The following is a 57671-nucleotide window of genomic DNA, read 5'->3' as shown; positions in this document are numbered from 1 at the left end:
GTTTGTTCTTCATATCCGATAAAAGAAAAAACCAGAATTGCCCCTTCCTGAACATCAAATGAAAATTTGCCATCCACATCAGAAACTGTCCCTTGCGTCGTTCCTTGTACTATTACTGTCACCCCAGGAAGAGGTGCTCCCGATTCATCCAAAACTATCCCGGTAATTCCTATGCCTCTTCTTATTTCGATTTCAGGCTCAGGAGATTCATTTCTCAATACTTCACCTACAAAAATCGAGTTGTCCACTTGCTTAAATTTTAAGCTGGCAGCAATAGCAATATCGATAAGAACTTCTTTGACAGATTGTTTTCGTTTTTTTACATGCACCTCAGAAATATTTTGAAGAATCTCTTCGGTATAAACAAACTTATAAGCTGTTTTACTTTCTAGATTTTTAAATAACTCTTCAACTTTCCAATTATCTTTTTGTAGTACTACAAATTCCTTATCAATCGGTTTGACTTGGGCATTTGTACCATGGGCCATTGCTGCTGTAAAAAAAATGCATTGGACCAAAAAGGCGTACATTAGGTTTTTTGTTACCATTTTAATTAGGCACAGTAATTTTCTTTTCATAATTTGAATTGGTTTTAGGGTTTACGCTTTAAGACTTAGGGGTAAAGGATTTCATTTGGCGATGGAGACTTTACCCTTCTTTTATGCTTTTATATCATGGTATTGTTTTTTTAATGTGAACTCTATTCTGATCAATAGCGAAATCAAAGTTTAATGAGAAACCTAGACCGGTGAGTAAATCTTTTAAATTTTTGTTCTGGAATGAGCCGATAACTTTTTTATTGACATCAACTCCATTATCAATCTCAAAATCAACAGAATACCAATGTGACAAGTCCTCCAGGATATCAGCAAAAGGTTTCTTATCAAATACCAGCTTATTTTCTTTCCAGGCCGTGACATTTTCTATATCGAATGCATGAACTGAAATACCTTCTTCAACCTTTGCTTTAGGATTCCATGAAGCCATTAAGCCAGGGGTAAGTTCTATTTGATTAGAGCGGTTGATTACTGCCACTTTGCCCTCTACCAATGCTATCCTATGAGATTGGTCACGAGAATAAACATTAAACTGGGTACCTAATGCTTTAGTGGTTGTTTCCTCTGAAATTACTTTGAATGGTTTGTTTGGATCAGAAGCTACCTCAAAAAAAGCTTCTCCCTTTAAATGGATCACCCTGTCTTTAATTCCATATTCAGAAGTAAAGCTGATTTCGGAATCTGAATTGACTACAACCTTGGTTTTATCAGACATAATCAACGTCAATTTCTCCCCTGGCCCAGTAGTTCTTGTTGTACTAGTGACCTGCAATTGGAGTTGATCAGTTTTTATACTGCCTTTTTCCTTAAAACTGTCTATCAAAACATAAGAGCAAAATAGAATTAGCAAAACGCTTGCAGCTACTCTTAAACTTTTAAATAGCAACGCCTTCTTTTCATATTTTCTTTGAGGAGTAGACATTTCTATTCTATTGTGAATACTGTTAAGAATTTCATAGTAATTTACATCATCAATAGTACTGGACGAAGTTAATCTCCAGTACTTTTCTAAAACCTCCTCAAAGTGCCTTTTTGATCCGGGCTCTTCAAGCCATCTCCGAAATTCTTGCTCCTCTTGAATGGAAGCCTTGCCTTTCAAATAGTTAATGATTTTGTGTTCTTCCAAAACGAATGATATTTGTTATAGAAACCAAAACACAGGAAGAATACTTAGTGGAAAGAAAAAAAAATCAAAATAAATTTAATGAACCGATATTTTACAAAATAGTATTGAAGTGAATCAAAGCTAGAATAAGTGATAATGGGTAAGAGAAATGAGCTTGCATTTCCTTTCTGATGGTCTTAGTAGCTAAGTAAATATGGTGTTCAATAGTCCTCTGAGAAAGATTCATTCGGCTTGCAATTTCCAAAGAAGAATAGCCTTCCAGTTTATTTAATTTAAATACTTCTTGCTGGACTTTGGGTAAATTAGAGATATAAAAATTAGCGATTGAAGTGAGGTCTCGGAATTCTATTTCATCTTCAATCTTATTCTCATTTAAAAATGCATATTCGGGGGCGTCTTCTAGTGAGCATGAAAGTTTCCTGTCACGTGCATAATTATACATGTAAAACTTTACAGCTTGGAACAAATAGGACTTGAAACTCTTGGAAGTATGCAGCTCAGCTCTCATGTTCCAAATTCTGATAAAGATTTCCTGAACAGCATCTTGAGCCAATTCTCTATCCGGGAAAAAAGTTAGTGCGAAAGCCATCAATTTTTTGACATAACGAAAATACAGTTCATCAAAAGCAGAGACATCCCCCTCCTTCAACATGATCAGTAAACCTTGGTCACTATGATTGCTCAGTTTACCCATGGTTATGGATCTTTTGGCTATTAGCAATAAAACAAATATCCTTTTACAAAAAGATGAACTTGCAATACTTTACTGGGTTTATTGAGAATTGTATTGAAACAACAATCGGATAATAGGTCATTAAACTTATCATTATTTTTTCTAAAACCCATAATTGGATCCATCCATAATTGATAATAAGTCAGTAGTACCCTGCAAACTAAAACTTATTTTTAAAGCTGAATCTTGGCGATGCACATCTATACTTTTTGCTTATCAACCTGAGTTCGATTTTAAAAATCTGCTAATAGATTCGTTTCGACGGGTTGATATTTGATGGCGGTTTTTTCAGGGAAGAAGGAATAGGAAATTAAACCTGAAATATGGTTGGCAATAAAGTTCCCAAATGACCAATGTCTGGAATTTTCGACCTGGCAGATAGTTTTGAGTTCGTCATTGACGGTTTCTATAACCGATCTTTTTCTGAGCAGGTTTTTATCCTTGAGTTCCATCAGCACATTCTTCATATTGTTCCAGATGCATGAAATCAAATGTAGTCCGTCCAAGAACAACACCTGTGTCAATTGGCTTGAAACGTAGCCTTTATTCGTGTATAGTTTTCCCTTAAGGGTTTGATAAAAGACTTGTTTTTATGGGCTCCCAGTCGTCTGTATTGCCGGCGTGATGGCAAAGTTCAGCAGCCCCCTTTGTCGTTAATGACTATATATACCTTAAAACCAAAGAAATAAGCCATCGTTAACTTGCTTACCTGTGCCAATCCTTCGAATACTTTGTTTCTTTTGATGCGCTTGATTTCACATGCCCTTATCGGAGTGGAGTCAATAAAGGAGATACCAGTCTCTTCACTCAGACAACAAGTTTTCATAAAGATTGCCATCGGTAAGGCAGCTGCTTGCATAAGTTCCACAAACCTTTTGTAGGGGACTGTCTTGGGGAACAAATCAGACTTGAGCTTTTGCACATAATACAGGTATAAGTGGTTCATTGTTCTTGAACCACTCGGAGTGAAACAATACCACGATTGCAATCACTTGAGAATTTAGCAAATGAGATAAAGATCGGTATGCAAACACTATTGAAATATGTGACTATATCCTAACATTTGACCTAAAAACATGTAAATCTCAGGATTTAGAATACTTAAGAGCTAGTCCGTCATGAGAAAACTAATCATAGTGACTAGCCTCAACCTTAGAATACGTTTGAGATCCATCACAAATACTAATAAACCCTAAAGTTTCACTGCAACTATAACCTAACAAAAAAGAGTTAGTTTTATCGTCCATAATAAAGCTTCCTTTTTGTGTAGAGTTTGAAGTATTAAGAACATTTACTAATTGGTTTTTAGGTACACAACCTTCAAATACGTCAAAAGAGGAGGTGTCAATTCCAAAAAAAGAGGCAAATAAAATACTAAACTCATCACCTTTAATTGAATAAACCCCTTCACTATAGGCTATTAAACAAAGTTCTTCAAAACCTATTGGTGTAAGGAAGGTCTCAATCGATACATTTCCTGATTTAGAGAAGGTCATAAACGTAGAGTACACAGGATTGCCTTCTTCAGGCTGATACTTAGCCAAATAAGTACCTTCAATAAACGTTACCGGTGCATCACCCTCATTTCCACAAGAAAAGAACATGAACACCAGAAAAATAATTAGAAGAAGCGGAAATTGTTTTTGCATAATTTATCAAAGTCTTACTTTAAACGTTATTACTTTAGGAATTACGTATTGAACATTTAAAGTGCTACAAGAAATTTAAAAAAAAACCGTTGCTTTCCTATTTTGTATCAGTAATTCGATAATCCCCTCTAATGCACTAGCGAGCCTAACTCATTTTATTTCTTCAAGTAAACCTGAAGAAATAGAAACAGTAAAAAAATTAGTGATCAGCGTACTGAATAGGAATCATTAATTCATTCAACAGAAAATAATCAGTGGGGGGGTAATACGTTTTTTTAGTTACCCTTCCTTCCTAATCACCAAATGCTTCTGTCCTGGATCATTCAATAACCTGCTCATTTCGGCCTGTATGATATCCTGAACATCCTGCTTGATCTGTAGGTAGTTTCGCTGCACAATAGTGCTGTCTATTTTTCGGATTTCAGGTATGGGAACATAATTTTCCTGCTCCTTTTTCAGGGCATTGTGGTCATTGATAATCTCCGAATGAAATGCTTTTAGACTCAACTTGCAGTCCGGATTATCGGCTACCGTACCGACGAATTCTCCTGAGGAAAGTGAGGATATCCCGGAAGGCGGCACAGCAGATTCCAACTGTTTTGATTTGCTGATTGAAGTGTCTGCACTGTTGATCGAAAGGCTCTGCCTGTCCTGCATAATTTTCCCTATCCTATCTGATAATTGCTTTACCGAATCACCGGTCACCTGCCCCGAAACAATGTTACCAACGATACCCATGATCACATCTGCCAGTTCGTGTCCATAGTCTTTTCTTAGCTGGCTGATATCCTGAATACCCAGGGTTGTTGCTACTTTATTGCTACGTGCAGTGGCAATCAGGCTGTCCATTCCATTTATATAGATCGTCGGATATTCATCAAACACCAGACTGCTTTTCAGCTTATCTTTCTTGTTCACCAGCTTCACCAGGCGGTTTACATACAATGAAAGTACGGCTCCGTATATCTGGATTTTCTGGGGATTGTTTCCCATGCAAACCAGCTTTGGCTCTTCGGGATTATTGATATCCAGTGTAAAATCATTACCGGAAAGCACATAGTACAACTGTGCTGAGGACAGTCTTGCTATGGATATTTTGGCAGAGGCGATCTGTCCTTCCAACTGCTCCATCACATCATTCAGGTAGGCATTTACAAAAGGATTGATCAGCACATCAATATCCTTTTCCGTCCTCAATACCGTAAACAACTCGTCGTAATCAGCCTGCATCAACTCAATCACATGGGGCAAGGTACAGAACTCACCATCATTGTATTTGCGTAAAAACCAGATGATGGCAGTCAGGAAATTGATCGGTGATTCCACAAAAAAGTCTCCCTGCTTTTTGATCCATTCCCTGTTCAACCCCATCAAAATAGTCCGTGCCGACTCTGCTACATCGGTAATATCCAGCATGGTTTCCGGTGCCAACGGATTGCATCTGTGACTCCGGGTGAGATCATCAAAATTGATCACGAAGAACTCTGGGACCACTTTATAACTAGCCTTATTTTTTAATCAGGTATTGTAGACAATAGCCGATAGATCATCGAATTTGAAGTCATACACAAACATGGAGAAGCCTTTTTTAATGTGCTGTGTGATCACATGACGGATGACAAAATAGCTTTTCCCTGACCCCGGTGTCCCAAGTACCATCAGGCCACGAAAGGGATTGATGATATTGATCCAGCTATTTCGAACCTTGCCTTTCAGATTATATTTCGCTGGTAGATTTATCGAAAACTCGTTTTCCAACAGCCTTTCTTCCTGAGGAAAAGTCTCATTTTCTGAGTTGAAAACATCGCTATTGAGCTTGGCATGGATAATTCTGGACAGCTTTGTCCCTCCTGAAAGAAGAAGCAAAAAACCCAATGAAGTTACCGTCATATAGCCAACTGAAATCCATTCCAACCGGACATTAAACTGTAGTACAAAATAGCTCCCAAAGTAAATCCCTCGAATCGTTTAATGCTTGTTATTTTTGTCCGCTCTCCTTTGTCGTTATTAATGGCTGACCTCCTTGTTTTTCGTTCAATTGACCACGTGATTTTGTCAGTGGTCCCAGTCTAATCCCACTTTTAGCTGATTGAAAACCTGTTCTATCCAACAGTCCCTTGGCACTGTAATCTTTACCCAATACACTCCCGTTGAATACACATTTGCTCCGGTGATCAACATAGGTGATGCCATACAATCGACCCTCTTGATTCTCTCGTTTCACCGAGGCTATCCCTAGTTTTTCCAAGCTTTTTATCACTTCTCCCAGGCTCTTTCCAGGAATCTTCAACAGCGTTAAATCAATAGCAGAACGGGTAGATTTAAGTTGTTTTTTACGCTCCATCTCATTGGCCTCAAAGCGGGATTCTATGGAATTCAGAGTTGCCATGAAATAAAAAACTACTGGCTTTGATCGGCACCCCAACCTTATTTCCCTGATCATCCAAGACCTGGTAAACCAGTCCCCTGTTTTTGAAAATCCGTGACTCTTCTCTTCCTCTATCGGCAAGTATCCGATATTGGCTTAGTACTGCGTTCAGCTCTGGAAGAGAAGTGAATTTGTAGTTGTTGAGCACATGTTGAAGCACATTTCCTATAGTACGTTTGGTTTCTGATTTGCCGTATTCTAATCTGGAAATGGCAACTGGTTTGGCGATAAAAAGTCCCTGTTTTTGTGACTCGGCTGGCACCAACCCAAACTGTTTTTCTATTGCTTTTCGGGTCGGTTCAGACTTGAGTTTACCGATGTTATGCAATGGAATCCGCTTGCCGTCGAGCTCAATATTCGTAGTCACAATATGAAGGTTTGGGTGACCAGCATCGGTATGTTTATATACCAGGTAGGGCTGGTTTTCAAAGCTGATCCCGCGCATATATTCATTGGCTATCTTTTGTAATTTTTCTTTTTCAAAGTCTTCTCCTGGAGAAAAATTCAAAGAAATATTGACTGCATTTACCGACGTTCTGGAATTCAATCCAGCAAGTTTCAGCAAATACTTTAGGCGTAATTCAACTGACTGCTCTGCATCTTTGCTGGGGTAATTCAGGGCTAAAAGGAATTCTGCCATTCCCTCATTCACCTTATTTTCATTGTAGTGAAACGGACATCTCAAAGACTTGCTGGTCTTTATGATTGCAACTATTTTTCAGCTGTTTGATCAATAAATCGACTGACTTGCTTCAGTGCTACTTGGATGCTTTGCTCCAATTTCTCAACCGGTAAACGGTTGGAAGTAATTTCATTTTCAGTCGCCGTATTCATCTTTTTAGCCAACTGGTTGTAATTGGTAGCCAGGCCGTGGAGATCCCGCTTCAGTGTAGTCAACTCCTTTAAAAGTTCTTGCATACTAGTATCTCGATACCTGCCAACTACCACCTTCTTGAGCAATATCCTTCTGGAATAATCACTTAAACTATCATGAACGGTCTCCCCAAAATTCGTCTTTAGCTTTATCAACTCCCGGTCAGTCAATCGGATATGCAACCATTTGTTTCTCTTGTTTTCTTCCTTCATCGCAGTTCATTTTCACAGTTCAAAAGCGTTTCAAATTCAAACCCGCACGACTTCGGAGTGCGGGTCCCAAGATCCGGTTGTGATACAACCGTACATCTTGCCGATTTCGGAGGACACAGGAAATCCCGTTAGCTTATTGAAGAACTACTGTAACTTACAAAACTCCCTAGTACCCGTTGAGATCAGGCGATACAAGTCTAAAAAACAGAAAGCACTCTTTCACTACCTGTTTAAATTATAACTAGCTTTATTCCTCTCCATCAAAATTAGCTTCTGAAAAAAAATCAATCTCTCACAAATATGTCCGAAAAGCGATTCCAAGATCAAAATAAACGCCTCAGTGAATTTCAAATCCAGGTATTAGTCAAATGCCCAGCATGCTCCGGAAAAGCCAATTCACAAGTCTCTTATGAGGAGAATAGGGCAAGAATTTATTGCACCAATTGTGGACACACTAAGGAAGTAACTACAGAGATTTCACTCTTCGGTTCAAAAGGCCATTGGATGATAGCTGCAAATCAGTATTTCAACGCAGAACTATGGCTGCAATCCCCCTTCAAAAATGATGTATTTTGGGCTTACAATGCCGATCATCTGGCATACCTTGAAAAATACATTGCTGCAGACTTGAGGGAACATAAGGACCGGCAGCATTATACCTTACTTGAAAAACTACCAAAATTCTACCATGAAGCCAAGAACAGGGCAGCACTTCTAAAAATTATTGAAAAGCTTAAGAAGTCAATTTAAATCTCTTATAAAAAATAGCAAGGATAAGAATAGTTCAGGTGAGAGTCAGGGCTTTCAATTCACCTTGAATGCAAGCCACTGATTCTAGTCTTCAAGCTTGCTTTATTGGCCGCTTATCAACATCAAGATCGCAACCAAATTGACACCAAAGCCGATCCCCAAATTCGTCCAGATCTTTCCTTGCTTTACTTTCTTGGCCTTTTAGTGTAGCCATTGTAATTATTGCTCAGCTTATTCAACTCAGAGTCAGGATTTCCCAGGTTCTCATCTTTGGGCTGGGTAGAAGAGGTAGCTATTGCCTGCACATAGCTTACAACCAGAGAAACAATACTTGCAATTGAAGTTCCCGGTCCAGCTCCTTTATAACCTCTATAATATTTCTCTGCATCCATCTGCCCCTTCACATACTAGTCTTCATTCAGGGTCGTACAAATAACCCACTATCCTAATCAATTTCTAAATAGCCCCTTTCCAGTCGATTAAGGTAGGTTTAGCCATGCAATTATTCTAAATCTAAAACCAATTATGCTATGGCAAACTCATCACTCGAAACCATCTACGAAACCCTACTTGCTGTTCCCGGAATGCATGACACTGTAAAGATCGATCTCAAAATTCCGAGAAAAACCGTATTGCTGTTAACTGAAGTAATTACCTGAGGAATGGAACAAAAATCAGAATCCGGAAAGCCCGCAATCAGCATTTCCAAAGAATCCGAAGAAGAACTGAATACCATTATTTCTGAAAGTCTGGAGAAAGCGGGATTGACAGAACTTAGCCAACGGCTCAAAAAATTACAGTCTGCCTAAGAATCATCCCGATTATCAAATCTGTCTTATCCCAAAGAATTTATGGACGTCAGGGAGTGATTGATTGGGATGGGGCAGATCTTCTTTGAGCCACAGCCCTGTTCCGATGGAACAAGGAAGTGGGATGTGGATTCTGAGTTATATCCCGCATTATTTTTCACCCGTCATTATTTCTTCATAAAACAATCTCTCTCACATACATCCATCAAAATACCAAGAGGAATATACCTCCCAGAATAAGTGGAATGCTCAAAAAATCTGCTATTCCTTCAATCCTAGAAACAATTAAATGAGATACAGTTATATGAAGAAGGTTTGTCCCGAGGAGGTCAGCAGAGTCTGTGAATCTATATAAGTGGAGACAGAAGACGGAAGAAAAGTCCGATGACCGATGATTGATGTCAGGTGTCAGGTGATAGATTAAGGGTTAAGAGGTTAAAAGTTCACTAGTAGTGTGTGGTAAGAATTTAGATTGATTGATCTCCAAAATCCCGCAGAAACAAAGCAATGCCGTAGGCATGTCAGATTTTATAGCGGCGGGTTTTAACCCGGCGTAAAAAAGATCAAAAGGCCATTGCCTCGGATATGAGATACAGTTATATGAAGAAGGTTTGTCCCGAGGAGGTCAGCAAAGTCTGTGAATCTATATAAGTGGAGACAGAAGAAAAGTACAGTGCCGGATGATTAATGCCGGGTGTCAGGTGTTGGTTAAATGTTAATAGTTAAAGGTTAAAAGTTCACTAGTAGTGTGTGGTAAGAATTTAGATTGATTGATCTCCAAAATCCCGCAGAAACAAAGCAACCCCAGAGGCCCGTCCGAATGGATTGATCCGGGCGGAGGCGGCAGAGTCTGTGGATTGTCGGATTAGAAATCCTACGATAACAGCGCAATACTTATCGGGAGTCGAGCAGCAAGTAGCATTTGAATTGTAAAGTTTACCTATCAACTAAAGGCAGTCAGGAGACTGCATTATCCACCGCACAAGTCATGAGACTTGCGCGAGCTGGGGACTTGCGCGAGCTGGGGCTCATCGCCAAACATCCCCATCCTTGCCATTACTATATCGCTTGCTTTCCTGCGACCAGAACAGACACCCTCCCAGAAGCAGGAAAAGACCGTCAACCCATCGTGCGCCTTCCTGAGAGTTCTTACCGATAGAAATGCCTATGTCATTGATTTTCTTATACAGGTATGAAAGCCTCCCTTGGACTGATTCTTCACTTCCTTTCATACCATGGTCAATTGACAAGAGGAGTACTTCATTGTGATAATCCCCTATAGCTTGCTCCTTTACGGAGGAGGCCAGGTCGTTTGTCAGGTAGATGTATCCGGCGATAGCATCCTCGAGCTCTTTGGAATCACCCTTATGTCCTCCATATTCTCGCCGGAGCAGGTGGATAGCGATGTACACCCCAGAACTATGAGGCCTCATCTTTCAATACTCATCCAATGATGGCCTCCGGTTTTCCCTCCTATTGTCCCTTTCCCATCGAAGTCCGGCTATATAGTTATCCCAGATGCGATCAAACCCGGCCTTCCAGTCTTCCCCGGGATAATCCTACTTTATCTTCTGATAACACCGGTAGATCGGAAAACCGATAAAGGTCATCTCTGTTATCTCAAGTGACAATTTCCCAGCAGAAAGATAGGTTAAAAAACTGTCCTCATTCTTTTCTTCCACTACGTCCAACAAGTCATCGACCATAAACAGGCAAAAGAACAAATTAGCTATGCTGACCAGCCGATGGCGCTCCATCTGGGGAAACAGATAGCTGGCAAATAAATTCTGCTTCTGGGCGACAGAGCGCTGCAGTACCTCCCAATCTGCCTCGTCATTGACTACGTCCAGCCAGGTAATCGCCCGGGCCAATACCAGCTCTTTTAGTAGGGGCGAATCCGCATGCATGGCCATGGGAAAATCAGTAGGTTTCATAGATCAAAATTTTTTAAGTCATGTTTGAAACGCTCCACCGTACGACGGCTTATCCCGAAGAATGCTCCCAGGTCCTCATTCGTAATCTCCGGTTCAAGCCCGGGAAACATCTTCACAAATTCCTTATATCCAGGATCCAATTTCTTTTTACTCAGTTCAAACACGTTGGAATTACACTCGTTTATCCGAAGGCTGATCTTGTGGGCAACCGTGACAAAATCAGGATTTGCGCTCAACAATTCTCTCTCCGAATCACGGGTAAACTCGTAAAACACCACATCTGTGATGCACTTAAGAAGGGTATCGCTTGGGATACCGCTACGGAATGACCGCTCATCAAAGACAATATCCGTCTGCTTGAATATCATAAACAATGCGTGATTGCTGCCATTGAACTTGTAAGAACCAATAAACCCCTCGCATAGGTACCTGCTGACCCGGTCAGTCTCCCCCGGGTGCTTTAGTGTCTTTCCTCTTTTCAAGTATTTTAATTTCAATTTATCAAACACCTTCACGTAGCTTTTCTCCGGTAAGGGGAATAATTGGTTAATGTCATCCATAAGCAGTTTTTGATACTTATCCACCATGTCAAAAGTCGGTAAAATCAAACAATCAATTTGTGTAGGATAAAAAGTCCAAACCACAAGTATGCTGGCCTTCTCTCAGCAAATCCTACCTATTAATCTAATTAGTAAGGGCATACAATCAAAAAAATCATAGCAGAAATCAAGGAATCAGCCCAAAAATCCGCCATTTGTCGGAGATTTTACCCCGATTTTACATTTCCGACATATGTCGGAGGCCAGGTAGCCGGCGGTGAAGTAATTTTATAATAGCATCAATTACCGCTCTTGAGCATGAATAAAATGAACCCCTATCCCAACACACTTACCCCAGTCCTGGCCGAAGGAGCCGCCTGGCTTCTGGCCGCAGTCTTCACCTATACGGCAGTGAGTAAGGTGTATGATTGGAGTGGGACACAGATGGCGATGTACAATCAAGTATTCCCGATAGGAATGGCTGAGATACTTCTCTATGTATTGCCTGTAGTGGAACTGGGCGTGGCTGTACTTCTGCTGGTCCCGGGCTGGCGAAAGACTGGATTGCTGCTGAGCATGGTATTGCTGAGCCTTTTTACAGGTTATGTCGCGCTGGTATGGCTGGGATTTACGGAACGTGTCCCCTGCTCCTGTGGCGGGGTGCTCAGTAGTCTGGGCTGGGGAGAGCATCTGGTGTTCAATCTGGTGTGCCTGGGGGTGGCAGTATGGGGATTGAGGCACAGAGAAATTGGAGGTCAAGGGTTAAGAGGTTAAGGGTTAAAAGGTTAACCTGTGGGGAGGGATAGTATTTAGCGTGAGGTGTCTCCAAAATCCTGAAGAAAAGAAGCCTGCCGTAGGTAGGCCTGGTCGGTAGCCTAGGGTGGAGACCTGAGGAACGAAGGGTGTAACCCTAGGTCAAAAAAGACAAAAAGGCCATTTCCTCGGACATGAGGTATAGTGATAAGACAAAAGCTTGTCCCGAGGAGGTCTGCAGCTTTTGAGAATCAATTGTCGGATTAGAAATCCTACGATAGGAGATCGGGATTACAAATCCCGATCAGCACAATAGTGGTCTATGGAGACACAGACCACGGTAAAGCAATGCCGTGGTAGGCAGGGAAACGATTAACAGTAACATAAAAACCTTCGAGGCAAGGCAAACCTCAAAGGTTATAACTATAACGCCAAGGCAAATGCAGCCCGACAAATGCGATGGGAGCGGCTTTTAATTGATGTAGAAAAACAGAGCACGGTCCGTGAAGCCACCAGGTGGTTGCCGGACAACAGCAGGGGGCATAAACATCCGATAGCCCCTCTCGGAAGGCCAAGCTGCCCGATTCGTGGTCAGGCAGCTTATCCAAAGCGACCGGAGTTATTAGTAAGCTATAACAATTAAAATTATGAAAATTTCAGTTTTAAACCTCCTACGCGGAGGTGTATTTTCGCTTGCTGTGGTAGCCGCTTTTGCGTTTACCCAGCCTTTAAAAGTCACCACAGCTTATGGTGCAGAAAGGAATGATGATGACGAAGTCATCGCATGGCATCAAGTGGATATCTCAAATCCACAAAATTATGAATGCGAGACAAACCCAAGCCTTGTATGTATTTACGAGGAACAAGATGTCACCTCACCAATGGTGGCACCGGGCAAATTCCTTCCTTAATTAAAATTAGAGGCCGAATTTTTTTCGGCCTCTTTTTTTTTGAACTATACCAATGTTTTTTTATCTGCCCATTCCATTTGGAATCCAGCGTTGGTTACAATAATCATCTAGGATTTTGGGCAATTCCTGAAACCTGAATTTCCTCCGGAGGAATCGGCAAGACATACCTTGGTGAGCCCGGACTTATTTCAAAACTCTCAGATCCGATTTTCCTTGTCACCAAAGTTGCAAATCTTTGATCTTTGTTCAGTCTTCTTAAATCCGTCCATCTGATTCCCCGGAAGATCAGTTCTTTTCTCCTTTCCATAAGGATCAACCTGAGTGCTTCTTCGGAATTGGACGCAGTGTATGGGATGAAGCCCCCCTCTACCCATCTTGTTTCCAACAACGTGTTTAGTATCCCCATCGATTCACCAATATCCCCCCTTCTTGCTGCACATTCAGCCGAAATCAAATACATTTCATTGGTTGCCAATCCTGAAAAACGAACTCTGCTCCCCGAATAATTCCCATCAAAGCTAATCCCCTGTTCATCAGGAGTAAAAAGCAATTCCTTTCTTAGATCATTGTCACCGAACATCCCGACCAAAGTGCTGTCCACAAAGGTCAATCCACTGTTCATATGCCGGTAATTCATCATTTCCAGGTGATGGATCACTTCATCATTGAATAGAGAAAAAGGGTACCTCGCTGCAAGATCCAGCTCCGAGTAATCCAATAAGGTGTTGTTTATTTCCAAAACTTTCCCGGCATGAAATCCCGCTTTTTCATATTCTTCCATTGCCAAATAAATTCTGGCCAAAAGCGCATGTGAACTGATTTTTGAAGGACGGGTCTTATATTCTGCATATTCAGGAAGAAGACCGATTGCAAGCTCCAGATCCCCTGTGATTTGGTCATAGTCTTCCCCTATCGTACCCCTATCAACAAAAGTCGAAACGTTTGGGGACAGACGAAGTGGAACACCAGGGGAATCATTTGCAGAACCTGGACTATATGGGGCAGCAAAAGCACTCAACAGCTGAAAATAAGCCTGAGACCGCATCCATAATGCCCGGCCTCTGAGCTCAATCAACAGTTCTGCGTCATCGGAGTTTTCCGGAACTATTTCACCCGCCTGTTCCAATACCACATTTGCTGCCAGAATCTGTTGGTATGGGACACTCCAGTCACTTCCCAAAAACTCATAAACATCTTCCTGCCAGGCATAGGCGTTTCTCTCAATCAGGGTCAGACCCAAAAAGCCCTCCTCGGTAATATGCAGGTTGTCCGTACTCATTTCAAGTATTCCAGGAGTACTGTTGATCCCCAATAGGGTCGCATCAAGCAATTGCTCCAACTCCACTGCTTTTTGTGGGATTAAAAGGTTGGATTGGGGCTTCTGATCCAAAAAGCCATCACAAGCTCCTAGCATAATCAGGCTGAAGGACAGGATTGTATTTCTAGTATTCATTGCATGTGGATTTAAAGGTTAAAACTCAATTCGTAGCCCGGTTGCCAGACTTCTCAGCGGTCGCATGGATCTGAAATCGGGATCCATACGATCATCAGAGGCCTTCCAGATTATCCCAAGATTATTGGCATAGAAGAACCATTCCAATCGGGAAAGCGGGAGTCTTAACACCGTAGTGTTGAAGTTGTAGGACAGTCTCACGTCCTGTAAGCGGATATTATCCGCCCGTTCAACACGGGCTTCGGAATGTGCGTAAAATGTATCCCTCAGGCTGTTGGTATTAGCCGGTAGAGATGGGACATCCGTTCTGATTTCGTCTCCAGGCTCCAACCAACGGTTTTCAAAATCAGCATGGGGGATGTTTCCTGCAAACACGCCGGAATAATCCACAGCACTTCTCTTGTAATAGTATCCCAAGCGATAACTGATATTGAATGATAGGCTAAATCCCTTGTACGAGAAGTTGTTCATCAAAGAACCAAAGGATGTCGGTCTGGACGCACCATGAAAAGTTATGGATTCAGGTGTAGCACTCGAAATGATTTCACGGTAATCGGTGGATGGCTCTCCGTCCAAAATGCCCCGTGGATCGCCGGTATCCGGATCAAGACCAGCCCAAGGGTAACTGTATATTGCGAACAAGGGTCTGCCTTCCATTGGAAAAGTCCCAAAATATCCCATTAAGTTACTTATGCTGGATTCTTTATCATAGCGGGTAACCTTTTCGCTGACGGTACTCAGGAAAAAACGTGTTTCCCAGCTGAAAAACTTTCCCACAATATTTTTGCTGTTCAACTGAACATCAAATCCCCGGGTTTGGGTTTCAGCAAAATTCCCCCTTAACTGACTGACACCTGTACTTGGTGAAACAGGAAAGTCACCAAACAGATCCCTTCCATTTTTTTGGTACCACTCCACGCTACCACTCAGCCGATCTCCTGCTGACGCAAAATCCAAGGCCAAATTGAAGGTTCCTATTTTTTCCCATCTCAATTCCGGGTTAGGTGGATTGGTGATCCAGGCATATGGTCTTCCCGTCAAAGCATTAAAAGCTCCTGAATAGGTATTAGCGGTAATAAAGGAGGTAACCGAACGGTTGATATTGCCGGCATAACCATAGGTTGACCGTAACTTCAAATAGGGCATCCAGTCAAATCTGTAAAAACGCTCTTCACTGATCGTCCATGCCATGCCCATAGACCAGAGCGGTACTCCCCGCTGATTGGCATTTACCCCGAAAAAATTGCTGGCGTCCCTTCTGGCACTCGCAGAAATAGTATATTTTCCATCATGGGTGTAGGCCGAATTGATGTATTGGGAGAGAAACCGATCCACTGAACCCGGATGGCTTATTCCCGCAGAGGGAATAAGTATCAGCGAATTATTTACCCTACTTGGAAAACGGGTGGCTAAGGGAACAACCACACTTCTGCCATATTCCTCCTCATACCCATAGTACCTTGCTGAATGGGTGACTGAATTCCAATCCCTGACTTCCGCTCCGGCCAGTCCGCTTAATTCCCCTTTTCCCCCGATTGATTTCTGAACCCGCAATTGGGACCGCAGGTTATAGCTATCGGCTGAAGTGTTGGATCGGTCAAAAATACTTTCCAGAGGAACAGGATAGGTTAGCGTACCATCCGGTTCTTCCTGAACAAACCGGTTGGCAAGTTCCCTGGTATAGTAACTGGTTTCAGGATATAATGAACTTCCTGTTCTGTTGTTTCTCCAGCGCTGGTACAATACCTCTACCGAAAGCCAATCCGTAATCCGGTACCCTGCTGATAGATTCAATCTGATTTCCTCCTGGGAATTCTGAAAGTTCATGTTGTTCTTTTCCAGCAAGGGAATGTACCTCCAGTCCAAAGCTCCATCTAACGTATTCGCTTCTGTAAACCTTCTGGAATATTGGCGGATGATGGCTTGGGGATTTCCCGCGTCATCGGTAAGCCTCTCATAGAGGAAGGCTTCCGGCACTTCTGTACGGACAGTGGATTCATTTGAAGTGTAATACAGACCCGCTGAAATTTTCAGGCGGTCTTTTTTCATCAGTGACCAGTCTCCTTTTGCACTCAGGGTAATCCGTTCATCTCCATTGCCAAATACATTTGCCCGATTAGCATCGTAACCTGCCGAAAACGCATAGCGACCACTTCCATCTCCTCCCTGCAAGCCCAAATAATGCTGGCTTCTGATTTCCGGTCTGTAATAATGCCGGTTCAACTCATCCCTGAAATCAGAATTTACAAATTGATCCCGCAGTCTTTGCTTTTCATCATCAGAGATTTTTCCATCACGATGGGCAATCAATGTCTCCACCCATGGGGAAAGTGCTGGTTTGTTTGCGTTGTTTTCACGGACAGCATAGAAGCCTCCTGCAAACAGCTGTTCTTCCAGAGAAAGAAAGGACTCAACACTGGAAACAGGATTGTAAAAAAGGTCAGGGCTCTCGGTTACGCTCACATTACTGCTCAAGCTGACACGGGTCTGCTGTCCGGTCTTTCCTGATTTGGTAGTAATTACTATTACTCCATTTCCCGCACGTGCCCCCCAAATAGAGGCCGCAGCCGCATCTCTGAGAATAGTAATCGATTCCACATCGTTAGGATTGATGCTTTCCAATGGTCCGTCATAGGGGAAATTATCCACAATGATCAGGGGATCGGTATTGGCAAATATCGTGTTTCTGCCACGGATACGGATCCCTTCGCCGGGCCCCTCCCTATTGACCAGAAGGCTTGGGGTCACATCTTCAAGCCGATCCAGCAGATTTGTACTGAACCTTCGGTCAATCAGTTCCTTGTCCACCTGTACAAAGGATCCTGTAGCACGTTCTTGGGGAATTTCCTGATAGCCCGTAGAAACCACCTCCACCTCGGACAGGTTCATCTGATCTTCCTCCAGCCTGACTTCCAGTGGTGTGGATGTGGGGATGGTGACCTGTATCTCTTGGGACTTATAGCCAAGAAAACTTACAACCACCAGATGCTCTCCCCGTGGTAGTTCCAGGAAAAATTCCCCGTCTTCGTCTGAGACTGTACCCCGAAGTGTTCCCTTTAATGTCACGGTTGACCCGGGAATGGGTTGGGAATCTGTGGCGGAAACCACCTTCCCTCGTATGGTATCAGTGTTCTGCGCCGCCGCCTTAAGGTTAATGATCATTCCCAAACCCAGGAGCAACACCAGACGGCACCTAAACTTATAACTATAGCTTTTCATAAACAGGGATTTAAAGTAAGTTGGTTTGACTTGTGGGGTTGGCCAGCGCTCTTTCTATCAGCCCTTCTGCTTCCTCCAAAGTAGCTGGAACCCGACCAAGATTGAGAAGGCTCCCGCCGTCCCTTATGATCATCCACTGGGGGAAACTTTGTATATTATAATGCGAAAGAAAGGAGTTCTTACCTTCCTCTTGCTCAGCATAAGCCGGGGTATAGCCAGCATCCGGAACATTGAGGGTACCGTTTTGCCTCTGCCAGTAGTCGGGCTTTCTGTCGGCACTTACAGAGATAATTTCTACTTTGGGGTGTTCTGCGTATCTGGAAATCAAAGGACTCAGGATTTTTTCATGAAATGCCTTGCATGCACCACATCCGCTGATCCAAAAATCCATCAGGATTACCTTGTCTTTATATTCATCTGTTTGGATACGCTTGCCGTCAATTCCCAGCCAGTCAAAAGAAATGACCTTGCTTCCGCTGCCGAATTTGCCAAGCATGATTTCCAGTTCAGCTTTTAGGCTTGGCTCAGCTACTTGGGAAAGAAGTTCTTTTGCCTGGGATTCAAAATCCGGAATCCTCCTCCTGTAATCACTGAGGTATTGGATCGCCAGGCGATCCGCAACCGCTGAAGGATATTCCCCTTGAACCTGCTCTAAAAAAGACTTGCCATTTACATCGGCACTTAATTTGGATTTGGACAGCAAGAAGTTACGGAATGGGGGCACCTGCAAGGCAGTTTCTATCGGAATGTCCTTTGCAAACTCATCTGCATATTGGGAAATGTAAAGCCCATATTCCCTTTCGGTTTGCGGTTCGTCCAATTGAACTACCCTGTCATATGCCCCCTGTAATCTTCCTACATGGATATACCCCAATCTACCCAATATTCCTGCCTTGACAGCCATTCTATCCGCTTCAGAAAGCCACTTTTCGTAAAATCCAACCCTTTGGCTAACCTCTGCTTCCCATTTTTTATAGTCTATGGATTTAAGAAATACCAATTCGGACTTCCCTGCTACCACGGGGGAGGTTTTCCTACCAAAAGATCGCGAAATAGTATCCCAAGCTGTGTGGTTTTCAGGATCTGCAAGAAATGTCCTATATCCATCATCAGAGTTAAAAGGCAGTACAACATCTGTTTCCTGAACTGAAGTGGATAGTACCTCCTGAAGCTCTTTCTGAAGTCTAAACTTAAAGGAAGAGGGTCCTGAAAAGGTAATCGCTGAAGACTGTGGGTTTACCTGAATCATGATACTATCCCCCGGGCTGACCCAATAATCCCGGATTACCGGATTGTCTCCAAAAGACAAGCGCAAAATGGAGGGGCCTGAAATGGAAGGAGTCCGAAACCGATAGCCTCTTTCCTCACTTGGCATCAGTCCGGTGAGCATATGAGGTTCCATTTGAGGAACTTCCATGCGCTGATGATTGGCAAAGTTTTCCAGTCCGTACATTTCCGCATCCCAGAGGTCAACGATCAGATTGCCTGCAGATTCGGGGGTACGGTGTACCAAATAGACCGTAACCGCAGCAGCCTCCCCCGGCAAAGTATCGGAGCGGGTTTCCCCGCCCCGATGGGTGTCTCCTTGTTCAGGGGAGACGATGGGGCTAGACCTATGAAGAAAATCCGCCCCGGGTGAATCAGCAACTTGTGCTGGGAGTGTGCTTGTGGGTACGCATAGGTATCCCAGTAAGCAGATGAGTATTAATTTTTTCATGAGATTTATAATTGTTTTTTAATGGCCTCATGGAATGCCTTCAACTGAGATAGAATTAGACATAGCTATCCTGCTTCAGGCATTTCATGTGCTTTTTGTTTGTAATGCTGGAAGACGGGAGACCGAAGTGAGTACCGTCATTGCGAGGAGGTACGACGAAGCAATCTCAGTCGTCAGTGTGACCGTCATTGCGAGGACGAAGGACGAAGCAATCTCAGTCGCGGTGAGCAGAAGAGAGAAGTCAGAAATCTAAAGTCAGAAATCTGAAAACCAGATGTCCGATGAGAGCACCGTCATTGCGAGGACGAAGGACGAAGCAATCTCAGCGTACTCAGCACTAACTTCTATGAGATTGCTTTGTCAAGCCACTCTCCTATCGTCGTGTGTCTTTCCTCCCTCCTTCGGCGGACAGGCGCAATGACGTGCACATTACCAAGTCTTGTCTCTAACTTCTTGACTCTTGACTCTTGCTTCTTGCTTCTTGGCTCCAAACAAGACATAGTAATCCCACCTCGCCCCAACCGAGCAACCAGCACTAATGAATACTAAGAAATGTGTCAGCTCTACCGGCTACTGTGAGCTTGCTGACGTGAGTGTGTAGTAACCGATCTGCTCGAAGCTGCGCAACTTCTTAATCGGCGATAAAAAACGAACCCTTTATATAGGATTCTTGGGCTTCAGGGGATACAGGCGATCTACCGCGGCGATGCCGTGTTCCTCTGGTAATGAATAATAGGATCCGATAGGTATCGGAAGAGAACTAACTGACCCGCTTACCAACAGAGCATACCCTCCCACCCTGTGGATCCTACAGGACACTGTCTGCAACAGAAGAGGAAGTAAATCAATCATGCTCGTTTTCATTAGTAATGAAAAATGGTAAAACGAGTCTTCATCGCGATAAAAATGGAGCACCATAGCCTGGGCACCTACTTCTACCGCATCACAAGGTTCCGACGCCTTCTAAGAACGATATCGATAGGGCCCAAGAGCTATAGTGCATACGAAAGTACGCATAATAATCCCTTGAGCATTAACCTACCGTCTCGTCTTAGATCAAATTGTCGGAATTTGTGATCGAGACTCTTTTGGTCAACGCCATCAAGCTGTTAACAATCTCTTATCCAAATAGAAGAGATATCCAAATATAAAAAAAGAGAATCTAAGAAAAAACATTTTTGATAAAATTTGTCGCGACTTTTTAATCTCAATTTGTGAATGGCACAAATTGATACTAAAAAAGCAGAATTACGAAAAAGGAATATTAAAAAACTTCTAATAGATGCTGATTTGACATGGCTAGCATTCCAAGATGGAGCGAAGCTTTCAAGTTCAACTATAAATAGAATCAAAGAGTTGAAAACAAATTTGTCTAAATCAAATCGTCGGAAAATTGAAACCTTTTTTGGACTCAAGGAAGGTGAAATTGATTTAAACAAAAGAATCGAACTACCTATGCCTAAGGAGGAACCTGATAAAGATCCAGAAGAAATTCCTTATCTAACTTTTAAAAATGCAAACAAGGCAAATTTGGACTATTCCCGATCAAAATCGGAGGAGTCAAAGGCTGCCGAATTTGTTCGAATTCATATCCTCAAAGATCCTTATTTTGAAGAAAAGAGAAAAAAATCTGAAATAATTGAGAGATTGAAATCACTTAAGAAATATAAAAAAAGCTATAAAGACCTAGCCATGGCAAAGGAAATTGAAAGAATGCATAATGAAGATAAAACTTTAAAAGTCGAGACTCCTTTTGGGAATAAGTCAGTTTTCCTTTACTACAGAGAAAAAACCACGACATAATCCATCGAGTATAAGATAATAATACGATGATTTGTAAAAATGATAAGAACCGTAACTGCCTAACCAAGTCTGGTTTGGTAGCCACTACACATATTTAACAATATAAAAGTTATCAATATACTTGACGAAGAAGCTCGATGAAAAGTAAAGACTATAAAAATTTCAGGTTTTATGGAATAATCGCATTAATCTCGATTATTTCTGTTCCAATTATCTTAAATTTTATATTACAATTATCTTTTCCAAATATTAGAATTATTGGAAATATTGACACATGGCTAGGATTTTGGAGTGCATACTCAGGTTCAGTTATAGGTAGTATGATTACTCTATTTGTTTTGTACAAGACATTAAGACAAAACCAAGAAAATCACAAAACACAAATTGATTTCCAAATAGAGGCAATAAAACATCAAGGGAATAAGGAGTGGCTGAATAACCTAAAAATAGAGACATTAAAAAATTTATCTATTTTAAATTTTGAAAAAATAGAGTCTTTAGTCAGCCTTATAAAAATTCAATCATCAAATATTGATTTAATAGAAAAAATATCAGCTCACGAGGAAAAAATAAAATCATCAAAAATGACATTTAAAATACTATATAATAACCAATTTTCACACAAAGAGCAGGTTGAATATAAAAAAAATCTAGAAAATCTTGTTTCGCAAAATCTGGAAATTCTATTCACTTTCAAAAACTATATAGTAGTATTGGAAAGGAATATCGACAACTTTTCTAGATTTAATGAAGTAAAAGATATAGTTAAAGAAGAGGATAGAGCAATCCTTGAGAATTCTAAACAAGAAAGTTTTAAAATGGGAATAAAGAAAAAGGAAGAAATAGAAGAAATAATTAGAAAATTCAAAAAAGGAATATTGCTGATTAATTCGAATCTGGAAAAATCTACAATCGACTTAATCAAATTCGAAGAACAGAAAATTTTTAAAGGATTAATAGAAAAATTAAATTAAAGTTTCCCACTCTATTTTAGAGTTGTTGAGTCAACGTCTCCTTACATTTTGCAGGATATGGCAATTCCCCGAATGTGAAGTATGTGGAGGTCTCTATATCAATTATGGGGTTGATCAGACGGATAATTATTTGTTATGTTTCAAAGAACTTACTTTTAATTTTCTCCGATGCTGGTTCCATTTTGTACCATCCGAGATCATTGACATCTGCTTCGGCTATACCGGTTCGGTATAAATTATCCAAGAATACCTTTTTGCCCCGAATTTGAACATGAATGATTAGCGCTTCTTCGAACTGCAAATGGTCATCTACTGTTTTGGGTAATAATGCGACGTTACTCCCCTCATACTCAGTTTTTACGCTGGGATAGATAATACCTTGTACACTGCCGGTTTTAAATGCACTTTCAGCGTAAGCTGCGCTGATCTTGTAATCTGCGTCCGTTATAATCTCCGCTTTTGCAAATTCATCCGAGTAGAACTCAAGTATCGAGATCAATTTCTGAACCTCCTGTTCGGGCATATTTTTACGGAATGCCTTTAAATGAAATTGGTAAGCCTTTTCAATTTCTGGTGTGGTAGCTATCCTCTCTTTTTTAAATACCATTTCAGCGAGACGCATATTCTTTGTGATCTTCCATTTGCTGAAGGTCATAAAAATATCTTTATCGACTTTGCCTTTTTCTTTACTTCTTAGTAATTCGTCCGTCTCTGCCAGGGCAACTATTCTAGGTAGCTGGATTGGACTGCTGATTACTGCACCATAAAACATAGAGGAACCAGGTGAGTTTGCCCTACCAAAACTCTTGATGTTTTCTAGATCAGTGCGATAGGACAACTTCTGCTTAGTGGTAAATATCTCATCCTTTTTATTGATCCGTATCCGTTCAATGTAGTTACCAGCTCGAACCTCGGTCACTAGGATCGGTAATGCGATCTCTTTGTTGACAATATCGATGATCTCAGGATAAGAGATAATGGACAAATCCAACTTTCTAAGCTGGTCTAAGCGTTGTTTTAGATCATTGAGATTTATTTCGGGAAGCATCTCAAATCATATTTAAGCCTTCTTTTTCAGATAGGCTAAGTTTTGTGATCAGGTATCGTTCGATCTCGGAGGCATTTTTCTTTGACCGTCCGGCTGCACAAACTACGTGATACGAGCCGGTTAATTTTTTATTTGTGGTATTTATATCGCCTAGCAGCTCCATAATCCGCGCCTCGATACTTTCTCCAAACAATTTTGGGAATTTTCGGCCAGACTTACCTTTGACTGCAAGGCGAACGTGTTCGTTAAAGCGTTTCATCCAACCTCTTTTTGTGACCCCATAATACACAAACGTCTCTTTATTATTAATTTCCAAAGCATGCAAATAAACCATATAAGTACCGATTATTGGCATCATCCCTTTTAATACATACCGTAACGGGATTTCTATTCTTTGCGGAATATCTAATGTCGGAGAGTTTAAATTGATATGAAGCGCAGGCGGCAAACCTGTATACTCTTTACCTTGCGTGACTGTTGCTGTAGCTAATAATTTACCAGAAGTCAGATATTTATCAAATATCAGGATAATCTGCCCGCCGTTATCGGCAAGCAGCATTGATTCTGCGCCCAGAGTTTCATTATGCGTTATGATCTTTTCAATGAGGCCATTTTTATCATTCAATCCAATCAATACCCCATCAATTACCTGCATATCGTGCAAGTCCAAGGTTAAACCCTGACAAAGATAGCGGAAGTTTTCCTCGTTGAGTAATTTCAGTTCCATTCCGTGCCTTAAATTTCATATTCTACAGCCCGATAAAATGGCGCCCATCTTCTAGTTTGTGCCCTTTTGCGGTCCGTATCCCAATTTCCGTCGATAGGGTAATAGTCCCGCTCGCCCCAAATGATCTGGAACAGGGTCAATTCGTTATCCTGGAGATATTTATTTAATAGATCTTTTCTCAGATAAGTAAAAGTTTCCTGGTCAACATATTCAACCTCATAGTTATAGTTGAAGCTGGCCAGTTCGCCATTCCGATCATTAAGATCAGTGATCCCGTAGGGGCTTGACAATTCCAGTTCATCTATTAGGTTTTTACATAGGTAAACCTTGTCCTTATGATAGCGAACAGGTATAAAAACATCAATGGTCTTATCTATTTCGCGTGGCTCCTGTTTAGTGAATTTCTCCTCTTCCAATTCAATATTCAAACGCTTGAATGCATCCTCCAAACTCTCATCTTCATCGGATTCAAGTGCCTTAAACCGGACCATAGGCATAGAAAATCCTGATATATTCGTCCTGGGGTGATCTAAAAAATGTAATTGCTTTATGATCATGTCCCAAAGCTGGTCTGATTCCTTTTCCTTCAATCGCCTACCATTTTCAATCAGAACGATCCTGGTATATTCCCTGTCAATAATTTCAGATTCCAGACTATAGTTCCACTCTGTAAATTCATTATACGGGATGCTATCTGAATCGGGAATCTCGGATTCATGAATGTTATTTGTATAGGGAATGCTGTTATTGGCGCGTCCTAAGTCTGTTTTATCGCTGAAAGCCAGCCTTGCTTCCGCCAAATCTTTATTCCGCACAAAAACAGTGTCTACTTTGAAATAGAACTGCCTTTCCTTAAGCTTTTTATGTTGGTGCACCAATCCGTGCAGTAAAACCCATTTTCCAGTTTTTTCCTGAAAAGCCGTCCTTTCGAGATATTCCGAAACATCAGGTGCGGAAAGATCAGCACACCATTTAGATAAGGAGATATTGGCATCAATAAAATCCCTTACAACAAATCTCGTCGATGGTAAGGGCTCGTCGACATCGCCCGCTTCGCTCGGATCATGTTTAAGTTTAAATGTGCGCAGGTAGCCTATATCATCATAGGATTCCAAATCATTTAGGCCGTCAAGATACCCGCAATATTCAAGAAAGGCGATTTCGATATATTTATCAGCATATCGTTCAGTACTGGCAAATGATTCGCCCCAGTGCTTATATTTAGCAATTTGAATATCAGATTCGCTAAACAGTTCAAATTTATAACCTAACTGGTAGGCGCGCCAACGTAACTTTGCCTGAACAGCAAGGTATTCCGGTGTTGGATTATATTCGTTGCCACGGCCACGAGAGATGTAGGGCATTTTTTCTTTATTGAAATAGTAGTCAATAAGAGCGTTGCCATCCCGATATTCTCCTTCATTGAGATCTTCGGCCTCCTCCCAGATTATGGTGCCTATATCCTTAAAGTTTTTTCTGATGTCCTTAATATCTACCGCTGCTTCAGGGAACTTGCGTGATAATAATTTTAGAATGCTATAAGCGTAGTTTCTGGTGACCAGATGGTTAGTTGCATGAGTTCCTCCTGGACGTAATACCTCTTTTTGGAGAAATACAGAAAGTTTGAGCAAGTCATTTTTATGATTCTCTTTATTTTTTTTGATCAAATAGATACAGGTATTATAAAGAATAACCATCATCCATTCAAATACGGATGGGTCATTTATTTTCGCCGAACCGTAGAATTCGTTGAGAAAAACAGAGGGGAACTTTATCGCGAATTGATATAATACATCACCGGCTTTACCTTTAAGATCTTTATTGGTTGAAGTAAATGTCCATTTAAGATAGTCTGCAACCAGATATATCTTTTCATTTTGCTCCTGAGTAAGCGAAGAAACGGTTTGCAAAGCTTCAAATTCTGTGATCAAATCATCTAAGAAACCCTCTCTTAAATCCCTCAGGTATTCAGACCAGGTTATATCCCTTTCATTTACCTGTAATCCGGCCAGCTTTACCGACCAGAACCTGAAATTAAAAGGATGGTTAGAAACAAAAAGTACGTCTTCACTCAAACCGATCAGCCTGATCAGATTTTTAGAATGGCCAGATAATTTATTAAAATATTCCACCTGTTCAGGTGTGATATATTCTGGCGAAAGTAAAATGGTAGCAGCGATTGATCGTTCAAATAATTTTTTTTCTACCGAAGATTGGGGATGGTCTTTTCCGGGCTTGGCAACAAGATCATGTACAAAGAGGCCTTTCTTGATCGGCAACAAACTACATAAACCATCGGTTATGTCTTCGTGGTTCGGATGCAGTTTATGATAATCATCACCGATCAGCGACTCAACTTGATCACCTTTAAAAAAAGTATCAAAATCTGTAATGGTATCCACCAAGTGTTTGGCTATGAAATAACCAGCCATCAAATCGTATGTTAAAAAAACATGCTCTTCTCCATTGTGCCAGTTACGAATAAACAGCAATTCTTCATCCAACAAAGCCTTGGTAACCGTATCCTTGTAATCGAATTTCGTTTCTCCATCCGCAATAGCCATTAAATCATTCAAAGAGAATGCACGCTGATGTTGTTGCCACAACATGGCAGCGATCTCACTTAAAACTTTTGAAGCCAGCTTTTTATTTGCAGCGGTAGGTGCTATCCTGCCCGCCTTTTGTATTCTTTTAAAAATATTGTCATCGCAGAGACTGACAAAATTATCAAAAATTGAATAGATGGAGTCAAAGCCCAGTGTAACCTGTTTAATTTCCTTTCTTTCGCTATTGACAGATTCACAAAAAAGTTTCAGGTATAAAGGCTTGGTGAACCGTTCCAATGAGAGGAAAGATATGTCTGCTTGTATCTTATACTGGCTGAAGTAATTCCTGACCAGCTTCTTTTTGTCCTCTTGATTTGTAAAACCATATAGTGAATGAAACCTCTCGTCATCGTGCTTTACATCTCCCCATATCGCATCTTTATAGGAAGTTCGGCAAGTGGTCAATAGTACCAAATTTTTTCGATGCAGGAAATCAGCTTCCATTTGTGGCAGGTCCAAGTTAAGCCTTTCATTTAGAAATCCTTGCGCATTGATGGCTTCATTTAATCCATCAATAACTATAGGGATGCGTTTGTTATGAATTTTTCCAAGTTCATTTAGGCAATCCAATAAATCATTAAAAGTGTAATCCGATTTGATGTCAAGCATCATTAATATCTGGTCACTTAAAGGATTAGGCCCAGTAAATTGAACTGCAGGGATGTAAATAGCGGGAATTTTTGATGATAGGTATTCCTTAACTAATGCTACAGAGAAGTTTGTTTTTCCGTCGCCGCCATTTCCCAAATAATGAGCAGAACGCCATTCAACAGGTATTCTGCTATGTGAAACATAATATTTAAGTTCTTCGATAAATTCTTTATAAACACTTTCTACCGGCCATACCTTTTTTGATTGCTCTGAATTACTTTTCTTTTGATCTTCTGTAAGTTCGGAGGTATTATTTTGCTGCCAGTTCCTGCGGAAATCTTCAAGGCCATTTTTTATAGATTCAAAATATGCGATCTCATTTTCATATTCGTCTCCGACCAGCTTTTCAAAATTATTAGGTGTGATATTCTCTAATCGGGCTTTAAGCAATGGCAATAGGTTTTCGGCCTTGAGATTAAATTCGGTGTAGCGATTGACATACTCCAACATTAGCGGTTTCCAAAGTTCTGTCGTGTAATGCAAGCTTTCCAGTTTTCCCTTTGCATCCCCAAGCAGTTCTTCCAACTTTTTAGGATAGTAAGCAATCCTCTTTTCGACGAATTTGTCAGTACAAAGAATAGGATTTACGTAATAATACTCAAACTCTGAGTTAGGTACGTACAAGAGGTCGTCAAACTTGTTCTTTACGATACTAAACGATTTGTCAAATGCTTTTTCAAACCAATCGGTTGATAACTCCAACTGATTAAAAAAAGATTGTTTTATTCCATTAAAAGCTGGTCGATTTATTTTTTCATGCAAAAAGCTTTGATTCCATACTTCTATTCGCGCGGGATGACCATTTGGAATGTGACTTTTAAGATCTGTGTTTTTCCAGATTTCTTCTTCCGGGGTTAGATCCGTGGTTAAACATAAAAACCATATTTCCATCTTAGGATGCTTGTTTACCGCACGTTCCAGTGATGAAATGATTGCGGCTTTTCTGCCGCTGACGCTTAACCTTACCGAACCTTCATAATATTTTGCCTGCCAACCCCACTCATTTCCATCAGGCATGGTTAAATAAAATTCAACTCCATCCCCGCCACCGCTATCGTCGACAGGAGTGAACGTGCCTTTCCCTGTATAAAGTCTTGAAGCAATCTGATAACAAAGCTGCTCGAAACTCTTGGATTTAGTTGTTTTATAAGGTTGTAGCTTGTTCCAATCTATGATCATCAGTTATTGCATTATTTTGGGTAAAACACAAATATTCTTTATTATTTGACCGTTCAATTCTAATATTGAATTTAGAATTTAAGGAATTCCATAACTCTGAATTTCGTTCGTCTATAAATTGATTTATGTTGTTCATAATGTCGTTCTAGGATTACCTCTAACAACATATTATATGAAGCGTAGCCTGCCGATAGACGGCTACGGTTTCATATACAGCGATATAGACTTTTAGTTTTTTATTTCTCATATCCCTCAACTTCTAGAAATTACTGATTTAATTCTCTCTTTTATAGCTGTTGATAAATTGTATAAATTCTCAAGCCTTTCTTGATTACGTTGAACGGCTCTCGCTCTTGTTCTTTTCTCTGATGCAAGTTCAAATAATCTAATTGACTCCCTTGCTTTATCTGAATTATTATTAACTGAAATAGTTACATTGAGCAAACCATAACTGAATTTATAATGATCACTATGATTATCATTATAAGGATGAACTATTTTAAAGTCTATTAGATTATAGTTATGGCTTATAGTTCTTACAGAGTCATAGTCGTGTTTCATTGAAGATGAATTACATAACTGACAAACCTTTGCTAAGTTATTAGAAGTATATGAAAATTGAGGATATAAGCCTGCACCTTTCGGAGCTATATGTTCAATTTCACCTCTACCAGTTCTATCATATAGTAAACCACAATAGCAGCATTTCTCATTTTGTTCTGTATCAAAATGAGTGTTTAAACTAATTTTTAAAGCTTTAATACAATTTGATTGACTTCCCCCACATTCTATCTTCAAACCATTCCTTAGACTTTGAAGGTTGATCAACTGCTTCAGATAAAGCGTCTACTTCTAATGGTGTGAGTTCATATTTGCTATGCAGATATTCAGCAAATTCATCTTCTTCGACAAGAAGTATATAATCTTTGCCTTTCATTTGAATTTCCTGCTTTATTTGAGCAAACCAATTGGTCTTGAACTCATGGAATGATATTTCGTTGAATGATTTTATCATATTAATCAATTGCGGCTTATGCTTAGCCATAATAATTGGAGATAAACAAGCACTTTCTTATCAAACTTATCATAGCCACACTTTAATTCAAACTTATCAATTATAGCGGACTTCCCAATCCATACGAAAATATCTTGTCCCCCCCTTTTTAGGTGTAGTCAAATAATTGTGAGACTGGGTGCAGTCTGAAATTCTACTTTAACCCCATCCCTCCTTCTCCTTTGAGGAGTCTAAATTAAAATCAATTAAGTGAAAAATACGGCTCCCAATTATCTAATCCTCCACCAATTTCAACATCGCATTTGCAATACCTCTTGTGGAGTCATCATATTCCTCATGAGGGTATTTGTGTTTTTCATTCAGCAGGTAAAATTGCCTATATAGCTCAAAAGGATTCTGTGACCCTCCTACCCAGGCGATAATAATATCCAGTATCTCATTCATCACGGGCTGGAAGGTCATCCGCCCATCTGATCCCCGCACACCGTTGTTGTCGCTTTTGCGTTTTCCCAAATTCAAGAAGATATTTTTCTCGTCATAGATGATATCACGCATCTGCTTATAGTCCTCACCTTTGGGTAAATGATCCATCAGCAATTTTCGGATTCCTTTGTAATAAATGCTGTATTTCTCCTCCGGACTTTCCAGTTGCTTACTTACCAGCTGACGGAGTTCATCGATCTCTTTTAATGCCCCGGTATCGTCCGAGATCGTGAGTTGCTTGCCCTTTCTTTCGTGAGCACGCTGCAACAATTGAAGACGCTCAATATCGGCTTCACTTAACTCCTGTTCCTTTTTTGATTTCTTATTATTCTCTTCCATAACATTGGGTTAGTTAATCTCAAACACTGCTTTAATCTTTTCACTTACCTCCTTGATATTATTCTCATTCCAGGACACGGGATTGAGTTTGCTGACGGCAGTCTTGCAATTCGGATAAAACTCCTTGAATGCGGCATAAAAATTCTTCCCATAAAGCTCCTTCTGATACCATGTAAAAAAGGAGTAAACCAAAGAAGGATGGATTTCATTTTCCTTCGCGAATCTATCCACTACATAGGGGCTATTGATGAAGCTTTTGATATACTGAAAGCTTTCTATTGGCATGAAAAAATCCCTAGCAAAACCATTTGCCTTCTCCTCTATAAGGAATAAATCTTCATCATCTGACAAATGGTAGCGGTTGGAAGCCACCGTATCGTAATCAAACAACACATGGTGAAGTTCATGCATAAGGGTAAACCAGAGAGTTGGGTATTTCTTCAAGTAATCGGTGATTACGATGCATGGCTTATTATTGATAATGAACGTGGCACCACGGACATGAGTGGTTTCGAGATAATCTTGAAAGATCACGGTGACTCCTATATTATATAGGGCTTTGCAAACTGTATGAAGGCCATTGGTTACATCCTGAGAGTAGGGCTTCATATTCACAATGGTATCCTTCAGACGCTCGCGGTCGTAGGGATTAGGATTGTTGATCAGCTTGAAAGTCTGGTAGGCCGAACGAACCCAAAAGTCTTTCATCTTATCTGAAAACTGCCTGACAGACCTGCTGTACAGTGGCTCAACCAGTTGATTTTCAAATTCTTTGATAGAATTATAACCAAAATAAGTCAAAGCCTTGACGACCATTTCATCTATATCATCGTCCCCATCAAAAAAGCCTCTTTTCGTCAATGCTTTGACATCAAAGTTCTTCATCAGGAACTTGAGCTTTCTGGCGCGGTCGATAGAAGCGATATTTTCAGGATTCTGGTTTTTCAGAATCATTTTGACAAACTCATGAACATCGATGTCCAGGAATTCGGCGACTTTGACCACATGGATTAGGTTGGGCTGCTTTGCAGTGCCTTCAAGAATCTCATCAAAAACGTCTTTATCAATATTGAGGAGCTTTAGCGCCTTGGTCTTGCTGACGCCATATTCCCCAAGCTTCTCCTCGAACCGTTCCTTAACGTCGAATTCGTCACCGTCATTAAAGATTTCCTGTAGAAGCTTATCAACGTCTATATTTTTCATAAGAGAGAAATTACCCTTCAAATATAACAATAATCGAGTAATTACACGAAAAATGAGGGTAAATACCCTCATTTTTCGTGTGTTTGGTATTGGCAAGTACTCATCCTTATGAATGCCACCTTCAGCGCAGAAAAATCATGAAGTCAGCATTCTATTTTTTAAAGTGGAATTGAAAATCCTTCGATGATTTCTCAGTTGATTAGCAATTGCCGGTTCACCCATAATCCTTGATGCTCTTTTTACATAGGAAAAATAGTTACCCTTCATCGGTTTGGGAATCACTTTGGATTTATAAACGTATTCGCCAAATCTATTTTTTGTAAGAGAAATTCTTCTTGTTCTGACTTGATATCGCTCCAGATCGGAATTTGAATATATGCGGTACAGTTGTCTGAAAAAAACCGCTGGTTTTTTACCAATCTGATCTGGCTCCAATTTGGCAGAAACCTTTGCTTTCCTTTTTATTAAGACCTTCATTCTTCTATAAAATTTAGAAAGGTTCTTTGCCGCTATTAAAGTCCTATCTCCATAGAAATCAAATCCTAAATAATTCAGTGGATAATCATCTGAAAAACCACCTCCTTTAGTTTTAAGCGACCCTTTCAACAAACCATTCTCCTTTCTGGAAAAATGAAACACTTCTGTTTTATCCTCGCTTATTTTAATGAAATATTTTGAAATTAAACTCATTACAAGCTCTTCAACCTTTGATTCATATTGACAATCCGTTACTATTATTATGTCATCTGAATACCTGCGATAAAATCCTCCTAATCCCTTAACTACCTCTTGGATCACATTTTGGTCAAATTCTAACAAATAAAGATTAGCTAGAACTGAGGAAATAGGAAGACCTTGTGGTATCCCAATCCTTTTTTTCCTATCCTTGGACCGAAAGGGATTTTTAAAAATTTTCACTTCCCCTTCTTTCACCGCATTTCTGAATTCTTCATGTGATCCAAAATAGCTTTCAATCCCATGCTTTCGAATTTGGCTTAACTTTCTTTCATCAAACCCACTTCTGCTGCCAAATCTTTTTTTGCTCTTTCGAAGGTCATCCTTTAAAATATAGGAAAAGTTTGTTGCCGCTCGGAAAACTTTGTAATGGTCTAATGGTAATGATTCCCTTCCTATAATTTTTGCCCATGCAATTTTTAGGTATTGATGGTCTATGGAGCTAAAAAATTTTTCTAGATCAAATTTCAATACCGCACAGGATCCTTTCAATAGAGCCTTCTTTTTAATTTCAGTAAAAACTTCATGTGCAAAATGAATCGTACTTTTCCCTCGTCCTGGATCCTCAGGATTATAGATTTTTCGATATGCAGTAATGGCTTCAGAAAGATCTGGATCTTCTTGCAAGACATTTTCATACTGAATCTGTAGTTTCTGGGCATAATAGCCAAAAATCAAACTGTCTATATGAGTTGCAAAATGTAGCGGCCTTTTCTTTGCTGTTGGGCCTTTAACAGGATCTACATGCGACCTTTGCCCATCTGGCCTACATTTCTTGTACCGCCTTTCTTTGATAACAGCATGCAAAAGTGGGAAAAAACCATGTTTACTCACAAATTTAGGATTTGTGATTTTTGACAAATATTCCTTCTCTTTCCCTATAACATCCAACTTGGGAGTGAGGTGGTAATATCCACGCTTCTTAAGCCATAGGGAATTGTCTATCATATTTTAGTATAAAAATCCTTGCGGGGACGGCGTACCAGAACTCCAATAATCATACTCTCCATAAGGAGTGGGATCAGCGCCCAAATTCTTGAGCCACGCTGCATTTCAATTATGTTATTAAGAAAACTAAGAAACTCATGAAACCATTAAAGGTCTATAAGCCAATAAGCTATCTATTTGTATGGACATTAGCTCTGTACCTTGATCCAGCAAGTACACTATGGTACATTATCTGCTCTACTCCCTCAATGGGATTTAGAAAGAAAATCTGTATATTCAGGAACTATTTATTAAGCAATTACCAACCGATGCCACTTTTGGCAAAGTCACCTCTTTTTAAAGAGACGTACGATCCCAGCCAAACGACTATTATCTGCTTTTCCCCGCAAGGACAGGAATTTATAATTTTTACCCCAATAAGCCTAATTTTCTGATAATATGACCACACTTTCAATTGGAGATACTGTTGCCTTCAAGTCTCATCCTTACAACTCAACTTCTGAGGGGAGACTGGTTAAATCAGAGATAATTGGTGAACATCTTATGACACCACCCCTAATGGTCGTTATTGAGACCTTGTATCACCTCAAAGGAAGTTATGATGACAAGTCTGGGAATGAGATTTTGCCTAAGAAAAGCCATAGTGTAAAATGCCTATGGTATAATTCTAGTCTTCATCAATTTGAAGAAACTTGGCTGCAACAAAATGAGCTTAAAAAGGTGATCTGCGATTACAATGAAATCAACATCACGTCAGAAGAATTTAAAGATTGGAAAGATCTAAAATACCAACTTGTATCTCTCAGAACCATAAAGCAAGAACTGGAAAAAGAAAAGAGGTCGGCAAGAAAAGAAGGTTCAACCAAAAAAGACCAAATAACACACTATCTCGAATTTGTTAGTCCTGTTATGGAATTGCTCGAAATAAAGAAGTATGAAATAAAGGAGGCACAATTTGACCCCAAAAACGGTGAACGAAAAAAGGGATTCCCTAAGTTTATAGCAAAGTGTAAATGGTACAATCCAAAAGGAAGTAAATATTCTGAGAGGTTTCTCCCTTTAGAGGCACTTAATATTATCCCTGAGATTAAATCCGATACACTTGATTCTATTTCCAAAATAATAGAAGAGGAGAATTACATTTATGACGTGAAAATTGTTAATGAAATTGAAAGGAAATATTTATTCAAGCCTACATTACTTCATAAATCAGGATACTATTATCTCTCTGGCTATAATATTTTAACTAATAAAGAAGGCTCAATTCAATTAGAGAACAAAGAATATGCAAATGCAGCAAATATTTTTGGAGAGACTTGGCCCAAATTTAATGATGAAAGAAAACTTATCTCAAAAGAAGATTTTATAAATGTTAATTTAAAAATAACTGAAGAGACATTTTGGCTAATAAAATATGAAAATTATCACGGCGAAGTTACTACAAGAACGATAACCCCTAAAACAATTAATGAAGATCAGATAGCAAATGGAGACGAAACATCTATTATCAACTATTTGACCGCCTACTGTCATCTTAGAACTGCTGAAAGACATTTTAGATTTGATAGAATCAGGTCAATACAAGTGATTCAAATTCCTGAAAGTCCCAAATCCCCTTCTTAAAAGTTATCGCAATAAGGAGATTTAGGTTTTGGCCGTTCATTCTGGGTCCAAATTAGTCCAATCATTTAATAATGATTGCCAAGCATCTGTATTATGAAGGTTTCTCAAATCTTTAATGCATTCATTGTCTATAACTTTTTGTTGATTTTCAGATGGACTGGCTAAATTATTTATCTCTTTAATCCTTCCAGGGAAGAAGCCTAAGAATTCTTGATCATAAATATATTGTGGTACTGTTATATAACCATTAGTGGGATGAATTTTCGTTCCAATAAAATTTTGGTCAAGCCCCCCTACGACAAATCCAAATAATATAAATTTTAAAAACTTAGTATAAACAAAAGTGTAAGTTCCCTCTGGATTTGAAACTATAGTTGAATCTATGCATCTTGACATATAGTAATCAACCCCCTTTAACGATAAATCGTGATACATAATCCGATCAGTTAGAAGGATGTGAATACCATTGAAGTTATAGGGGAATGAGTAATTTGACAAAAAATTTCTCCATTCAAGTTCTACCTTTAGTAATTTTCCAAAATAAGGTTTGTCATTATAAACTCCACTTTTAGTCTCTCGAAGAAGCACTCTCCACAGGACAGAGGTAACAAAGTAGAACAGATTATCATCATATCCAATTCTCTTAATCCCATCATTTTGATAAGGTTTAAAAACGTTCTCTGCAAACCATCTTTCAGACTTAGAAAACTTGGCTTCTGCCTCCTTTGACAAAAGATACATTTTATCCCCATCTTGAAGCCTAGAGTTAGGTTTAGAAAGCCTCCTAATATAATTGGAGCCTGTTTTCCTAAAATATTTGAATACAAACTTTGGAATTATATGACTCTCAACAAGAATTGAGTTTGTGCCATAAAGAGCGCACGTTCCTTCCATCTAAATAAACCTTTCCAATTCTACCTCAGGCATCTCATCATAAGTTTGCCCATTTAGCTCCCTTCCAGCCTTCTTCTTGTTTTTACCTCCCCATTGTTTGAAAAAGAATGCCACTTTTGACTTCTCGCATTGTTCTTGAATATCCAGCACCCAATCAGGATCCATAGGCCTGGCTTTATGTCCGCTCTCACCTCCTACGATCACCCAGTCGATACCATGGAGATTTAGGTTAGGCAGAGGCCCTATTAGAGGCTCAAGAGACAAGAATTTTACTCTGGCTCCAGTAGTTCTTAAAAAATCAATTCTGTTAACTACCCGCTGATCTTCTACTGACACTCCCATCCAAATATTATGAGACCAGGTAAGTTGCTCATGGATTTCCGCCAATCTATCAGCGCGCTTAGTAAGTACCTGAAAAACATGCTGACCATTTTCATTCATTACCTTGAACACACGCTGTATAAATTCCAGCGGCACGTCTGTGTGGAAAAGATCAGACATGGAATTGACGAAGACGACTTTGGACTTTCTCCAAGTATAGGGAATATTCAAAGTGTTTTCATGAATACGTACTTTCTTAAAGCCATCTTTGTACTTCTCCACTCCCATGGCCTTCAGCCTCTTGGTCATCACCTCTGCATAGCAAAATTTACATCCAGCAGATATCTTAGTACAGCCAGTGACCGGATTCCAGGTAAGTTCGGTCCATTCAATTGATGTTTGTGCCATAATTAAAATAATTCAAATTGATCGTTATTCCCCTTTCTTACTTTTTCGAAGAATTCTAAACCTCTATCATGTTTAGAATAAAAAGATAAGTAATAGATTCCACTTCCCTGATTGTTCGTAATTCTCTCCTTTATCATGGCTGCCTTATAGCCTAGCTTTCTGATATTTTCATCGAATTCATCAGAAAGGAACTTAAGGAATTTGCTTTTAGCGACCTGTTCCTCAGTAATTCTCGTTCTCCAATTCGGACTTCCGAAAAAAAGATCCAATTTGGGATTATTATCCTTAATATAATGCCCCATATTCCGAATCCCATCCATTTGTAGCGCATGTAAAACTAAGATATCTACTTGCTGACACGAAAGTTTTTTAATTGTATCGAAATGCAAATTCAATGAAAATGGATCAATGAAGGCAAAAAAAAGAGGTTTTGAAAGCTTCAAATAAGCTGGCAATTCATCAAAAATTTTGTCGACTACCTTATTCGCATCTTCATTGTATATCTTATAAGATTTATCTGAATGAAGCCTATCAATTCTAGTTTGTAGGGAACTTGCAGCACTTGAAGAATGATCATTCAGAACATAATGATGGAATGAATTGGGTAATGACATTGCTAAAAGTGCTGAATTTTTCAGAAGGGTTGGAGATTCCTTTATTTTCACAATTCCAGGGCCAGAAAACAGATCTATGTAAACCAAATCCCATTTATTTTTCATTCCAGAAGTGAAAATATCACAATACTTACCAACCAATTTATATTTCTTTTGAGCCCAATTTCCAACTTCCATAACTTCTAGGCCATCATTCTCAACGTATTGAATCGGATTAAATTTCATAACATAGTTTTAATACTACCCCACTCGCTGTCTCATAAGTAGGTTTTCTAATTGGTCTGAGCGAAGCCGTAGACTTTTACCTGCTAATTAAGTCCATTTATATTTCACTCAATGCTAGAATCATAAGATATGAGACAGCTTCCCCCCCTGGGCGTAGTTTCTTTTCAGTACCTCTGAAGTTCAATTGGACGCTGGGTGAAGTTTGTAACTTCACCCTCATATCCTTACCAATTTGCAATTGGCTTATTTACCTCACCCCTCCCTCTCCTTAAAGAGAGGGCGATTGGCTCTGCTATCATTTTACTATCTGATCAGAATTAAGTGGTTTCCGGATTTACGCCCGGAAGGGTGATAAAAGTTGGCTGCTCTACCTCATCCCATCCTTCTCCTCTAGGAGAAGGCGCTTGGCTCTACTCCAGATGGGACATGGATAAGAAGTTGGCTGGTCGTTCTCAAAGACTAATAGGCTCCAGCAAGAAACGGAAAAAAATTATACCAGCACATACCCTGTACAGGGTATTTTTCAGGAAAATGGGAGGAAATTTTAAGATTTTAGGCTGAATAGCCAAAGAATTGGTTGGCTTGTGGGAGATCGTTGGATGGAATGCAAATTAGTTACGTGATTATATTTCTAATATCCTCCCTCGATGATCCATTGTAAAGGGAGTTAATTCTAAGAGAAATCACTTTTAGTTTCTTCAGACTAAGCTTGCTCTTTAGGACAGTTCGCCACTTAGCATACCTCAGATTTTTCTTGCTTGTAAGAAAAATCCCCAGCCGAATAAATAATAGCTCAAGGTTCATGTAAAGCGCAACGCAGTAAGCAAACGGAATAAAGCTTATTGATAAGATGATTGGCAGAAGAAAGGATTCGAGGTTTGGAATGGTAGCGAAACCTCTGAAATCAGCCACTATGTGTTGAAGTGAAATTCCAAGCATGACCAATCCGAAAATAACAAAAGCCCAATCAACTAATGACTTTACTTTCTGTGTTTGCTCCTCCCTGCCAGCAACTACTTGGATCATAGTAAGGACGACAATAACTGGTAGGAGTATTAGTTCAGTTATGAATTCAAATTGATAAAGATTCACAACGAACTCTAGGATCAAAACTAATTTTAAACTATCACGAAGAAGGTTCTTGAAAAAGTCCCTTTCTTTATCTGCTTTGGTAAGACTGATTATAATTAGAACTCCCGAACCTATGAACCAGTAAATGGAGTCTTTTAAAAGTGAAAAGTCCCAAAAGTGAAGTTGGTAAAGAAGATAGATTATAAAACTGGAATACAGAAATGCTAATAAGATAACAAACAGAATACGGGAAGCGAAGAAGGCTTTTACCACATTAACAGATGAAATTCGAGTTTCCCCATTAAATTGAAGGCCTAGGACAATTAATAATATCCAAATTATAGCAGCTAGTTCTCTGTTGCTAAATATAATTTGAAGTTCATGAATGTTAAAGGTCAATGTAAATTATGGCAGGTTTTAGTGATATTGAAAATGACTTGCAAATATTTATAAATCATCTCTATTTCTTGATGCTTTACTATTTCTAATAGCTTCCTCAATTTCTGACTTTGACCTAAAATCGCCTGCGATATTAATAACAGTAGGCAATGTTGGAAGCCTCAAATCAAAATGTCTTTTTTCTTCAAATTTGAAATAACTAAAATGAGTTATATTGGTTAATCTATGATCAATATCTTCTTTATAAACTGGACTTGTAAGTAAAAAACCAAATGGTGGGAATGCGATCTCTGTGATCATTATAGGTTTTGGACCTTTTTTGAAATTACCGATGTAGGATTCAGAGATATATCTTAAATTTTCATCTATTTTGAAATAGGCCCAAATTTTATATTCGTCTGGCAATGGGTAACACCTCTTATCCAAAACAAACTTAACTAACTTTGGATGCCTCTTTCTGAAATCCGAATCATTTATAGCAAAAAACATCGTTATTATCTGTTTAGCAATCTTTAGAGGATATAATTCATTTGGGATAAAAAGTGAGGTTTTCCCTTTAGCTCTTTTTAAAATATCCATGCTATAATGGCACCAATCCGAGAATGAACCTGCATACCACCCTCCAGTATTATTATTACATTTGCCACATATCGTTGAGAATTTCACACCGCCTTGGTAAATTCTCTTGGTATTGGGAAGTATAAGAGGATTCTCTGCCCACTGATTATCTGAATATAGATATTGTGTCCATCTACCTTTATTAAATGCACTTCTAGGAGGAACGTGCTCCTTGCTTAATTCTTTATAATCACCACATATATTGCAAATCCCCATTTTACCGCTCATCTTTCCCCCTTTCTACAAAGATTCGTATGGTAACAAATTGGAGCTCCAGGTCTTTAACTTTTTGATCCACGTACAGAAAACATCTTAAAGAGAGAGATACTTTGTTAGCTGTTATCATATTCCTATCAATACTCAAAAACGTTTAATGGTTTAAGAATTTTATTCACTTCCCTGGTTTATGCTTATGTGGCTTCAATGAAGGGGTATTCCCAGGAGTATCCTTATTATCCCGTTGACGTCTGTCCGGTTTACCAGTTGAATCTGCGATTCTCTTTGGGCCTGGTTTGATTCCGTTTCTAGTTTCCATGATTTGTGTGGTTTTGATTAAACATTAACTAAATCTAATCTAAAAAAACACAAAGCCTCTTAATTGATAAGACTTTGGACACAAAATGTCGGGATATTTAAAATTATGAAACGAATTCCATCAACTAGTCAATAAGCCATCCAAGGACAAAACTTATTTTCAAGCCTAAAAGTAGTAGCAAGCCAACTTAGGTCTTTGTCAACCCAGGATTATCAATCATTCGCTTCATGGTGTCAAAAAATGCTTGGTAAAAGGATTCGTCTTTGGCCGTGAGCTTATATAGCTCCAACTCTTGCCTCCGTTGCTTATTTAATACTTCCTTGAGCATATGATGAAGTGCCAGTTCTCTGGTATGGCTGTCCGGATTATTGAAATATTTCTCTTCTATATCCGGATGCTCGATCAGCTTTCTGGACACTTGGATAAACTTCACCCGTTGGTCTTCCGGCGTCGCATCCCAGCCATGAAACCATCTTTCATTAAAGGTTCGGATAATCTCATCCAATTGATCCTTTTCTTCCTCCCCTCCATGGGTACCTCTTGGATTTGGGTTTTGGGGATCCAATTCTGTTGAGGAGTCGTCCAGCTCAATGCTGTAATTAAGTTTGGTACGCTCCAATCCATAGGTGGACAAATCCACAGATTCCAACAATTCATCTATCAATTCATCTTCTTTGGTCTTGACATTCAATTTTGGAACGAGGAACTTTAAAAACCAGAAGAGCTTTTCCCAATCCAACACCTCATACTCCATAATCGAAGCCATCTGACCATAGATCTTTACAAACTGCTTGGCCTTGATTTTGAAGTCCGCTTTTTCTTCATCTTCCAGTTGCAGCTCCTGATTAAAGCGGTCAGCAGCAACATCTATCAGCGGACTGAGCTGCTGTGCATCCACTCCTGCAAAGTATTGTTCCACGAAGGTCTCCACCTCTGACCACTCATACACTGCAGCTACATCCAAGTTACCCTTCAATTCGTGCAGCACATTGATGTCCGTTGCGCCACTCAGTGAGGTAGAAGTATAGAAAGGATCAAAGGAAGTTTTGATCTCATCCACCTGATTAAAGAAGTCCAGGATAAATAGGTCTTCTGTTTTCTTACCCAGTTTATCCGCAGCACGGTTTAACCTGCTCAATGCCTGCACTGCCAACACACCCTGCAGTTTCTTATCCACATACATGGTGCATAGCTTGGTCTGGTCAAAACCTGTCAGGTATTTATTGGCCACGACCAATAGGCGGTATTCGTCTGAATCGAAATGATCCCGGGTATCTTTTTCTGCAAATCCATTCAATTCTCCTTCTGTGTATTCCACCCCGTCAACCGTTTTCTTCCCGGAAAATGCGACTGCTATTTTGAACGGGTTTCCTTTGTCCGCCAAAATGCGGTTGATGGCCATAAAATACCGGATGGCTGATTCAATATTTTGGGTAACCACCATGCCTTTGGCTTTCCCTTTTAGCTTTTTGGTATTATATACTTTGCTGATAAAGTGTTCCATCATAATCTCTGCCTTGGTGGCGATGGTCCGCTTATCCCGCTCTACATAGGCGCGCAGCTTTTTCTGAGCCTTGGTAGTTTCGAATTTGGGATTATCTTCGATGGATTTTTTTATTTCATAGTAGCTTTTATAGGTGGTATAGTTTGCCAGTACATCCAAAATAAAGCCTTCCTCTATGGCCTGCTTCATGGAATACAGATGGAAGGGTTCAAACGTACCGTCCTCCTGTTTGCTACCAAAGCGTTCGAGGGTGGCATTTTTGGGTGTTGCCGTAAAGGCAAGGTATGATGCATTGCCCTTCATTTTACGGGCTTGCATGGCTTTCAGGATTTTGTCCTGCGCATCTTCCTCCTCACTTTCCTGAGCGGAGTCTTGGGTTACACCCACGCCCATGGCCTGGTTCATCGTACCTGCAGCCGTTCCGCTTTGCGAACTATGTGCCTCATCTATAATCACCGCAAAACGCTTGTCGCTCAGGTCTGCAATACCATCCACTATAAAAGGGAATTTCTGAATGGTGGTGATTATGATCTTTTTGCCTTGCTCCAGACTGTCTTTCAAATCCCTGGATGAATAAGCTGGAGCAACGATGTTTTTGACTTCTGAAAATTCCTTGATATTCTCCCGAAGCTGTTTGTCCAATAACCTTCTATCGGTTACCACGATGATGGAATCAAACAAAGGGGTTTGGGTGCCTTTGGAACCGGGCAAATCACCTCTTTCGGGATAGGTTTCAATCAACTGATACGCTGCCCAGGTAATGGAATTGGACTTGCCCGAACCGGCAGAATGCTGAATCAAATAGGTTTGATTAGTGCCATTTTGGGCTGCATGCCTGAGTATCCTTCGCACCACATCCATCTGATGGTAACGCGGGAAAAACAGGGTTCGCTTGCTCAAGGCATCTGTGGCTTTTCCATCAAAACGGACAAAATGCTGGATGATATTGGTCAGGCTTTTCCTGGTAAACACTTCTTCCCAGAGATAGCTGGATTTATGTCCAAATGGATTGGGAGGATTTCCTTTTCCATCGTTATGGCCTTTGTTAAATGGCAAGAAAAAGGAATTACCACCGCTGAGTTTGGTACACATATACACTTCATCGGTATCCACCGCAAAATGCACGATACAGCGACCAAACTGTAGCAAAGGCTGCCGAATGTCTCTGTCGTACTTGTACTGTTTGATGCCGTGAACTTTGGCAGTCTGTCCTGTCCAAGCGTTTTTGAGTTCCAGCGTAGCGATGGCTATCCCATTGACAAACACCACCATGTCGATTTCCTCACGGGGGTTATCCAGGTTATAATGGATTTGGCGGCTTACACTGAATTCATTTTTGGCAAAATTGTCTTTTACCGCTTGGCTGCTACTTGCCATTGGCAGCTGATACAATAGGGTAAAATGTGCATCTTCCACTTCCAGCCCTTTGCGCAGCAATCGCAGAATACCGTATTTCTTTACCATACGGTCGTAGCGTTCCAGAATTTTCAGTTTCCAGTCGGTTGAGCGTTGGAGTTTTTCGAGTTCATCGTTTTGGGTTACCTCTAAAAAGTGCCAAAAGCGGGTTTCGTCTAAGGCGTATTTTGCATTAAACTCTTTGGTATCACCGATGTAAAAGTCTTGAGCAGAACCATACAGCGCTCTAGCTTCCTGCACTGTATTGCCCATCTCACGAATTTCCTCCAGGGAGGTTCCTGTTAAGGCTTTTTCTATGGCGGATTCTAGGGCGGCTTCGTTGGTTTTACTTGGGGTCATTTTGTAATTTCTTTTGGTATGCTATGCCTTCATTGCTCAATCTGTATTTCTGTTTAGAACTTGTTGGTTTATCAGGAATGGTTCTTTCTACCCATTTTTGTGCAATAGCAGGGTTTAGGTATTTCTCCATAAAATTGTCACGATGCTTTAAATCAAGCCTATTCATCAATTCTTCACGCATCATCTCACCCTGTAAAATTAGGATCACGCGCTCAGGCTCTGTTAAATTATTAAAGAATTGAACTTGCCCGGTAACTTGCCCGGTGACTTGCCCGGTAACTTGCCCGGTGTCATGAGCGGTACTTGCAGAAGGACGCCAAACCGTGACCAAAAATGATTTATTATCCTCAAAATCCGGAGCTCTAAGTCCTCTCTCAGCGGAAAGCGCATACATTTCCGGAATCCCTGTACCAAAGCGCTCGATGGCACCTGTCAAAAACATGCAATTGGCCAAGGTAGGATTAAAAGGATAGGAACTATGCGGTTCTTTTAACTGGGAAATATCCAGTTCTCTGGGTAAGGAGCCCGGATTGGAAATCTCTATCCGGTCTTGAAAAACAGAAACCTGGATACTGCCTTTGCTGTAATAATCCCGGTGTGCAATGGCATTGATAATTCCCTCTGCTATTACTGCACGAGGAATTTCATAGGTGGTATCTACCAAATTTGCTTTGCTTCTGTCTCCTGTGGAAAGGCTAATTTTGGAAAGTACAAAGTCGATGGCATCATCCGCCATCTGGAAAACCGTTCCTCCGAATTCCTTGTAGTCCGGAATAGGTTTACTGACCTTAAACCCGTGAAAATGGGCACACTTGACAGTAGCAGCAGGAAAGTAAAACTGGGGATTTTTCCCGAAAGTCAAGATGGCGCTGTTGGTCAGCTGCCCTTGTCTTACTAAGCGTAAGTGGGTAAGGATTTTTTCTTTTGGATCCGTTTCTCTAAGCGGGAAATTACGCTTGGCCCTAGCTTCACGAACAAAAGTCCCCAAAGCCTCTTCCGAAATGTCATCCATACTGGATTTGCTCAGGGTGCCGCTGTCAAAATCATCTGCATCTATTTTACCAGTTTGCTTGAGGTACAGAATGGCAGAACGGTAGATTTCCCTTTTGAGATCATCCAACGTCTCAAAACGCTTTCTGGAGACCTTTTCGCCAACTTTTTCAATGAATGTCAGTTGCTTGGGATGGCGCTTCAAAGCCTGCTTTCCTTGGATAAATACCCAGCATGGCTTGTGATATTCTTGGGCTGCATCAAACTCCCGTTCGGTAGGAGAAATACCCTCACTGCCTTCAAAACCATAATCTGCACCCAAAATACCCAAATAGATAGCAGAGTTGTTGACTTCTTTGAGATATACTTTTCCTGGATTATCTCCTGTAGCGGCTACTTCCTCAAACAAAAAGGCATCAAAAAACAGCCTCAACAAATCGTCTTCCCTCACATAGGCGGCTAAAGCTTGCCGGATTTCCGCAAACTCCTTTTGAACACTCGATATAAAGATGGTTTCTTTCATCGTCCGAACTATGATTTATTTGATTTGAGGATTACCTTGATTATTATCCGATTTTTGATTTTGCTTGACTTTGGGATTACCTTGATTTTGCTGATTTAATTTTTTGTTCTGAACTCTTTTAAACTGCAAGGATTTAGCACCGAAATTGATTAGTAGCCCAATTTCTAAATCATAAGCTTCCAAATAATTAATGGCTTGAGCTAAATGTACATCCTCCAATTGAATAAGGGCTTTTAATTCTACACTAATAACTCCTTCCACCAAAAAATCAACTCGTCGTGTGCCTATCTGATGATTTTTATAGAATACAGGCATTTCATATTCCCTGTTAAAACTTATGCCTTCATCCACCATTTCAATCGCCAGAGCACGTTGATAAATAACCTCCTGAAATCCATTGCCCAAAGCCGAATGTACCTGCATAGCACATCCTATTATTTTAGAAGTTAAATCAGAGTATTTATACTGTTCTTTAATCATATCAAATCATTCAATCACAAAAATCACAGTTCAGACACCTTTATTTTCCCCGTCACCGCACTGTCAATCAAAGTAGCCTTATATTCTTTGAGTTTTTGGATTTGGGTTTGTTGCAAGGAAATGGCTTGATCGATTTTGGTGGATTGGGTTTCGATGTAGTCCATAATTTCAGATTGTTCCTTTTTTGGAGGAATGGGTATGGAAAATTCATTAAAATTATCCGCGGGTAAACGCCATCTTCCAAGCTGAGAAACACCCTGCCCGTAACGATAGAATATTTTACTTTTATAACCTACCTGAAATAACCCCAATAAATATTCATCTTGAATTTCATCTATGAACGGAACAAATACTCTATAGTCTGGACTTATTACACCATCATATTTAGATATATCAACATATCCAGTAATTAAGTCCATATGATTCATTGCAAATTCACCTTTATTAATTATTTGATATTTTGAATAGTCCATGGCAAGTTGCCCTTCACCGCTTGTTATATCCTTTATCTTAATTCCATTTTGAGTAATCGATAAAACAGGAGGCCCCTCGTATCCGATTATTCTCTTTAGAATTTTAACAACATACTTCAACCTCTTCACCTTCCAATGCTCCGGAATCTCCCCAATCCATTCCACGTCAGAGTCCTTCATCTTTACATTCTGGTCTAACCCTTTAGTAACCGCATTTTGAATGATGATTTGCTTTCGTTCTTTGAGCAGGGCCATCAGCTGCTCTTTTTGGGCAATGGCTAAGTCTATTTTGGTGGTTTTGTCGTCCAAGAAATTGGCAATGGCGGTTTGTTCTTCTTTTGGGGGATAAGCCAATAAACTATTTGCAATATGATTAAAGCTAATGGTTTGTCTTACCCCAGACCCTAAGAGTTTCATATATGCCACATCATAGCGATGTAATAAGTAATTGAAATATGATTTGTCAAACTCTATAGCATTTTTAAGTACAATATAACCTGAGCTTACAACCACATTAATATTGGAAAGACCTATTCTCAAACTGATCAAGTCATAGTTTAAGTTAAGAGGGTTTACCAAATATTCTCCTGCTAAAACCTCTTGATAGGATGCCTTTGTTGATTCTGGAATTTTTTCATCATCCTTATAAACAACCTTCCCAAAACTGATTGAACCACAATTTAGACTTGGATTGGTAACTTTCTTCTTCTCCTTAAAAACATGTTTCAATTTCTTAATCTCCCAGTGTTCTGGGATTTCGCCCATCCAGTATTCACCCGAATCTTTGTAAGCAGGGTATTTTTGAAAGGTTGTATTTGTTGCTGTTTCTATCATTCCATCAGTTTTTTAAGGGTTTCGGCATCAGGAAGGGCGTCTTTCAGCTGCGGGGGCAAGGTATCGGAAGTTTTGTAAGTGGCTACGCCCAGGGGTTTGCTAAAATCCCTAAAACTGTACTCTACCTTTTTATGGTCTTTTTCTTTGCATAAGATGATGCCTATGGAAGGATTTTCATGCGGCTTGCGTACCAAGTCATCCAGGGCAGACAGGTAAAAGTTCATCTTGCCTATGTATTCAGGTTTAAATTTCCCACGCTTCAATTCAAATGCAATCAGCGACTGCAGTCCCCGGTGAAAGAAAAGCAGGTCGATAAAGTATTCGTCTTCCTCAACCAGGATGCGGTACTGATTTCCCATAAACGAAAAGTCGTTTCCCAAGGACATAAGAAACTTCTTGATGTTGAGCACCAGCTCCCGCTCTAATACACGCTCATCTATTTCGTCATCCCCATCCTCTACATTCACATAATCCAACAGGTATTGATCTTTGAAGGCACGAATGGCTTTATTTGATATTTCCTCAGGCAATACATTTTTGAAGTTATTGCTTCTGTTGATTTCATTTAGGTGACTTCTGTTGGTTAACTCGCTACGTAAGTGGTTTACCGTCCAGAAATTTACTGCTGATTGATTGATGTAGTACCAGCGGTCTTCTGCCTTTTCGGTTTTTAAAATTATTTCTACATGATGTGTAAAACCAATCGAAATAAACCTAGAAAAGTCATTAGCTTCAAATTGGTTCGTTGATAACGAACTCATTTCAGTCTTACTATTTCCTAATTGGTTCGTCAATGACGAACTAATTTCGCTCACAGCCGCCCATGCGTTGTAGAAAAGTCTCATTTTTTTGAGATTAGAAGTAGAAAAACCACGTAATCCTGGCAATTCTTGCTGTAAACGGGCGGCAACAATAGCTAAAACTTTATCACCCCAAGCTTTGGTTTTTATCTCCGCATCCAAATCATGACCTATGGTGAAATACAGACGCAAAGATTCTGCGTTGGCCATTTTTGCGACCAAATAGCGACTCGTAAGAATACGCTGCTTAAGTTGTTTTATGAGTTCAATTGTTGCTTCCATTTAATCTTGTTAATCAAATAATCCTGATTCAGACATTATTTAAAATATCCATAATCAAGCCTTCACTTTCCTGTTCTAGAGCGAGTATTTCTGTACTAACTTCCTCGATGCTTCGCAAAGGTTTGTGCTGGTAGAAGTACTTGTTAAAGCTGATTTCGTAGCCGATTTTGGTTTTGTCCAGATCAATCCAAGCTTCCTCCACATGGGGTTTTACTTCCCGTAAGAAGTATTCGTGTATACTTTCCGCCAAAGGCACGCTTTCGCTATCGCGCAGGTCGGATTGACTTTCGTAAATGATGTATTCGTCTTTTTTTCCGCTTGGGTAGTAGCCGTAATCCGGCAGTTGTTCTACAGTGCAATCCAAATGATGCAAAAGTTGGTCGAGCTTGTCGCCACTTAGCTTTTGCGTTTTCTTGATGACCTTTTCGGCTGCTTCGTCGTACCAAGTTACAGCAGCCAAAATTTGGTTCCTTTCACTGGCTGAAAGTTTGGATTTGCTCCCCTTTAACTCTTGATTGACTTCCTCCAAAAAGACATTGTAATCACTGTATTCATCCGTGCCAATGGCTTCCATCAATGCACTGGCGGTTTCCAATAGTTCCTTTTGCTTTTTCCAAGTAGAAGCAGCCGTGAGTGCTTTACGTTTTTTGGAGTTTAAGTCTAGGTCGTTTTTTTCACACCATTCCAAGAGTTCTTTTTCAAGGGATTTTAAATCTGTGTAAACGCGTTCACCATAGGATTCATAGGCCCACTGCATGGGTTCCTTGAGTGTTTTGTCAAAGCGTAAGTCGGCAATACGCTCGGCAGAGAACTGCGCCTTCAGTCTTGCCGGGCGGTCGATGGTTACTTTGTAATAGCCAAAATCGGAGTTGTCAAAAACCTTGGCAGCGATTCCATCATCTCCTTGCCGCTCAATGGTTTTAAAATCAGTATAAACTTTTTGAATTTCTGTGATATGATTGGCAGAGAGCTCGCAGTTCTTATTGCCCAGATTTTTACGCAGCTTGGCAAAACGCTGAGAAGCGTCAATAAGGATAACTTTTCCTTTTCGATGTTCTGCCTTATTGTTGTGCAATATCCAGATATAGGTGGTAATACCCGTATTGTAAAACAGGTTGTTGGGTAACTGAATGATGCAGTCCAACCAATCGTTTTCAATGATATGCCTACGGATATTGCTTTCCCCTCCTCCTGCATCTCCGGTAAACAAACTGGAGCCGTTATGCACCGAAGCAATGCGGGAACCCAGAGGACTTTGGCTCGTAGGTTTCATTTTGTTGACCATCTCCATCAGAAAGAGCAATTGGCCGTCAGAGCTACGTGGCGTGGCATCTAATTCTTCCGTATTTCCCCAGTAATCTTTAAGTTTTACTAAAAAACGGGGATCAATGATAGCGCTTCCATCCTTGATGTATTTCACTTCACTTGCCCAGGACTTTCCATAGGGCGGATTGGAAAGCATAAAATCAAAGGTATGTCCAGAAAACTCATCGGTGGAAAGCGTAGAACCCACACGGATGTTTTCAGGGTTGTTGCCCTTGATCATCATGTCAGACTTACAAATGGCGTAAGTCTCGTCATTGATTTCCTTACCGTACAGGTACACATCACCCATAGCACGAATAGCACCTTCCTCATCTTTGATAAAGTTTTGGGATTCGGTCAGCATCCCTCCAGAGCCGCAGGCCGGATCGTAAATGGTCATCACCGGAGGCAATTGGTCTTTGATGGGATCAAAAACTACGTGGGTCATGAGGTCGATTACCTCACGAGGTGTAAAGTGCTCCCCAGCTTCCTCATTGTTCTCTTCGTTGAATTTCCGGATCAGTTCTTCAAACACATAGCCCATTCCCAAATTGGAAAGAGGCGGTAGTTTTCTACCGTCAGGGTCTTCCTTTTCAAAAGGGGTAAGATTGATATGTGGGGAAGTGAATTTTTCTAGCACGTCCAACAAAATGTCTTTTGAGGCCATGTGCCGGATTTGACTTTTCAGCTTAAACTTCACGATGATATCTACGACGTTTGGACTAAAGCCATTAAGGTAATCTTCGAAGTTGGCTTGCAAGATCTGCTGGCTGTTGGTGGCTGTGTCATATAGTCGTTGCAATGTCCATTCACTGGTATTGTAGAACACATAGCCACTGGCATCTTTCAATCCAGACTCGTCCCAATCCGTAAAACCCGCTTCATCCCGCTGAAAGGCAAGTTCCTCCATCACCGCATCTTTGGTGGGCTCCAGCAAGGCATCCAGTCTGCGCAATACCACCATTGGCAGAATGACATCACGGTATTTACCTCTGACATAAACGTCTCTCAGGCAATCGTCAGCGATGGACCAGATGAAGGATATTAATCTATTGTGTACGGTTTGGTTCATTTTTTACTTTATACTACTTGTTAATTCTGTTCTTATTTGCCTGCCCAGAAGTCAGGACATTCTCTAACCTCCAAATAGATAGCCTTTTGCTTTCTACTTGAATGTGCATTTGGTATTCCATTCGAAATTTTCGGCAAGCTAAAAAACCTATGCTCGCATCAGACTTAAAACATCCCGAAAATGATTAAGAATTAAAGATATAAAAGTTCGACCCTAAGAAAAGGTATTTTATTAAGATTTTGGGATCCATTGGATTTGAGACAGAATAGTTCTCCGCACTACATATAGCTTCTCAAGTGTTGGAACATCTTAGATTCTTTCTGGTTCCTACCCCTTATTCCTGTGCTCCAATAGAATGAAAATGGAATAGCAAACCTTCATCATCTTCTAGTTTAGCTCGGCTTTCGCTCCACTTTTCTTCGCCAGGGCAGTGATGAAAAGTAGAACCATGGTCGATGCAAAGTCGACGCAGAGTCGAAGGAATAGAACCTTTGGTTATACATACTTCGCATGTAAGTAATAGAGAGGTAGGCATAGGCACTAGCACGATACTCCATTTCTGTGAAGATGCTTCACTCAAGTAATACTCCCTTTCTTTAGGATCATGGATCATCATAATCACCAGGATATTTGTCCAACTGAGATTGGCTACCCACCGCGTAGCTGATTATGAATTCTCTATTCGGTGCGTAGAGAATTACCCGTAGTCCTGAAACGTTAAAACTGCTTCATGTTCCACAGATTGGCTTCAGAAAAACCAGCTCCCAAGGTGTCGGACAAATGTCGGAATAGACCCTGCACCGCTTTGACTGACTTGCTGCTGCTCTACAATCCGTCTGCTGATTCGGGACTAAAAGCCATAGTAGGAATCCTTTGATTTTTGGTTTGTTTGTCCGCATCCATAGGATCGAGCAAGTGGGGTCCAGCGTTGGTAAAATCATAGACCTGATAAAGGAGGCTCGCTTACCTGAACCACAGTTTAAAACAGATGGTATGTTTACCGTGGTTTTAAAACGTCGTGTGAAAAGTTCGGGGAAAGTTCGTCTGCTGTTGCTAGAGAAAAAATAATTATTCTCATCAATGAGGAACCATCTCTAACCCGATAAGAACTTGCTGTTGCGTTGGGAATTACTATTAAAGGCATTGACTATCACTTGAGTAAGATGAAAAAAGAGGGGATCGTGAAAAGAGAAGGATCGTGAAAAACCGGTACCTGGGTTTTAAACCCTAGTACTAGGAGTTAAACTAGTAGTATAAACTAGGGTATAACCTAGGAGATAAAATTAATAAGCATGGCATTACTCTCATTTCAAGATGTCCATATATCACAACTATTATCACCAGCTGGGTAAGCTGTACCCCTAAAGGAAGTATAGAATACGTAATTATATATGAACTGTGTCATCTAATCCACCATAATCATACACGTGCTTTTTATGCGCTACAGGAAACCATAATGCCGGATTGGAAGAAATGGAAGGAAAGGCTGGAGCATTCACTAGTATGATCAGCCGTTATTTTACTTGTGACGAACTAATTTCGCTCACAGCCGCCCATGCATTGTAGAAAAGTCTCATTTATTTGAGATTAGAAGTAGAAAAGCCACGTAATCCAGGCAATTCTTCCTGTAAACGGGCGGCAACAATAGCTAAAACTATATCACTCCCTCCCGAAGGAAATATAGATTTTCCGTTTTTATTAATAAAAGGGTGCTATAATAATCTAAATTATGAAAGTAATTTTGAGTACGAAAATTCAAAAGATATAGTCGGATGGGCAAGCCCTAGGGATTAGTTTATACTCAAAGAACACTTACGGAAATTGATAATGGAATCCAAATTGGAATATATCAAGGAAATGACGGTCAGACTCAAATTGAAGTAAAGTTTGAGCAGGATACAGTGTGCAATCTCAAGAACAAATTGCTGAGCATTTTGGCAAAGGTAGAAGTACTATAACTGAGCATTTTGGAAATGTTTATAAAGAGTGGGAATTAGAAGAAGTGGTACTATTGAAGTAAAAACGTACGTCAGTCTTCACTTGATTTTTACCCTTATCCATTTTCTGTAAATTGCTTCCATGCAAACCATTATTGTAGAAATTAAAGACTCCAAGAAGAAAAAGATTGTACTCGCTCTTCTTAACGGGTGGGATATCCCTTACAAAATTATTCCTGAGCTAAAACCAAAGCAGCAAAAGATATTGGACGGGCGTGATTCCGATACTAAAGCAAAATGAACCTAATTCTAAAAAATTCGGAAAAGCAATAAAGCAACTAGAGAAATTCTAGAAGGAAATGGACAATCAAATAGAAATATATCAGGGAAGTGACGGTCAAACTCAAATTGTGGTTAGGTTTGAGGAGGACACTGTTTGGCTCTCACAGGAGCAACTCGTTGAACTTTTCCAACGAGATCAGTCAGTTATCTCAAGGCATCTTAAGAAAATTTTTAAGGAAGGTGAGTTAGATGAAAAAAGCAATATGCAAAAAATGCATATTCCTAACTCTGACAAACCCGTTGCTTTTTACAACCTGGATGTCATTATCTCAGTTGGCTACCGGGTGAAATCAAAACAGGGTACTCAATTTAGGATCTGGGCAACCAAACGCTTAAAGGACTACCTTATCCAAGGCTATGCGATCAATGAAAACAGACTCGCTCAGAAACAACAGGAAGTCCAAACCCTTAAAGATGGCATTCGGATTTTAAGCCGTGCCATTGAGCAGAAAGCACAAGATCAAAACTTGGATTGGTTAAACCAGTTTGCAAAAGGCTTAGAATTACTGGATGATTACGATCATGAAAATTTAGATAAAAAAGGCTTAAGTAAGACAAAAGCAAATTACCCTGAAATTTCTGATTATCAACAGGTAATTAGATCCATGAGGTCAGAATTTGAGTCTGGTGTATTTGGAAAAGAAAAAGATGGTAGTTTTGAAAGTGCAGTATCACAGATCAGCAAAGGTTTAGGTGAAGAAGACTTCTATCCTACTCTTGAAGAAAAAGCAGCTACCCTCCTATACTTGATCGTGAAGAATCATGGTTTTGTCGATGGTAACAAAAGAATTGCTGCAGCTTGTTTTCTTCTCTTTTTGCAGTCGAATGATATACTGTATAATAACGAGAGGATCTCAATCATTAGCAATGATGCACTGGCCAGCTTAACGTTATTTATCGCTTCAAGTAAACCTGAAGAAATGGACACGGTGAAGAAATTGGTGATTAGTGTGCTGAATAGGAATAGAAAATGACACTTGACCAACTATACAAATTGATCGAGAATTCTACCTCCATTTGGGATTCTGCTATGATTACAATTCAAACTATTTTCATTGTTGTGGCAGGATATTTAGCTTACCATCAATTTATCTTGCAAAAGAAAAGTCAAAATCATTCCACTGCCAAAGAGATAGTAAAACATAACTTAGACTTAAATGAGTATATAAGAGAGATCTTGAGTACTACAACTACAAAAAAAATTGATGAAAAGGAATTCAAAATTAAATTCGGAAATTTACCAGAATCCTTTGCTAGGACTATCAATAAAATTTATCAAATATGTGATAATATTCCAGAGGAAGATAGATTAACGAAGCTATTTGTAGATTCTGAAAAAGAAATTGATGTATTAGGAAATCAAAGATTATGAGATTTGCATTTTGATAAAAATGGAGCTGCAAGATCCATTCAGTCAGAATTTTTAGACGCCCTATCCTATTTAGAAATACTAAATCAAAAAGCACCTTCCCTTCCTGAAAAGGATTTAATTGTAGAATTCAACAGTATTGTCACAAAACTTCCTAGGTTTAGGGGAGATAAAATTTCTGAGAACATGAGGAATTTTGTAGAACTAGATCAAGAAATAAGAAAAGAGTTAAAAAAATATTTGTAACAATAATCAAACTTGAAATTGACTACAACAATTTTCTTGATAGAATAGAAGAATTACTTTCAAATCCTGAGAACATAGAAAATGCAGAAACAGAAGGATTTGCGGAACTAAACTGTCTTTCAGATTTGGTTGCACATTATGAAAAGAAAATCTTGCTCAGAGATGAGTTTGATCAAAGGGGAGGAAAGTGGTTTATCAAACAAATCTATGGCTGAGATCTTAGAAGAAGCTAAAACGCGAGGTAGAATCGCCAAATAACTTTTTCACTCACCCCGTCTGGGTGTAGTCAAATCGGTAGTCGGGACTGGGTGGGATTTGTAATTCCACCCTGATATTCTTACCAATTTACAATTGGTTTATTCTACCTCACCCCAATCCTCTCCTGAAGAGAGAGGGTGATCGGCTCTGCTCTAGATGGAGTAAAGAGTAAGAAGTATGTTGGTTGTTTTCAAAAACTAAAAGGCTATACAATAAAAGGAATAAAATGATACCATTCTTGCGCGCTGGCTGGCTACTTCACTAAAATGATCCAAAGGGATCATTTTTTAACGCTCGATCCTAGGGTATTTTTTGGAGAAATGAGAGGAAATGTGAAGGAATTGCAGAGTTTTTCAGTCTGTTCACAGAATTATCTGCATCGTTCTGTGCCATTTTGCAGATAAAAACAGAAAGAGTGAGCCATAGGATCCTGTTCCAGATCTGGTCAGTATCCCAAAATCAGATTCTGATCACTACAATAACTTTGTCTCGCATAAGAAGAAAAGGATACAAGCCTACGCTTACCTATTACCTAAAAACGTAACCAAAAATCCAGTGAACTGGGACTAAGAGTAGAGAAATGATACCAACCAATAGATCATTTTAGCTAAGATCCGGAATACAGGGTAAGGACGAACCCCTTGCGTATAATGGTGTGTGAAGCACACCTCGCTGACTTAACAGTTGACGAGGACGTTTACGCTATTATAGGCTTTTTATATCTGGCTCTTGGGGGAATGTAGTTTTCCCTTGTGTAACATTAAAAAATCTATCTTCTCCTGTAATAAATGTATGAGTAATATTTATTTTTTCTCCTATGTTATTTAACTCGCTTGAGAATGGTATTTCTCCTTTAGAATAAATAATACTTGTTAGTTCTGAAAGATATTTATCTGGATTAATGCTGAATTTAGGATTTGGCAACTGATTATATCTGATTAATGTGTAATCAAGTTCTTTGCATTTTATACCCAAGTTAATCTTTGCACAGGCTTGATGAAATTTAAGACCATTTAGCGGAGCGAGTATTTCTTCATCATTTCTCTTTCTCCATTCATCCCCATAAAAATACTTGCCAAGAAGAAAGCATTGAGCTACTTCATACAAACTCCTAGAAATTGCATGGTCAACTGAAAGGGAACAACCATATCCAGTTATGCCAACTTCATTTTCATAACGTTCCATCCAACAACAAAAAGTTGGTATATCAAATTTATTTGGCATTTCGAAAATCATTATTTTGCTATCAAGTTCTTTTTCTGTCCTATTAAGTAAATTCCTTAACTGGTAAGGGAGAGTTTTTGGATTTAATAGTCTTAAGTGTTTCTTCTTATTTAACAAAAATGTTTTAGTGAGAAACTTTGATAATGAGTTTCTTTCAATGTTTTCTAACAAGCCATGAATGATAGCTTCAGCACTGCTCATTCCGATTGCCGTTCCTGAATTAGACGAATAGTGTTCTAATCTTTCGTAATTGAATAAATCTTTCTTGAGTAAATTTTCATCCTTTAATAGCAAATCAATATAAGTTGGACACGATAGTGCTAATGGATAAAAGCAATTCTCTTGTCCATTTACAGCCTTATATTTTAAAAATGGCATCTTATCATTTCTGTTTTTTTTTAAGATCACCAATGGTAATGTATTACATAAAGCATTTCCTCGGCAGAAATCCGAAATACCTAAATAAATTACTTTATCTGGACTAATTTCATTATAGTCAGAAAATAAATGTTCAGTTGCTTCGAACAAACTACCAATGCGAGAAAATTCCAGCTCGCCTTTACCGTTTCCGGAAGCCAAAAGATTTCCACTATTTCTGTCCTTAATTACGCATTTACATGCATTGACAAAACTCCCCGCATACTGAAATTCGTATTGATAACCCCGTTTGTCAAGTTCGTTACTCAGCTCTTTTTCAGCTTCTTGAAGGGAATACGACCTTTCGATGGGTATGTTTATATTAAAATCCATGAATTCCGATATTTTCATCTTAAAGGGTCTTAAAATACTGAAGCTCTTAAGAATAAATCAAAACTTTACAAAATGAGCTTCAGTATTTGTTATTTGCACCATACAGACTTAACAGTTAACTATTCTTTTTTTCGTCTTTGTTATCATCTTTCCCTTTAGAAAACACCTTTTCCGCCATTTCTTCGAGTGCATTTAAGATGTTTTGTTCAACTTCAGCTAATTGCTCTAAGCTTGCTGGTTCTTTACTTTTTTCTGTAACACTCATTAAATTTTTTGGTGTAGCAACAAATTTACGTCCCATGTTTTTTGATTTAAAAGATTAATAATTACTAGTATATGATTTATCTAAATTATTCAATATTTCGCAATTTCCTATAACATTTGTGGTTACAGCATTCCACTACCCTATTTCGTCTATATCGCCATTGTCCTAAGGATTGTGCGGGTCTGCTGACACCAAATTAAGGATTTCGGCAATCCCATAAAGCGGACTTTGAATATTTTTGTTCAAAATCGAAAGGACATGGCATAGATTTCCGTGGTTTTGTTGCTCCAATGACCCAGCAACGCCTGTACGTATCGGAGATGTGTTACCATCCTGAGATTCTTAACTATTTGCAATTGGCTTTTACTACTTCACCCCATCCCTCTCCTTAAGGGAGGGCGCTCATTTTGTGCTATCATCCAGATGTCAGTTTCAAAAGGTGCTTGATGCATTTTCGGATTTAAGCACTGTAAGATACAAGAGAAGCTGGCTGTAACTATTACTTACTTGTTTGTTTTGGAAATAGACCTGTAACGATAATTAATTAGGCACTGAAATTTTTTGATTACATAAATTTTACAAAACGCACACTTCGATCCAATCATCATTTAGAGTTTGGCAGTGAATGCTTTGAATTAGGTTAATCCTAACCAGTATATGGTGTACTCTTTACCCCCGCTAGGCATAGTCACAATGTTCGTGGTTTCTGGGTGGAATTTGTAATTCTACCTCATCCCTTCCTTTTCCTAAAGGATAAGGCGCTAGCCAGTGGTATTATTACACTATCAAATTTAGAATTATGTTGGTTCTGGGGTATGCCCATAAGACTGCAATAAAAGTTGGTCGTTCTACCTACCTCCTCCCATCCTCCTCCATAAAGAGGAGGCGCTAGCCCCTGCTCCAGATGAGCATGAAGGGTAAGAAGTAGGTTGGTCGTTCTCAATAATTAAAAGCTCAAGCAATAAACGAAAAAAAAAGACACCATCCCAGCGCACAGGCTGGCTACTTCGCTAAATCTCTTCACCAAAGAGATTTTTAATGCTTGTCCCTACTGTACCAGGAATTTTTTGGGGAAAGTCAGAAAGTTATCCACATTTTAGGGGGATAGCAGGGTTCGGGGGATAGTGGGTAGTAGGATTGGTGTTTACGGATCAGCTCTATCATTCATTACTCATCTAT

At 39.8% G+C, this 57671-nt stretch carries 51 protein-coding genes and 3 pseudogenes (1 of these 54 cut by a window edge); 14 read left to right on the top strand and 40 right to left on the bottom strand.

The annotated features are described in order from the left end of the window. From ID165_RS02680 to ID165_RS02635, 11 genes and pseudogenes are all read right to left on the bottom strand, one after another. Nucleotides 1–578, bottom strand: partial view of a TonB-dependent receptor gene (locus ID165_RS02680; RefSeq protein WP_192348856.1) — the beginning only. It extends 2812 nt beyond the left edge of the window; only the first 578 of its 3390 coding nucleotides appear in the window; it begins with the start codon at nucleotides 576–578; its stop codon lies beyond the left edge, outside the window. 94 nt (nucleotides 579–672) lie between these two features. Then, on the bottom strand, nucleotides 673–1683 hold the full coding sequence (locus ID165_RS02675) for a FecR family protein (protein WP_192348855.1): 1011 nt from the start codon (nucleotides 1681–1683) through the stop codon (nucleotides 673–675). Between the two features lie 91 nt (nucleotides 1684–1774). Next, complete coding sequence (locus ID165_RS02670) at nucleotides 1775–2377, bottom strand: RNA polymerase sigma-70 factor (RefSeq protein WP_192348854.1); 603 nt, start codon at nucleotides 2375–2377, stop codon at nucleotides 1775–1777. Between the two features lie 272 nt (nucleotides 2378–2649). Continuing rightward, nucleotides 2650–2988 (bottom strand): annotated as a pseudogene (locus tag ID165_RS26865) (transposase); the annotation flags it as partial. Nucleotides 2989–3050: 62 nt separating this feature from the next. Next, nucleotides 3051–3362, bottom strand: a complete 312-nt coding sequence (locus ID165_RS26860; protein ID WP_192348853.1) for a transposase — start codon at nucleotides 3360–3362, stop codon at nucleotides 3051–3053. 181 nt (nucleotides 3363–3543) lie between these two features. After that, complete coding sequence (locus tag ID165_RS02655) at nucleotides 3544–4065, bottom strand: hypothetical protein (RefSeq protein ID WP_192348852.1); 522 nt, start codon at nucleotides 4063–4065, stop codon at nucleotides 3544–3546. 279 nt (nucleotides 4066–4344) lie between these two features. Further along, complete coding sequence (locus ID165_RS02650; protein WP_225587180.1) at nucleotides 4345–5541, bottom strand: type IV secretory system conjugative DNA transfer family protein; 1197 nt, start codon at nucleotides 5539–5541, stop codon at nucleotides 4345–4347. 42 nt (nucleotides 5542–5583) lie between these two features. After that, nucleotides 5584–6021 (bottom strand): YWFCY domain-containing protein, encoded by a 438-nt coding sequence (locus ID165_RS26530; RefSeq protein WP_225587179.1) that lies wholly within the window; start codon nucleotides 6019–6021, stop codon nucleotides 5584–5586. Nucleotides 6022–6043: 22 nt separating this feature from the next. Continuing rightward, nucleotides 6044–6454 (bottom strand): hypothetical protein, encoded by a 411-nt coding sequence (locus ID165_RS02645; protein WP_192348851.1) that lies wholly within the window; start codon nucleotides 6452–6454, stop codon nucleotides 6044–6046. Beyond that, a complete protein-coding gene (locus ID165_RS02640) occupies nucleotides 6420–7133 on the bottom strand; it encodes a relaxase/mobilization nuclease domain-containing protein (RefSeq protein WP_192348850.1) in 714 nt (237 codons plus the stop codon). The genes ID165_RS02645 and ID165_RS02640 overlap by 35 nt, the downstream gene beginning before the upstream one ends. Nucleotides 7134–7204: 71 nt before the next feature. Further along, nucleotides 7205–7579, bottom strand: a complete 375-nt coding sequence (locus tag ID165_RS02635) for a hypothetical protein (protein WP_192348849.1) — start codon at nucleotides 7577–7579, stop codon at nucleotides 7205–7207. A gap of 300 nt (nucleotides 7580–7879) precedes the next feature. Here ID165_RS02635 and ID165_RS02630 point away from each other — a divergent pair, with 300 nt between their 5' ends. Continuing rightward, nucleotides 7880–8329 (top strand): zinc ribbon domain-containing protein, encoded by a 450-nt coding sequence (locus ID165_RS02630; RefSeq protein ID WP_192348848.1) that lies wholly within the window; start codon nucleotides 7880–7882, stop codon nucleotides 8327–8329. 185 nt (nucleotides 8330–8514) lie between these two features. Here ID165_RS02630 and ID165_RS02625 read toward each other — a convergent pair whose 3' ends face one another. After that, on the bottom strand, nucleotides 8515–8733 hold the full coding sequence (locus tag ID165_RS02625; RefSeq protein ID WP_192348847.1) for a hypothetical protein: 219 nt from the start codon (nucleotides 8731–8733) through the stop codon (nucleotides 8515–8517). 126 nt (nucleotides 8734–8859) lie between these two features. Between ID165_RS02625 and ID165_RS26855 the strand changes: the two genes are divergently transcribed. Together ID165_RS26855 and ID165_RS26525 are read left to right on the top strand one after the other, a co-directional pair. Then, nucleotides 8860–8988 carry a hypothetical protein gene (locus ID165_RS26855; RefSeq protein WP_255505129.1) on the top strand — a complete coding sequence of 43 codons (129 nt, stop codon included), beginning with the start codon at nucleotides 8860–8862 and terminating at the stop codon, nucleotides 8986–8988. A gap of 3 nt (nucleotides 8989–8991) precedes the next feature. After that, entirely contained in the window at nucleotides 8992–9138 is a 147-nt protein-coding gene (locus tag ID165_RS26525; protein ID WP_225586956.1) for a hypothetical protein, read from the top strand. 1028 nt (nucleotides 9139–10166) lie between these two features. On the opposite strand, the pseudogene ID165_RS02615 reads toward ID165_RS26525, so the two are convergent. From ID165_RS02615 to ID165_RS02605, 3 genes and pseudogenes are all read right to left on the bottom strand, one after another. Further along, a pseudogene (locus ID165_RS02615) lies at nucleotides 10167–10676 on the bottom strand (terpene synthase family protein); the annotation flags it as partial. A gap of 21 nt (nucleotides 10677–10697) precedes the next feature. Then, the gene (locus ID165_RS02610) at nucleotides 10698–11072 is read right to left on the bottom strand and encodes a hypothetical protein (RefSeq protein ID WP_192348845.1); all 375 of its coding nucleotides are present in this window, start codon (nucleotides 11070–11072) and stop codon (nucleotides 10698–10700) included. Beyond that, the gene (locus ID165_RS02605; RefSeq protein ID WP_192348844.1) at nucleotides 11069–11632 is read right to left on the bottom strand and encodes a Crp/Fnr family transcriptional regulator; all 564 of its coding nucleotides are present in this window, start codon (nucleotides 11630–11632) and stop codon (nucleotides 11069–11071) included. The genes ID165_RS02610 and ID165_RS02605 overlap by 4 nt, the downstream gene beginning before the upstream one ends. A 297-nt stretch (nucleotides 11633–11929) precedes the next feature. Here ID165_RS02605 and ID165_RS02600 point away from each other — a divergent pair, with 297 nt between their 5' ends. Then, a complete protein-coding gene (locus tag ID165_RS02600) occupies nucleotides 11930–12385 on the top strand; it encodes a MauE/DoxX family redox-associated membrane protein (protein WP_225586955.1) in 456 nt (151 codons plus the stop codon). A gap of 626 nt (nucleotides 12386–13011) precedes the next feature. Beyond that, complete coding sequence (locus ID165_RS02595) at nucleotides 13012–13275, top strand: hypothetical protein (protein ID WP_192348843.1); 264 nt, start codon at nucleotides 13012–13014, stop codon at nucleotides 13273–13275. 103 nt (nucleotides 13276–13378) lie between these two features. Here the strand turns inward: ID165_RS02595 and ID165_RS02590 are convergent, their stop codons facing one another. Genes ID165_RS02590 through ID165_RS02580 form a run of 3 tightly spaced genes read right to left on the bottom strand, consistent with a single transcriptional unit; the run spans nucleotide 13379 to nucleotide 19664 of the window. After that, nucleotides 13379–14728: a RagB/SusD family nutrient uptake outer membrane protein gene (locus ID165_RS02590; protein ID WP_192348842.1), complete on the bottom strand. Its 1350-nt coding sequence runs from the start codon at nucleotides 14726–14728 to the stop codon at nucleotides 13379–13381. 18 nt (nucleotides 14729–14746) lie between these two features. Next, a complete protein-coding gene (locus tag ID165_RS02585; RefSeq protein ID WP_192348841.1) occupies nucleotides 14747–17947 on the bottom strand; it encodes a SusC/RagA family TonB-linked outer membrane protein in 3201 nt (1066 codons plus the stop codon). Nucleotides 17948–17957: 10 nt separating this feature from the next. Then, on the bottom strand, nucleotides 17958–19664 hold the full coding sequence (locus tag ID165_RS02580; RefSeq protein WP_192348840.1) for a thioredoxin family protein: 1707 nt from the start codon (nucleotides 19662–19664) through the stop codon (nucleotides 17958–17960). 1218 nt (nucleotides 19665–20882) lie between these two features. Here ID165_RS02580 and ID165_RS02575 point away from each other — a divergent pair. Further along, nucleotides 20883–21467, top strand: a complete 585-nt coding sequence (locus ID165_RS02575; protein WP_192348839.1) for a hypothetical protein — start codon at nucleotides 20883–20885, stop codon at nucleotides 21465–21467. Nucleotides 21468–21604: 137 nt separating this feature from the next. After that, nucleotides 21605–22441, top strand: coding sequence for a hypothetical protein (locus ID165_RS02570; RefSeq protein ID WP_192348838.1), 837 nt, complete (start codon nucleotides 21605–21607; stop codon nucleotides 22439–22441). Nucleotides 22442–22574: 133 nt separating this feature from the next. Here ID165_RS02570 and ID165_RS02565 read toward each other — a convergent pair whose 3' ends face one another. The 8 genes from ID165_RS02565 to ID165_RS02530 form a co-directional block, all read right to left on the bottom strand. Further along, nucleotides 22575–23489, bottom strand: coding sequence for an RES domain-containing protein (locus tag ID165_RS02565; protein WP_192348837.1), 915 nt, complete (start codon nucleotides 23487–23489; stop codon nucleotides 22575–22577). A gap of 1 nt (nucleotide 23490) precedes the next feature. Then, on the bottom strand, nucleotides 23491–24216 hold the full coding sequence (locus tag ID165_RS02560; RefSeq protein ID WP_192348836.1) for a hypothetical protein: 726 nt from the start codon (nucleotides 24214–24216) through the stop codon (nucleotides 23491–23493). Between the two features lie 8 nt (nucleotides 24217–24224). Further along, nucleotides 24225–28652 (bottom strand): hypothetical protein, encoded by a 4428-nt coding sequence (locus ID165_RS02555; RefSeq protein WP_192348835.1) that lies wholly within the window; start codon nucleotides 28650–28652, stop codon nucleotides 24225–24227. A gap of 252 nt (nucleotides 28653–28904) precedes the next feature. Beyond that, nucleotides 28905–29450 (bottom strand): hypothetical protein, encoded by a 546-nt coding sequence (locus ID165_RS02550; RefSeq protein ID WP_192348834.1) that lies wholly within the window; start codon nucleotides 29448–29450, stop codon nucleotides 28905–28907. Further along, nucleotides 29410–29697 (bottom strand): hypothetical protein, encoded by a 288-nt coding sequence (locus ID165_RS02545; protein ID WP_192348833.1) that lies wholly within the window; start codon nucleotides 29695–29697, stop codon nucleotides 29410–29412. The genes ID165_RS02550 and ID165_RS02545 overlap by 41 nt, the downstream gene beginning before the upstream one ends. Nucleotides 29698–29940: 243 nt before the next feature. Further along, nucleotides 29941–30489 (bottom strand): hypothetical protein, encoded by a 549-nt coding sequence (locus ID165_RS02540; protein WP_192348832.1) that lies wholly within the window; start codon nucleotides 30487–30489, stop codon nucleotides 29941–29943. A gap of 9 nt (nucleotides 30490–30498) precedes the next feature. Next, nucleotides 30499–31692: an ImmA/IrrE family metallo-endopeptidase gene (locus tag ID165_RS02535; protein WP_192348831.1), complete on the bottom strand. Its 1194-nt coding sequence runs from the start codon at nucleotides 31690–31692 to the stop codon at nucleotides 30499–30501. Nucleotides 31693–31827: 135 nt separating this feature from the next. Next, nucleotides 31828–33375, bottom strand: coding sequence for a reverse transcriptase/maturase family protein (locus ID165_RS02530; RefSeq protein ID WP_192348830.1), 1548 nt, complete (start codon nucleotides 33373–33375; stop codon nucleotides 31828–31830). 438 nt (nucleotides 33376–33813) lie between these two features. Here ID165_RS02530 and ID165_RS02525 point away from each other — a divergent pair, with 438 nt between their 5' ends. Then, nucleotides 33814–34998, top strand: a complete 1185-nt coding sequence (locus tag ID165_RS02525) for a WYL domain-containing protein (protein ID WP_192348829.1) — start codon at nucleotides 33814–33816, stop codon at nucleotides 34996–34998. A 36-nt stretch (nucleotides 34999–35034) separates the two neighbouring features. On the opposite strand, the gene ID165_RS02520 is transcribed toward ID165_RS02525, so the two are convergent. The 12 genes from ID165_RS02520 to ID165_RS02465 all read right to left on the bottom strand — a co-directional run bounded on the left by ID165_RS02520 (nucleotide 35035) and on the right by ID165_RS02465 (nucleotide 50101). After that, the gene (locus ID165_RS02520; RefSeq protein ID WP_192348828.1) at nucleotides 35035–35892 is read right to left on the bottom strand and encodes a hypothetical protein; all 858 of its coding nucleotides are present in this window, start codon (nucleotides 35890–35892) and stop codon (nucleotides 35035–35037) included. Beyond that, on the bottom strand, nucleotides 35893–36621 hold the full coding sequence (locus tag ID165_RS02515; RefSeq protein ID WP_192348827.1) for a DUF5131 family protein: 729 nt from the start codon (nucleotides 36619–36621) through the stop codon (nucleotides 35893–35895). Between the two features lie 2 nt (nucleotides 36622–36623). Beyond that, on the bottom strand, nucleotides 36624–37460 hold the full coding sequence (gene tcmP / locus ID165_RS02510) for a three-Cys-motif partner protein TcmP (protein WP_192348826.1): 837 nt from the start codon (nucleotides 37458–37460) through the stop codon (nucleotides 36624–36626). A gap of 615 nt (nucleotides 37461–38075) precedes the next feature. Beyond that, nucleotides 38076–38930: a hypothetical protein gene (locus ID165_RS02505; protein ID WP_192348825.1), complete on the bottom strand. Its 855-nt coding sequence runs from the start codon at nucleotides 38928–38930 to the stop codon at nucleotides 38076–38078. Between the two features lie 48 nt (nucleotides 38931–38978). Further along, complete coding sequence (locus tag ID165_RS02500) at nucleotides 38979–39776, bottom strand: hypothetical protein (protein ID WP_192348824.1); 798 nt, start codon at nucleotides 39774–39776, stop codon at nucleotides 38979–38981. A 163-nt stretch (nucleotides 39777–39939) separates the two neighbouring features. Next, on the bottom strand, nucleotides 39940–40083 hold the full coding sequence (locus ID165_RS02495; RefSeq protein WP_191321942.1) for a hypothetical protein: 144 nt from the start codon (nucleotides 40081–40083) through the stop codon (nucleotides 39940–39942). Between the two features lie 187 nt (nucleotides 40084–40270). Next, a complete protein-coding gene (locus tag ID165_RS02490) occupies nucleotides 40271–43342 on the bottom strand; it encodes a type I restriction endonuclease subunit R (RefSeq protein WP_192348823.1) in 3072 nt (1023 codons plus the stop codon). Then, nucleotides 43329–44855 carry a Fic family protein gene (locus ID165_RS02485; protein ID WP_192348822.1) on the bottom strand — a complete coding sequence of 509 codons (1527 nt, stop codon included), beginning with the start codon at nucleotides 44853–44855 and terminating at the stop codon, nucleotides 43329–43331. Before ID165_RS02485 ends, ID165_RS02490 begins: the two co-directional genes overlap by 14 nt. Before the next feature lie 15 nt (nucleotides 44856–44870). Continuing rightward, nucleotides 44871–45335: a GxxExxY protein gene (locus ID165_RS02480; RefSeq protein WP_192348821.1), complete on the bottom strand. Its 465-nt coding sequence runs from the start codon at nucleotides 45333–45335 to the stop codon at nucleotides 44871–44873. A gap of 23 nt (nucleotides 45336–45358) precedes the next feature. After that, nucleotides 45359–46642 carry a restriction endonuclease subunit S gene (locus ID165_RS02475; protein WP_192348820.1) on the bottom strand — a complete coding sequence of 428 codons (1284 nt, stop codon included), beginning with the start codon at nucleotides 46640–46642 and terminating at the stop codon, nucleotides 45359–45361. Continuing rightward, nucleotides 46639–47724: a YhcG family protein gene (locus ID165_RS02470; RefSeq protein ID WP_192348819.1), complete on the bottom strand. Its 1086-nt coding sequence runs from the start codon at nucleotides 47722–47724 to the stop codon at nucleotides 46639–46641. The genes ID165_RS02475 and ID165_RS02470 overlap by 4 nt, the downstream gene beginning before the upstream one ends. A 28-nt stretch (nucleotides 47725–47752) precedes the next feature. Further along, the gene (locus ID165_RS02465) at nucleotides 47753–50101 is read right to left on the bottom strand and encodes a class I SAM-dependent DNA methyltransferase (RefSeq protein ID WP_192348818.1); all 2349 of its coding nucleotides are present in this window, start codon (nucleotides 50099–50101) and stop codon (nucleotides 47753–47755) included. 861 nt (nucleotides 50102–50962) lie between these two features. Between ID165_RS02465 and ID165_RS27030 the strand changes: the two are divergent. From ID165_RS27030 to ID165_RS02430, 6 genes and pseudogenes are all read left to right on the top strand, one after another. Continuing rightward, nucleotides 50963–51169: pseudogene (locus ID165_RS27030) on the top strand (ATP-binding protein); the annotation flags it as partial. A gap of 214 nt (nucleotides 51170–51383) precedes the next feature. Beyond that, nucleotides 51384–51608, top strand: a complete 225-nt coding sequence (locus ID165_RS02450) for a M48 family metallopeptidase (RefSeq protein ID WP_370539773.1) — start codon at nucleotides 51384–51386, stop codon at nucleotides 51606–51608. 572 nt (nucleotides 51609–52180) lie between these two features. Then, a complete protein-coding gene (locus ID165_RS02445; RefSeq protein ID WP_192348815.1) occupies nucleotides 52181–52339 on the top strand; it encodes a hypothetical protein in 159 nt (52 codons plus the stop codon). A 58-nt stretch (nucleotides 52340–52397) separates the two neighbouring features. Beyond that, on the top strand, nucleotides 52398–53354 hold the full coding sequence (gene rhuM / locus ID165_RS02440; RefSeq protein WP_192348814.1) for a RhuM family protein: 957 nt from the start codon (nucleotides 52398–52400) through the stop codon (nucleotides 53352–53354). 20 nt (nucleotides 53355–53374) lie between these two features. Then, the gene (locus tag ID165_RS02435) at nucleotides 53375–53752 is read left to right on the top strand and encodes a hypothetical protein (RefSeq protein WP_192348813.1); all 378 of its coding nucleotides are present in this window, start codon (nucleotides 53375–53377) and stop codon (nucleotides 53750–53752) included. A gap of 3 nt (nucleotides 53753–53755) precedes the next feature. Then, entirely contained in the window at nucleotides 53756–53995 is a 240-nt protein-coding gene (locus ID165_RS02430) for a hypothetical protein (RefSeq protein ID WP_192348812.1), read from the top strand. A gap of 963 nt (nucleotides 53996–54958) precedes the next feature. On the opposite strand, the gene ID165_RS02425 is transcribed toward ID165_RS02430, so the two are convergent. Continuing rightward, entirely contained in the window at nucleotides 54959–56227 is a 1269-nt protein-coding gene (locus tag ID165_RS02425) for a YcaO-like family protein (protein ID WP_192348811.1), read from the bottom strand. Between the two features lie 115 nt (nucleotides 56228–56342). After that, nucleotides 56343–56528, bottom strand: coding sequence for a hypothetical protein (locus tag ID165_RS02420; protein ID WP_192348810.1), 186 nt, complete (start codon nucleotides 56526–56528; stop codon nucleotides 56343–56345). Nucleotides 56529–57671 lie beyond the last annotated feature (1143 nt).

Source organism: Algoriphagus sp. Y33, from assembly GCF_014838715.1.
In the GTDB taxonomy this organism is placed as follows: domain Bacteria; phylum Bacteroidota; class Bacteroidia; order Cytophagales; family Cyclobacteriaceae; genus Algoriphagus.
This window is presented reverse-complemented; position numbering and strand designations above follow the sequence as displayed.

Coding starts and splice junctions, on each gene's coding strand:
- ID165_RS02495 (WP_191321942.1), bottom strand. CDS start 40,083: ATGGAAACTAGAAACGGAATCAAACCAGGCCCAAAGAGAATCGCAGAT.
- ID165_RS02470 (WP_192348819.1), bottom strand. CDS start 47,724: ATGGAAGCAACAATTGAACTCATAAAACAACTTAAGCAGCGTATTCTT.
- ID165_RS02645 (WP_192348851.1), bottom strand. CDS start 6,454: ATGGCAACTCTGAATTCCATAGAATCCCGCTTTGAGGCCAATGAGATG.
- ID165_RS02480 (WP_192348821.1), bottom strand. CDS start 45,335: ATGATTAAAGAACAGTATAAATACTCTGATTTAACTTCTAAAATAATA.
- ID165_RS02540 (WP_192348832.1), bottom strand. CDS start 30,489: ATGGAAGAGAATAATAAGAAATCAAAAAAGGAACAGGAGTTAAGTGAA.
- ID165_RS02525 (WP_192348829.1), top strand. CDS start 33,814: ATGACCACACTTTCAATTGGAGATACTGTTGCCTTCAAGTCTCATCCT.
- ID165_RS02575 (WP_192348839.1), top strand. CDS start 20,883: ATGGCACAAATTGATACTAAAAAAGCAGAATTACGAAAAAGGAATATT.
- ID165_RS02670 (WP_192348854.1), bottom strand. CDS start 2,377: ATGGGTAAACTGAGCAATCATAGTGACCAAGGTTTACTGATCATGTTG.
- ID165_RS02560 (WP_192348836.1), bottom strand. CDS start 24,216: ATGGAACTGAAATTACTCAACGAGGAAAACTTCCGCTATCTTTGTCAG.
- ID165_RS02520 (WP_192348828.1), bottom strand. CDS start 35,892: ATGGAAGGAACGTGCGCTCTTTATGGCACAAACTCAATTCTTGTTGAG.
- ID165_RS02570 (WP_192348838.1), top strand. CDS start 21,605: ATGAAAAGTAAAGACTATAAAAATTTCAGGTTTTATGGAATAATCGCA.
- ID165_RS02465 (WP_192348818.1), bottom strand. CDS start 50,101: ATGAACCAAACCGTACACAATAGATTAATATCCTTCATCTGGTCCATC.
- ID165_RS02535 (WP_192348831.1), bottom strand. CDS start 31,692: ATGAAAAATATAGACGTTGATAAGCTTCTACAGGAAATCTTTAATGAC.
- ID165_RS02545 (WP_192348833.1), bottom strand. CDS start 29,697: ATGGCTAAGCATAAGCCGCAATTGATTAATATGATAAAATCATTCAAC.
- ID165_RS02515 (WP_192348827.1), bottom strand. CDS start 36,621: ATGGCACAAACATCAATTGAATGGACCGAACTTACCTGGAATCCGGTC.
- ID165_RS02425 (WP_192348811.1), bottom strand. CDS start 56,227: ATGGATTTTAATATAAACATACCCATCGAAAGGTCGTATTCCCTTCAA.
- ID165_RS02600 (WP_225586955.1), top strand. CDS start 11,930: ATGAATAAAATGAACCCCTATCCCAACACACTTACCCCAGTCCTGGCC.
- ID165_RS02605 (WP_192348844.1), bottom strand. CDS start 11,632: ATGGATGACATTAACCAATTATTCCCCTTACCGGAGAAAAGCTACGTG.
- ID165_RS02655 (WP_192348852.1), bottom strand. CDS start 4,065: ATGCAAAAACAATTTCCGCTTCTTCTAATTATTTTTCTGGTGTTCATG.
- ID165_RS02640 (WP_192348850.1), bottom strand. CDS start 7,133: ATGGCAGAATTCCTTTTAGCCCTGAATTACCCCAGCAAAGATGCAGAG.
- ID165_RS02590 (WP_192348842.1), bottom strand. CDS start 14,728: ATGAATACTAGAAATACAATCCTGTCCTTCAGCCTGATTATGCTAGGA.
- ID165_RS02555 (WP_192348835.1), bottom strand. CDS start 28,652: ATGATCATAGATTGGAACAAGCTACAACCTTATAAAACAACTAAATCC.
- rhuM (WP_192348814.1), top strand. CDS start 52,398: ATGGACAATCAAATAGAAATATATCAGGGAAGTGACGGTCAAACTCAA.
- ID165_RS02565 (WP_192348837.1), bottom strand. CDS start 23,489: ATGCTTCCCGAAATAAATCTCAATGATCTAAAACAACGCTTAGACCAG.
- ID165_RS02500 (WP_192348824.1), bottom strand. CDS start 39,776: ATGAGCGGTAAAATGGGGATTTGCAATATATGTGGTGATTATAAAGAA.
- ID165_RS02485 (WP_192348822.1), bottom strand. CDS start 44,855: ATGAAAGAAACCATCTTTATATCGAGTGTTCAAAAGGAGTTTGCGGAA.
- ID165_RS02490 (WP_192348823.1), bottom strand. CDS start 43,342: ATGACCCCAAGTAAAACCAACGAAGCCGCCCTAGAATCCGCCATAGAA.
- ID165_RS02595 (WP_192348843.1), top strand. CDS start 13,012: ATGAAAATTTCAGTTTTAAACCTCCTACGCGGAGGTGTATTTTCGCTT.
- ID165_RS02635 (WP_192348849.1), bottom strand. CDS start 7,579: ATGAAGGAAGAAAACAAGAGAAACAAATGGTTGCATATCCGATTGACT.
- ID165_RS26855 (WP_255505129.1), top strand. CDS start 8,860: ATGGCAAACTCATCACTCGAAACCATCTACGAAACCCTACTTGCTGTT.
- ID165_RS02585 (WP_192348841.1), bottom strand. CDS start 17,947: ATGAAAAGCTATAGTTATAAGTTTAGGTGCCGTCTGGTGTTGCTCCTG.
- ID165_RS02630 (WP_192348848.1), top strand. CDS start 7,880: ATGTCCGAAAAGCGATTCCAAGATCAAAATAAACGCCTCAGTGAATTT.
- ID165_RS02610 (WP_192348845.1), bottom strand. CDS start 11,072: ATGAAACCTACTGATTTTCCCATGGCCATGCATGCGGATTCGCCCCTA.
- ID165_RS26860 (WP_192348853.1), bottom strand. CDS start 3,362: ATGAACCACTTATACCTGTATTATGTGCAAAAGCTCAAGTCTGATTTG.
- tcmP (WP_192348826.1), bottom strand. CDS start 37,460: ATGAAATTTAATCCGATTCAATACGTTGAGAATGATGGCCTAGAAGTT.
- ID165_RS02530 (WP_192348830.1), bottom strand. CDS start 33,375: ATGATAGACAATTCCCTATGGCTTAAGAAGCGTGGATATTACCACCTC.
- ID165_RS26525 (WP_225586956.1), top strand. CDS start 8,992: ATGGAACAAAAATCAGAATCCGGAAAGCCCGCAATCAGCATTTCCAAA.
- ID165_RS02475 (WP_192348820.1), bottom strand. CDS start 46,642: ATGATAGAAACAGCAACAAATACAACCTTTCAAAAATACCCTGCTTAC.
- ID165_RS02580 (WP_192348840.1), bottom strand. CDS start 19,664: ATGAAAAAATTAATACTCATCTGCTTACTGGGATACCTATGCGTACCC.
- ID165_RS02445 (WP_192348815.1), top strand. CDS start 52,181: ATGCAAACCATTATTGTAGAAATTAAAGACTCCAAGAAGAAAAAGATT.
- ID165_RS02420 (WP_192348810.1), bottom strand. CDS start 56,528: ATGGGACGTAAATTTGTTGCTACACCAAAAAATTTAATGAGTGTTACA.